Raw genomic sequence first — 57,428 nt, forward strand, 5'->3', positions numbered from 1 at the left:
AACAAGGATGTAAGGAATACCAACTTGGCGACCTAGAAGGATGTGCTCACGAGTTTGTGGCATAGGACCATCAGTTGCCGCAACAACTAGGATACCACCGTCCATTTGCGCAGCACCGGTGATCATGTTTTTAACATAATCGGCGTGTCCTGGGCAGTCTACGTGTGCGTAGTGACGAGTAGGAGTATCGTATTCTACGTGTGAAGTAGAGATGGTGATACCGCGCTCGCGCTCTTCTGGAGCGTTATCGATAGATGCGAAGTCACGTGCAGAACCGCCGTATACTTTAGAAAGTACAGTACAGATTGCTGCAGTTAGAGTAGTTTTACCGTGGTCAACGTGGCCGATAGTACCAACGTTAACGTGCGGTTTCGTACGTTCAAATTTTTCTTTAGACACGATCGTGTTCCTTCCTAGTTATGAGCCGCACCTACCGTCGTAAGTGCGATCAGAAGTTTTTATCAATGCTGGCGAACAATGCCAGCATCAAAGCTACTAATCAACAACGCTGTGCGATGATTGAATCAGCAACGTTCTTTGGAACATCAGCGTATTCACTGAATTCCATAGAGTAAGATGCGCGGCCCTGAGTCGCTGAACGCAAGTCAGTTGCGTAACCAAACATCTCAGCCAGCGGTACCTGTGCGCGAATGATTCTCAAGCCAGCAGGACCATCGTCCATACCAGAAATCAAACCACGGCGGCGATTCAAGTCACCCACTACATCACCCATCCAGTCTTCTGGAGTGGTGATTTCCACTTTCATCATTGGCTCAAGAATAACAGGTTGCGCTTCAAGCGCTCCTTTCTTAAAGGCCATAGATGCAGCGATTTTAAACGCCATTTCGTTGGAGTCAACATCATGATAAGAGCCATCGAACAACGTGGCTTTCACGTCAAGTACTGGGTAACCGGCAAGGACACCACTACTCATCTGCTCTTCAATGCCCTTAGCCACTGAACTGATGTACTCTTTTGGTACTGAACCACCAACGATTTCATCAACGAAGACAAAGCCTTCGCCAAGTTCAGACGGCTCCAGTTTGATCCATACATGACCATACTGACCGCGACCACCAGACTGCTTAACGAACTTGCCTTCGACTTCAGCATTTCCACGGATGGTTTCACGGTATGCCACCTGAGGCTTACCTACGTTACATTCAACGCTGAACTCACGGCGCATGCGGTCAACAATGATGTCGAGGTGCAATTCGCCCATACCAGAGATCAGGGTTTGCCCTGATTCAATGTCAGTTTCAACGCGGAACGATGGATCTTCTGCCGCCAGTTTACCCAGCGCGATACCCATTTTTTCTTGATCAGCTTGTGAACGAGGCTCAACAGCGATCTGAATAACAGGCTCTGGGAACTCCATACGCTCAAGAATCACTTTAGATTCTAGTGCACAAAGTGTGTCACCCGTCGTCACGTCTTTCAGACCAATTGCTGCCGCAATGTCACCCGCACGGATCTCTTTGATCTCTTCGCGTTTATTCGAGTGCATTTGAACGATACGGCCAAAGCGCTCACGCTTTTGCTTCACAGAGTTATAAACTGTGTCGCCAGTATTCACCACTCCTGAGTAAACACGCAGGAAGGTTAACGTACCAACAAATGGGTCGGTGGCGATTTTAAATGCTAGTGCTGCGAATGGTTCGTTATCGTCAGCATGACGGTCGATCACATTGCCATCTTCGTCTTCACCATTGATCGCTTTCACGTCAATTGGAGAAGGAAGGAATTCAACAACAGCATCTAGCACCGCCTGAACACCTTTGTTCTTAAATGCAGAACCACAAGTTGCCAGTACGATTTCGTTGTTTAGTGTGCGTTCACGCAAAGCTTGTTTGATTTCGGCTTCTGTCAATTCCCCATCTTCGAGGTACTTGTCCATCAGCTCTTCGTTTGCTTCTGCAGCAGCTTCAATAAGGTTTTGATGCCACTCTTCAGCCAGCTCTTGCATGTCTGCTGGGATATCTTCGTAACTGAAGGTCATCCCTTGATCAGCTTCGCTCCAGTTAATCGCCTTCATTTTGATAAGGTCGATAACACCACGAAACTCATCTTCTGAACCAATATTCAAATGAATAGGAACAGGGTTAGCACCTAGTCGATCTTTAATTTGATTAACTACGCGCAAAAAGTCTGCGCCTGTACGGTCCATCTTGTTGACGAAAACCATACGAGGAACTTGATATTTATCGGCTTGACGCCAAACAGTCTCAGACTGAGGTTCAACACCAGATGAGCCACAGAATACAACGACTGCACCATCCAATACGCGCAATGAACGTTCAACTTCAATGGTGAAGTCTACGTGTCCAGGGGTATCGATGATATTGATGCGATGCTCAGCGAATTGTGCATCCATACCACGCCAGAAGGTTGTAGTCGCAGCGGAGGTGATTGTGATACCACGCTCTTGCTCCTGCTCCATCCAGTCCATGGTTGCGGCACCATCGTGCACTTCACCAATTTTGTGAGAAAGACCGGTATAAAACAGGATACGCTCTGTTGTTGTAGTTTTACCTGCGTCTACGTGAGCACAAATACCGATGTTGCGGTAGCGCTCAATAGGGGTCTTACGAGCCACAGTAGTATCCTCTTACTAAGGTCAACCTTAGAATGTGGTTTAGGCGCGGCAAATGCCGCGCCTAAAAAGGTATTACCAGCGGTAATGAGCAAACGCTTTGTTAGCGTCAGCCATACGGTGAACGTCTTCACGTTTCTTAACCGCAGTACCTTTGTTCTCAGATGCATCTAGCATTTCGTTAGCTAGACGTTGAGCCATAGATTTTTCACCACGCTTACGCGCAGCTTCAACCAACCAACGCATAGCAAGTGCGTTACGGCGAACCGGACGAACTTCTACAGGTACTTGGTAAGTTGAACCACCAACACGGCGAGATTTAACCTCTACCGCAGGGCGAACGTTATCAAGAGCTTGTTCAAACAGAGCTAGGTGATCTTTACCAGAACGCTCAGCCATGATGTCCAATGCACCATAAACGATTTTTTCAGCAGTCGACTTTTTACCGTCAACCATTACGATGTTTACAAATTTTGCCAGCAGCTCTGATCCGAACTTAGGATCCGGAAGGATTTTACGCTGACCAATTACGCGACGACGTGGCATGGAATTCTCCGTTGTCTTCTTCAGGTTTTATCCAAAACTTTTCAGTTTTTTCAAAATTACAAATTAATTAGTGTTTGGCCTTACTTAACGGATTCCATTAAGACTTAGGACGCTTCACACCGTACTTAGAACGACCTTGTTTACGGTCGTTAACGCCTGCACAGTCAAGCGCACCACGGACGGTGTGGTAACGCACACCTGGAAGGTCTTTTACACGACCGCCGCGGATTAGAACAACGCTGTGCTCTTGAAGGTTGTGACCTTCACCACCGATGTATGAAGTAACTTCAAAACCGTTGGTCAAGCGAACACGACATACTTTACGTAGTGCCGAGTTAGGTTTTTTAGGCGTAGTGGTGTAAACACGAGTACAAACACCACGTTTCTGCGGACACGCTTCCAGCGCAGGCACGTTGCTTTTAGCAACTTGCTTGATGCGTGGTTTGCGTACCAGCTGGTTAATAGTTGCCATTAAATAGCTCCTGATATTACTTACGTATAAGTGTGAAAAATCTATGCCCCACAAAAGTAGGGACGCGAAATTTTATGCGTCGTCTATTTAGGTGTCAAGATTTATACAACGATCAATGCTCAGTGCATTTTGTAAACACCGAGATATTACGTCTTTACGCTAGTTGATTGTGGTGATATTCACCATTTCATTTGCGTGACATACTGCTCCGTCAACGAGACAAAGTCTTTAATATCAACAAGTTCAAACTCACTGGCAATTTTACCTTCCAGCCCTCTCGCTTGAACATCTTCCAACAGAACGTAAATTCGATGATTTGAAGAAAGAAGTGGCAGAAACCACTCTCCTTGCTCAATGGCGGCAACGACAGCATCTTCAGCGAGAAGGATCGCGCTTGGCGCTTGTGCGTAATCGAGGCAAAGCTTCAACGAAGAAGAAGAATACGGTGAGGTATAGAGCGTGTGTAACATCCGATGCCCCTAAAACTGGAGAACTTTGACACATTCAGTCAGTTGCGACGCAATCACACTGCGTTCGACAACATCTGCATCGATGATGAATGCTGCGTTTGTTAAGCCTCTTTCCGCTAAAGACTGCTCACAAACGTAAATGTCTTCCACATCGCACAACGACAGCATTTTGAATGTCGAAATATAGTCGCGACTGAGCACCACTGTAGGTTGTTGGTTCGCAAGCAACTGGAAAACACCATCACCCACAAAAAACAGTGCAATGTTTTCGCTGTAATTGGAGGTTGATAAAACGGCATCCAGCCCCTCGCGACCACTTGCAGAGCCATGTGGTGCAGTAGAAAAAACGAAACCGAGTTTACTCATGGGTCACCTAAAACTGCACAACGCGATCTGCGGTTAATAGAGATTCTGACAAACCACCCAACCCTGCTTGGGTAAAGCCTTTTGCCATGTTGGACGTTGGTAACGCGTGCTGTTTTGCTTCGTCATCACTGATTTGACCGCGACGCAGTGCGGCCGCTACACAGGTTTCAAGCTCAACACCATGCGCAGATGACAAGGCCTGCCAAGCTGAAACCAAATCAAACTCATCGTTTGCAGGCACGGTCAAAGACGACGCGTTGGACACACCATCTTGATAGAAAAACACACGCGTTAACGTGTGTCCTTTTTCTATCACAGCTTGTGCAAAGCGGTATGCCGAAAGTGATGCTTGGCGACCATAGACAGGCGCACTCACCACTAACACATAATTGAGGCTCATTTCTCCCCTTCCTCGCCTTTGCGTTGACGAATGTAGAGATACACAGTGTGCTTGGAAATGTTTAAGCGGTCTGCCACGCGGTTGATGGCGTCTTTGATATCGAAAATGCCTTTATCATAAAGCTCCATCACGATTTGGCGGTTCTTCGTGTTGTTCGATACCGACTTATCTGCGTTGATTTCTTCGATCGTGCGCTCGACCGTTTGGTCAACCAACTCATCAACATCACTGGCAAAGTTCACCGAAGATGCAGCTTGGCGTGCTTCTTCTGTCGGCATGAATGCCTGCAGTACTTGGGAGAATGGTGCATCCAAATTAATGTTAATACACAGCAAACCAATCACACGGTTGTCTGCATTACGAATAGCGACCGTGATGGATTTCATCAAGGTATTGCCCTTCGCACGCGTAAAGTAAGCACGAGAGAAATTTCGCTCGGATCCTTCGATATCACGCAACATACGCAACGCAAGGTCTGTGATTGGCGAACCCACTTGGCGACCTGTGTTTTCACCATTGGCAATTTTGATGGCCGAAGTGTTCAAATCTTCCAATGAGTGCAACACGATTTCACAGTGCTGACCAATCAACGCGGCTAAACCATCAACAACGGCTTCGTAAGATTTGAGGATCACGCGGTCTTGTACTGTGAATGGATTGACCTCAATGAAGTCACTTTCGACAATTACATCCGCACCAAAACTGTCTGTCGGCACAGGCTTCTTTCCTTTTGTGGGTTATCGTCTATCGAGGGGTAAAAGATAAACGAAAGCTGTAAACTTTAAAATCTGGCAATAAGTTTAACAGACTTGGTTCAAGAAAATGAAAAAACCCCAGCACGAGACCGGGGTTTTTAACGTTACATCAAACTAAACGCCAAGGGGATTAACCTTGTGTTGTTCCTGCTTTCGCTGCGTCACCTTTGATTTCGATGAGCTCGACATCGAATACCAAGGTTGAGTTTGCTGGAATAGCAGGCGTGTCTTGCGCGCCGTAAGCCAACTCAGGCGGAATAACAAATTTGAACTTAGAGCCGACAGGCATCAACTGAACGCCTTCCGTCCAACCAGGGATCACGCGGTTAAGTGGGAAAGTTGCTGGTTGGTCACGATCATAAGAGCTGTCGAATTGCGTGCCATCCGTCAGTGTGCCTTTGTAGTGAACAACGACGGTATCTTCAGCTGCTGGTTTCGCACCTTCACCCAACGTTTCAACTTGGTACATCAAACCAGAATCTGTGGTGGTCACGCCTTCCGTTTTTGCAAACGTCGCGCGGAATTCTTCGCCCGCTTTCACAGCAGCAGCGGCTTTTTCTTCAGCTTGCTTTTGCGCCATTTCCGCAACGCGCTGATCCAGTGATTGAAGTGCAGCTTGCGCTTCTTCATCACTCAATTTTGATTTGTCAGCAAACGCATCTTGTACGCCTTGTAGTACAAGGTCAGAGCTTAGGCTTAAGCCAATTTCTTCTTGCTGATCAAGGTTCGCTTTCAGGTATTGCGCCAACGATGCACCGATTGCATAAGCGGCTTTGTCATCTTCTGTTGCAAATGTCACGGCTTCTACAGCAGCAGGAGCTTCAACCGCAGCTGTCGTTGTTTCTTTTGCTTCTTCTTGCTGACAGCCCACAGCCAGAGCGACGGTCGCAGCTAACAGTGACATTTTAAAAACTGATTTCATTGGTTACTCCGTTGGTATTCAAACCACATTTCTCTTATTCGCTTACGCGACAACGATGCGAAAGCCTGAAACGATCAATATACTCGACGTTATAGGGTCCCAAGAAAAGGAACACAAGCGTGATACGACAAATCGTCGCCACAATTTGCTTAATTCTGACACTGCTAGCACTTTCTGGGTGCTTTCACTCCTCACATGAAGCGCAACGTTGGACGTTGCAGCCGAATGGAGTGACCAGTTTCAGCTTAAGTCGTGAAGGCCGTTTTGGCCTTATGGCATCAACTGAACAAGGTATCGTGCTCTGGGATCTTATGCAAAACAAACAGTTGGCTGATTTCGGATATCAGGATCAAGATAAAAACACTGTGATCGCGAGTCAGATATCAGACAACAACCGCTACGCCATTACTGCCACATCGCAGAACTTTGCGGTCTGGGATTTAGCGTGGGGGCAAGCCGAAGGCCTGTGGTCCATATCAGACGGCATCATTCGGGACCTTGATATCAGTAACAACGGGCAGAAAGTGTTGCTTGCATTGTCGAACGGCAAAGCCTTGTTCGTGGACTTAGGCACAGGAAGACGCTTAGAGTTCCTCGCGCATCAAGATAAAGTGAATAGCGTGTCTTTATCACCCAATGGCAAGTTCGCGCTGTCAGGAGGGAATGATCATAACGCCTTCTTTTGGAGCACAGAATCAGGCCAAGTGCTGAATGAATTTCCGCATTCACACCGCATTACCCGCGTTGAATTGCATCGCACGGGAAAATACGCCTTTTCAGCCGATGGAGACGACACAGCCATTGTGTGGGATCTCTCAACGGGTGAACCGCGTAGCGAGCTCAATATGTTCCACCGCCACCCGAACTTTTCTACAGCGCGTTTCTCAGATGATGGCGAAATACTCGTGACCGGGACGCCAGGAAGACGCGTAGAATCATGGGAGACCAAAAGCGGCGATAACCTCGGACGCTGGCTTGCAGAGGAACAACAAAATACGCGACCACCGAGTGCGGTGGTGTATGATGTCGCGATAGATCCAACAGGGCGCGTAATTTCCGCTACATCAGCCGGCATTGCACAAGCCTGGATATCGCAGGAATAGTAACGATATGAACGAATTAGAGCGACTGCAACAGCAAATTGAAGACCTTGAAATCAAACAAGCATTTCAAGAACACACCATCGAAGAACTTAACGATGCGGTCACTGAACAACAAAATGCCATCATGCGAATGAACACGCAGATCGCCTTTTTGGTGACGAAATTAAAAGCGATGGAACCCGCTAACATCGCGAGCATGAACGAAGAAACACCGCCGCCTCACTACTGAAAGCATGCCCTAGGGACGAGGAAGAGCAGGTTAAAGGGACGAGAAAGAGCAAAGCTGATGAACCACTCTTTCTCTCCGTATTCCCTTCTCGTTACTCGCTCACCACAGAAAGCGCTTCATCCGCAAAAATTGCCACCAGCGCATTTCCCTCAGCATCTACCGTCGCACGATACATGCCCGGGCAGTTCAACTCGAAGTTCACCGAACCGTCCGCATCAATCGCAATGACGCCACCCTCGCCGCCGAGTGACAGAAAATCGCCGTGAATAACGTCGCGACACGCTTGTTCCACGCTGGCGTTGCCATATTGCATGCGCCCTGCAATGTCACTAGCCACGGTGCAGCGCATCAATAATTCGCCCATCCCCGTGGCAGATACAGCCACATTGCCATTGCGTGCAAAGTTCCCCCCGCCAATGATCGGCGTATCACCGACACGCCCCCAACGCTTGTTGGTTAAACCACCGGTGCTGGTTGCGGCTGCTAGATTGCCGTTTTTATCTAACGCCACAGCGCCGACCGTGCCGTGCTTTTTCTCATCCGGGTATCGCGCTTCTGAAAGCGCCACGCCGCCTGATTTTTTCATGACTCGCAGTTCTTTGTATCGTCTGTCGGTAAAGAAATAATCTTGTTCTATGTAGCTATAACCGCACTCTTTGAACGCAAAAGATTCCGCCCCCTCGCCCGCCAGCATCGCATGCGGGCTTTTTTGCATGACGTCGCGCGCTAACTGAATTGGGTTTTTGATGTGACGAATCAAAGTAACAGCGCCTGCATCTAGCCCATTGCCATCCATCACACTGGCGTCCATCTCAACCGTTTCGTCATGTGTGAGCACCGACCCCTTACCCGCATTGAAAAGTGGGCTGTCTTCCATCACGGTGACTGCAGCAACCGTTGCATCAACCGCGCTGCCGCCTTGCTCAAGCACGGCATGACCCGCCAACACTGACTGCGCCAACGCTTTACGATAATCAGCGTCAAGTTCAGGGGTCATTAATCGGCGTTCGATGGTGCCTGCACCGCCGTGAATGGCGATTGAGAATGGGTGGGTCATGGCGGTTCCTTCGTTAGGGGAAAACGGGGACTGGGTACTTCAAGATTTTGGATGTTGTCGCAATAGAGTCAAGCGCTTTGCGCTTCCTAGGACCTTCTTTTCCGAGAACCTAGGTCCTGCCCCAAACCCAAAAAACAAAAACGCCATCCAGTTTCCCGGATGGCGTTTTATCAATCAAAAGCGCGATGCGTTAAGGTGCGATTAGTGAGAACCGCAACCGCCGCCGCCACAACACTCGTGGTCGTCGCCTTTGTCTTCGCCACCACAGCAACCACCTTCGTGGTCATGGTCGTGGTCGTGACCACCGCAACAACCACCCGCTTGGTGGATGTGGCCGTGTTCGATCTCTTCTTCAGTCGCAGCACGAAGCTCAACAACTTCAACGTTGAACGTCAGTGTTTGGCCAGCCAGCATGTGGTTACCATCAACCACCACTTCGTCGCCGTCTACTTCAGTAACTTCAACTGGGATTGGACCTTGGTCAGTGTCCGCTAGGAAGCGCATACCAACAGTGATTTCGTCAACGCCTTGGAATACGTCAGCAGGAACACGCTGAACCATTGCATCCAAGTACTCGCCGTATGCGTCTTCCGGCGCTACGGTCACTTCAAATACATCGCCAGCTTCACGGCCTTCGATCGCGTTTTCTAGACCAACGATCAGGTTGTTGTGACCTTGCAGGTATTGAAGTGGAGACGCTTTGGTTGATTCATCAACCAAGATACCGTCTTCATTTTTTACTTGGTAAGCAATGCTTACTACCACGTCTTTAGTGACTTTCATGTTAACTCCGGAAGCAGTTATTCAAGTCCGGATGATCGCGGAAATTTATTCCCTAATGACCACCTGGTTAATTCGGCGCCGATAATACAGAAAACTTTCCTCCGCGACTATCACTGCGGTTTAAATATCCCGATCACTTGTGCGTCCTGCTCTTCCGGACGGTGTTCATTTTTATCTTCCGATATCGGAGAGCGACGGTCTACATGCCCGCATTTCACGCACTCAATCACCTCAACATGGTGCTCTTTCCACCAGCGAAGCGTATCGGATTCTTTACATTCAGGGCAGGTTGCACCTGCAATAAATCGTTTCTTGCTCATGTCTTTCCTTGTACGTCCTCATCAACACCGAACAATGCCAGTGTTACTCTCTGTTCCAGCTTTGGTGACGCTCTGTGTCACCTTTCATCTCAAGGTCAAACAACTCCTCAAGCTCTAAGCGTGCTTCTTTTACTCGCGATGCACCAATCACGTCATCGCTGTGGTGTGGCTGCATTTCATGTAATCGCACTTCATCTAACTTTCTAAAAAAGGCTTCTGCACGCTTTGCTTTGTACGGGTGCATTCCTAATGCGATCAAGGTTTGTTTCCCCAAATCCAACGCACTTAAAAAAGTTTCGCGCGAAAAGCCCGTCACGTTATGACCGAGCAGTTGGTTGGCTTCGACGCGGCTTCGTGCACGCGCGAACACTTTCAGGTTCGGGAAATGACGCTGACAAAGGTCCACAACCTCGATCACCTCTTCCGGCGAGTCAGTACATACGACGATGGCCTCTGCCGTTGCCGCCCCGGCTGCACGCAGCAAATCGAGCTGTGTGGCATCACCGTAATACACCTTGTAGCCGAAGCGTCTGAGGAAAGCGATTTGAGAAGGATCTTGCTCAAGAATAGTCAGCTTGATTTTGTTAGCAAAGAGTAAACGCCCCACCATTTGGCCGAAACGACCAAAGCCAACAATGATGACGCGGCGATCACCTTCATGATCGAACTGGTCATTTTCAGGCTCTGCTACATCCGCATTCATCTTCCGTGCAAGCCACATTTTTTGTAGCAACAGCATCAGCGGCGTGGTCATCATCGACAAGCTCACCACCACCAGTAAGAAAGCATTCAATGATGGGTCAAGTAATCCCTCGCCGCGCGCTGCCGTAAACAGAACAAACGCAAACTCTCCGCCTTGACTAAGAAGAATCGCCACTTGGCTTCGCGTTCGTGCACTCCCACCAAAAAGTCGAACTAAGCCATAAATAATGGCGGCCTTCACGCCAATGAGCGCTGCGACTGCGCCGAGTATTTCTAGCGGATACTCAAACAGCAAACCAAGGTCAACGGCCATGCCGACCGCGATAAAGAACAGCCCCAGCAATAGCCCTTTGAACGGTTCAATCGCCACCTCAAGCTCATGACGGTATTCGCTTTCCGCAAGCAGCACACCCGCCAAAAATGTACCCAATGCCATGGACAGCCCTAACGCCTGCATGCCAAGCGCAATACCAATGACCAACATCAGCGCCGCTATGGTAAACATCTCTTTGACGCGGCTCGTCACCACCCAACGCAGGATAGGTCGCAACAAGTAGTGACCGCCTACCAGCAATGCGGCGATCGCGCCTAACATCATACCGACATCCAGCCAACTGCCGCTCGCCCCGCCTGTTAACGCAGGTAAAACAGCCAGCATGGGGATCACGGCAATATCTTGGAACAGTAAAACCGCGAAGGCAGACTGACCTGATTCACTGCGCATCAAGTGTTGTTCTTCAATGATGCGCATCGCAATCGCAGTGGAAGACAACGCCAGCCCCATGCCGACGACCAGCGCATCCACACGGTTCACGCCAAATGAATACACGATAAGGCCAATAACCACACAGCTGATAAAGACTTGGCTTCCCCCCAACCCCAAAATGGGTCGTCGCATTTGCAGCAGTTTTTTGGGATTCAGTTCCAGACCGATCAAGAACAACAGCAAGACCACGCCGAGTTCAGCAAAATGCAAAATCGCTTCAACATCGCTGATGAGCCTCAAGCCCCATGGACCAATCACGATACCCGCGATCAAATACCCTAATACAGAGCCGATTCCCAAACGTTGCGCCAACGGCACGGCCACAACGGCAGCCGCAAGAAAGATAAGCGCATCAAGCAGGTAGTTATGTCCCATCAAACCACCTCCGCCACAGGGTTGCACAACCAATCGGCATACAACTCGGCGTGCGCCGCTCGGTCATCATCCGTCACGCGACGCGCCCAGTGCAGCACCAAGGGTTCCACCCAACGCATTTGACACAGCAACGCCGTGAGCTCAAAGGGCTGAAGCAATTCCGCCATGCTGTATTTGTTGTAACCGGTTTGACTAAAAGCCTCTGCCGCGCCACCCGTGGTGACAACAAAACGGCACGTTTTCCCTGCAAGGGCATTTCCCCCGCCGTGAGCAAAGCCTTTTCCGAGCACCACATCGATCCACTCTTTGAGGAGCGAGGGGCAGGAATACATTTGAAGAGGATGTTGAAACACAATCACATCATGGCTGAGCAGTAACTCACGTTCGTAGTGAACATCAATAATGAAATCAGGGTACGTGGCGTAGAGATCATGGACGGTCACGTGGTTTAACTGGCGTGCGGAGTCGAGCATGTCCTTGTTCGCGACAGACTCATAAGGGTCTGGATGCGCAAACAGCACTAAAACTTTGGATCGGAAAAGTGAGGCTTTGGTGGTTTCCATCTCGCAGCAAAATCCTTTTAGCCGTATAAACGGTTCTTTTTATAGTCTTATTATAATGACACATATACCCAAGCAACCCGAATCCGATGTGGACCCGTTGCATAGAGACAACACCTCATCGCACGGTGTTGTCTGAACCCTTCCACCATACGGTAATTGGCGCGGGTTTTCACGGACTGATCGAGGCGCTTCACTCGGTAGGCTGGCAGCCTCAGTGCTTAACTGGTATAACTGCGCGAGAATTTTTTACCCCATTGCACGCGGCCGGAGCCGCCAAGTAGTCATGATCACACTTTCTGATATCCAGCTTCTTCGCGGCGGCAAACCGCTACTTAATCAAGCATCCGCTACCATTCATCCGGGCGATAAAGTCGGCCTAGTGGGTAAGAATGGTTGCGGTAAATCAACGCTGTTCGCGTTGCTAAAAGATGAAATGACCTTGGACGCAGGTAGCTGCAACTTCCCAAGCGGTTGGGAACTTGCGTGGGTCGCGCAAGAAACCCCAGCACTCGAGCGTCAAGCCATTGAGTACGTGATTGACGGTGACCGTGAATATCGCCAATTAGAAAATGCCCTTCGCCAAGCCGAAATCGACGATGACGGCCACAAGGTTGCGATTTTGCATGACAAGATTGACGCGGTTGGCGGATACAGCATTCGTGCCCGTGCAGCAGAGCTACTCGACGGCCTTGGCTTTCGCCAAGATCAAATGGCATGGAACCTTACCCAATTCTCGGGCGGTTGGCGTATGCGCCTTAACCTTGCTCAAGCGCTATTGTGCCGCTCTGACCTCCTGCTGCTCGATGAACCGACCAACCACTTGGATTTGGATGCGGTCATGTGGCTTGAGAAATGGTTGCAGAACTACCGCGGCACCTTGGTGTTGATTTCCCATGACCGCGATTTCTTAGATCCTGTGGTTAACCGCATCATTCACATCGAAAACCAATTGCTGAATGAATACACGGGTAACTACTCAGCCTTCGAAACCATGCGTGCCGAGAAACTGGTACTGCAACAATCCATGTACCAGAAGCAACAAAAGCAAATGTCGCACATGCAATCGTATATCGATCGCTTCCGCTACAAGGCCAGCAAAGCACGCCAAGCACAAAGCCGAATTAAAGCGCTGGAGCGCATGGAAAAAGTGCTGCCTGCGCAGTTTGATAACCCGTTTAGCTTTGAGTTTCGTGAACCTGCCGCGCTGCCAAACCCTATCTTGATGATGGAGAAAGTGGCTGCGGGTTATGCCGACAACCTCATCCTAGAGAAAGTGCACTTGAACCTCGTGCCGGGCAGCCGCATCGGTTTGCTGGGTCGAAATGGTGCGGGTAAATCCACACTGATTAAATTGCTGTCTGGCGAACTGCCAGCGCAAGCAGGTGAACTGCGTTACTCCCAAGGCGTGAAAATTGGTTACTTCGCGCAGCATCAGCTGGAAACCCTGCGTAACGATGAAACCCCGTTGCAGCACATGAACCGTCTTGCGCCGCTTGCAACCGAGCAACAGCTTCGCGACTACTTGGGTAGCTTTGGCTTTATCGGCGACAAAGCCCTTGAGATGATTGGTCCTTTCTCCGGTGGTGAAAAAGCCCGTCTCGTGTTGGCATTGATTGTTTGGCAAAAACCGAACCTCTTGCTGCTCGATGAACCGACAAACCACTTAGATTTGGACATGCGCTCTGCGTTGACCATCGCTCTGCAATCGTTTGAAGGTGCCATGGTTATCGTCAGTCACGACCGTTATTTACTTCGTGCAACCACAGACGATTTATACTTAGTGCATGACAGACAAGTTGCACCGTTCAATGGTGATCTGCACGACTATCACCAATGGCTCGCAGAACAGCAACGCGCAGAGCGTCGCCAAGAACAGGCTGAATCCGCAAAGCCAGTGAGCGAAAACGCGCAAGTAAATCGTAAAGAGCAGAAACGTCTCGAAGCTGAGTTCCGCCGTGAAACCGCGCCAATTCGTAAGAAAATTGACAAGTTAGACACAAAACTCGAGCATTTCTCTGAGACAATCGCCGAGGCTGAATCAGCCCTATCAGAAGCATCAATTTATGAAGCGGCGAACAAAGACAAGCTAACAGACGTGTTACGTAAGCAGGCTGAAGCGAAATCGTCGTTGGAAGAGGTCGAATTGGAATGGATGGAACTTCAGGAACAACTGGAGGAAATGGAAGCGGCGTTCCAAGCCCGCTAAAGCAAGCTGCCACGCCTGATGGATTGTGGCAATTTTGCCTCCACCATTACAGCAAGCAAGAGGTCAAACACGCCAGCCTTAAACTGCAAGACGAGTTTAAGGGCAACGTGAATTTGGCCTTATTGCTCGTTTGGCTTGAAGACGCAGGCTTTACACTGTCTGCGCATTCACTTACTGCACTTCGACAATCCTTGACCCATTCTGAAACTTTACTGACACGCTACCGATTAATGCGCCGAGAACTCAAACCTCAGCTTTCGCGTGGCGCGTATCAAAAGATGCTGAACTACGAACTCACCCTCGAAAAGTTTCAACAGCAAGAACTACTCGCGTGTATCAATCAACAACCTTGGCTCGATGAGGGCCCTTCGACAGTTGAGCTCTACTGCGAGCAACTGGATATTGCTGCCCGCTATCTATACCCAACGTTGATGAAAGGGCTGAATACCCGTTAAACCGCCCTTCATCAGATTCGTCATCACACCATCACATCCAAATGAACAACAAGCACGAAGCGGTTAATGCGCCCATGATACGATTAAAAATAACCCAGCTTCGTTCTGTTGAAAGCGCTTTGCCAACCCAAACGCCGAACCCTGCCCACAATGACGTCAGCGGAAAACCTACCGCCATGAATGCCATCACAATCACCAGCGCAGACCACCAATAGTCGCCCCCTGACAACGTAAATGTACCGACAGCACTCACGGCCATCGCCCACGCCTTCGGGTTCACATACTGGAACAATGCCCCTTCCATCAATGTCATCGGACGACGATCGGACGATTCGCTTTCCGACGGCGCGCCAGCAATCGCAATGCGCCATGCCAGATAAAGTAAGTAACCACTGGCCGCCAACTTCATCCCCTCTTGCACCATCGGGTAGGTTTTAAATACCACGCCCAGTCCTGCCGCCACGACCGCAATAAGCGAAGCGACACCTAATGTAATGCCCACCAGATGTGGCACGGTGCGGCGATAGCCAAAATTCGCCCCAGACGCGGTTAGCATCATATTGTTCGGCCCTGGTGTACCCGTCATGGTTGCGGCAAATACCGCCAAGGTTACTAAAAACGAAACTTCCATCATGAATTGTCTCCCTGCTCACATTGTATCGATACAATCCACACAACATTGTTGAAAAAGCCACCAAAAGTGGTTAAAAATAACGCTAACAGGGATCGGAAATCGGATCAAAAGGTTTATTGTCACCATGACAATCATGACAATTACGCTAGATAAGCAAGGATTGCCGCTTTATCGACAGATCGCTGATGCGATTGCTGAGCAAGTCGCGGCCAACACACTGCAGCCGGGGACAAAGCTCCCCACCCACAGAGCACTCGCCGATGCATTGTCTGTCACCGTAGGCACCGTGACGCGTGCTTATGCTGAAGCAGAGCGGCGTGGCATCGTGGAAGCCAAAGTGGGTGCTGGTACCTATATCTGCCATGCTGACAAACCCCTTTGGACATTTGCACCACCGCCGACGCCAGGCATCATGAGCTTTGGCTACAATGTGCCGCCAGCCATTAATCGTGCTGATTTGATATCAGAAGCGCTTCAACAACTCGCCGCGCACCCCAATGAGCTCAATAATTTGATGCTCTACCAATCCCCGATGGGCATCGCGCATCATCGTGAGATTTTGTCTAAGTGGCTTGCGCAACATAACGTGAAAACAGATCCCAACCGCCTGCTCTTTTGCTCAGGTGCGCAAAACGCCATGCAGCTTTGCTTAGTTACCCTATGCAGAGCTGGCGATACCATCTTGACCGATAAACTCACTTACCCCGGGTTATTGAGCCTTGCTAAACAACTTCGATTAACGGTCAAACCTGTCGAAATGGATGACGAGGGCATGCTGCCCGAATCCCTCAAAACGGCGTATCAACAATATCAGCCACGTTTGGTGTACATGACGCCAACACTGCAAAACCCCACCACTGCCACCATGAGCGAAGAAAGACGTCATGACATCATTCGCGTCTGCCGCGAGTTGCAATTGGTGATATTGGAAGATGACATCAACGGCATCCTGCCCAAAGAAAGGCCAAACCCTATCGTTAACCTCGCCCCTGATGACGTTATCTACGTCGGTGGTTTAGCGAAAACGTTAGCGCCGGGGCTCAGGCTGGGGTTCCTTCAACTTCCAGAGCGTTACTACCCGCACTTCGTGAACGCGCTTCAAAATCACAGCTGGATGATCAGCCCTTTGCTTACCGCCATGGCATCAATTCTGTTAGAAAATGGGGCGGCGAATCAGATACTCGAGACGATCCGCGATCAAATGGAAGCACGTTGGCGCATCGCGCAAGCGTATTTAAAAGACGTCGATTTTCGCTATCATCCCAACAGCTTTCATGGCTGGCTTCGACTGCCCGATGAATGGTCGTTGAGCGAGTTCCTCGCGGAAAGCAAAGCCCGAGGTGTAGAAGTGAAATCATCAGAACTGTTCGTGCCAGCAGGCTATTCCGCGCCGCCTTACGTACGTATTGCATTGAGTGCGCCACCCGACAGAGAAACGCTGGAAAAAGGCCTTCATGAACTGGCTGACTTATTGGCGAACCCGCCTTTGTCCGATTTTGCGTTGTGAGAACCCGAGAATGACAGCAGAAACATCGACAGCTTCTGTCGCACAAGACCACACTACACCTCACGACTTCGTGCCCATGAAGTGGGGAAGCAACCCACACGTGCAAACCCTACTGCCACGTTTTGTTCGGCGCAAAGCGCTGTTTGAACCTGTTTGGCAGCGCATCGATACACCTGATGGCGATTTTCTCGACCTCGCGTGGACGGAAGCGCCAGAAATCGCAAAAGGTAAACCGCTGGTGGTGCTATTTCATGGATTGGCAGGGTGTTTCTACAGCCCTTATGCCAATGGGTTGATGAAAGCGTTCAAAGACAAAGGTTGGCTGTGTGTGCTCATGCACTTTCGAGGATGCAGTGGCCTCATCAACAAAAGACCACGAAGCTACCATTCCGGCGAAACCAGCGACGCCCGTTTTTTCTTGGAGCACATCAACCAACACTTCCAAGATGTCCCCCGTGTGGCGGTTGGGGTGTCGTTGGGCGGCAACATGCTGGTGCGTTATTTGGCGGAGTTTAAACACGAACCGCTCATCAAAGCGGGTTGCGTTATCAGCGCACCGCTCGATTTGCTGTCATGTTCAAGCCGCATTCAGCAGGGGTTTTCGAAGGTTTATCAAGCGTATTTACTGCGCTCAATGAATCGCTCACTGGTCAACAAACTGCAGCGCCACCCAGAAATTGGTCATTGGAAAAGCGGTGAGAAAGTCCAGATATCGAGCGTGTATGAGTTTGATAAAACCGTCACCGCCCCGCTCCACCAATTCAAAAGTGCAGAAGATTATTATCAGCAATGCAGTGGCTTAGGGGTACTGCACGACATTGCGACACCGCTAAAAGTGATCCATGCTAAAGATGATCCTTTTATGACTGATGCGGTGATCCCGACAACACCTTTACCTAACAATATTGAGTATCACCTTACGGAAAACGGCGGTCATGTTGGATTTGTGTCTGGCACGCCTCAAGCCCCTGAGTTCTGGCTTGAGAAAGAAGTGCCCCGCTGGCTGGCCCTGCACCTAACATAGCCATAATAAGCAGGGCGAGAGAGGTGAAGTATGACATTTTCTCGCATTGTAATTTACGCCATGGTAGGCGGCATATTTGCAACCACTGCATGCGCTGCCCCTGACCAAGAGACTGAAGCGGTCCGCTTCGGTCCACTGATTATGCAAACACAAGCCCCACTCCAAATCACGGGGCTTACCCCCATGATTTTTGATCCTTTTGCATTAGCAACGAACGAAACCGACGTTTTCGCGACAGGCACCGTTGCAAGCATTTGGGCCAACACCCCTGAATATCAATTCGACTACTACCACAACCAATTTATGCTAGGCATGCTTCATGCACTTTCCGACGACACCAACGTCGGGCTTTGGTATCAATACCGGTATGCCGCAAACAATCGATTAGACGGGCTCACAGAAAAATTCCACAGCGTGTTTGGCATCGACCAAAATGGTCGCACTGAGGTCGATGAAGACAGGTTCTATGTCTATGTGCCCGACAGCCAATCAGCACCCAGTGAAGACTTTATTGGGGATGCCGTGGTCAACGCGGTGAACCTTTACGCTGAACACAATGTGTATCGTACCGAACATCATGCTTTCAGTGTTGGCGCAACGCTCTTCTTCAACCGCGTCGCGTCAGGCGAATTTGAGAACACGGCGTTTGAACAATCACTGCAACTTAATTACGGCTTCCAGCAGCAAAAACATAAAGTTGCCGCCATGCTTTCCCTCGTGCATCGACCAGACAATCAGCAGCACGGTATCGATCTTCGTCAATGGGGCGTTAACGGCGGCGTCAGTTACCAATACCAATGGTTCAAACACCATGAGCTTATTGCCGAATATCTTGTTTCAACGGGCAAAGCACACGACAACCACCTTACTGAGTTAACTGACATCGTCCATGAATTCGCGCTGGGCTATCGCTACCTTTTTGGCAACAGTGCGATAGAATTAGGGGCACTTGAAAACATGTTTAATCACGACAACAGTTCAGATATCGTGTTTTCTGCCTCCTTTCGGCACCGTTTAACCTTGTAGGTATCCGCACATGATTGTTCCTTGGCAAGAAATCCCCGAAGAATCCTTGAGAGGATTAGTCGAGCATTTTGTATTACGTGAAGGCACGGACTACGGCGAACAAGAAGCCAGCTTCGAAGAGAAAGTCGAGCAGGTCTATAACTTGCTCAAACGCAAAGAAGCCGTAGTCGTTTATTCTGAATTACACGAAACGGTCGATATCAAATCGACCCGATCACTGAGCGCATAACACGCGCTTGACCTCACCTCTACACCCTGTTAATTGTTGGCTATCTATTAAAATTGACAGGGTTTGTCATGTCTGCAAAACACCCCATCATTGCAGTCACCGGTTCGTCCGGCGCAGGAACAACCACAACGTCTGATGCATTCCGTAAAATTTTCAACATGATGGACATCAACGCAGCGTGGGTAGAAGGCGACAGCTTTCACCGTTTTACACGCCCGGAAATGGACGTTGAAATAAGAAAAGCGCGAGAACAAGGACGACACATTAGCTATTTTGGCCCACAAGCCAACGACTTTCCGACACTTGAAGCCTTCTTTCGTGAATACGGCGAGCACGGCACAGGGAAATTCCGCCGCTATCTCCATACCTTTGATGAAGCTGTGCCCTACAACCAAATGCCCGGCACCTTTACCGCGTGGCAAGATTTACCCGACAACACCAACACCATGTTCTATGAAGGATTACATGGCGGCATTGTCGATGGTGACATCAACGTTGCACAGCATGTGGATTTATTGATTGGCATGGTGCCTATCGTGAACTTGGAGTGGATTCAAAAGTTCGTTCGCGATACCCGTGACCGGGGTCATTCACGTGAAGCGGTCATGGATTCGATCGTGCGCTCAATGGATGACTACCTGAATTACATCACGCCGCAATTTAGCCGCACACACATTAACTTCCAACGCGTACCAACGGTGGACACCTCAAACCCACTTAACGCGAAAGCCATTCCAAGCTTGGACGAAAGTTTTGTGGTGATCCGTTTTCGTGGCATCAAGAAAGTCGACTTCCCTTATTTGTTGTCGATGATCCAAGGGTCGTTTATGTCTCGCCATAACACCTTGGTCGTGCCGGGGGGGAAAATGAGTTTTGCGATGGAATTGATCATCAGGCCGCTGATTCAGCAATTGATCGAAACCGGAAAAATCAGCTAGTCGACGCATTCGCGGTATTAATTGTGCGACAAAAAGAGAGATGTGTTCTGACAGGCCGCAGAAAATTGCATAATTATTAAGACATTCAAACACGAAGAAAAAGGAGGGAACTCCCTCCTTTTTCGCTATTTAGCAATGATTTCGTAAGAATGTGTCATTTCGACACCTTTGCCTAGCATTAAACACACTGAGCAATATTTCTCCAAACTGTCTTTCACCGCACTTGCCACAAGCGCTTCATCCAATGCTGTGCCTGTCACGACAAAGTGGATGTTGATCTTGGTAAATAAACGCGGTGATTGCTCGCGACGCTCAGCAGACAGCACGGCTTCACAACCTGCAATTGCCTGATTTGCATCTTCAAGAGCAGAAACGACGTCGACAGAGCTGCAACCGCCCGCACCTAACAGCACCATTTCCATTGGGCTTGGCGCATGCTCGCCACCATTGCCATCCATGACCACGCTGTGCCCCGAATTCGACAAACCTAAAAAGGTCTTATTTCCGCTCCATTTGACGCTTGATTGCATATCATTCCTCTACTTACTTTCAGGGTCGTGATCTTGTCCACGTTTTTAGCCTTTAATTGAAGGGGAAGTCCATATCAAAATCAAGAAATCGTGCAGGAAAAAGGATAAACTCAATGACTCAAACAGAGAGCTTGTAGCCTGACTGCTGAAACTTTATGCTATCCCACGGACTTGTGCCGCAGGACGGTGGGCTAAGGAAGACTCATCAGGCAACAACTGCAGAGGAAATGAGATATATGGTTCCAGGAAAACCTCAAACAGACCCAACATTAGAGTGGTTCCTTTCACACTGCCACATTCATAAGTATCCGTCTAAGAGCACGCTTATTCATGCGGGCGAAAAGGCTGAGACACTTTACTACATTGTTAAAGGCTCTGTGGCTGTACTAATCAAGGATGAAGAAGGTAAAGAGATGATCCTCTCTTACCTAAACCAGGGCGACTTCATTGGCGAACTGGGCCTCTTCGAGGAAGATCAGGAGCGTACTGCTTGGGTTCGCGCTAAATCACCGTGCGAAGTCGCTGAAATCTCATTCAAGAAATTCCGCCAGCTGATCCAAGTTAACCCTGACATTCTGATGCGCCTGTCTTCACAGATGGCTCGTCGTCTTCAGGTAACTAGCCAAAAAGTCGGTGACTTGGCATTCTTGGACGTAACAGGCCGCATTGCTCAGACTCTGTTGAATCTGGCAAAACAACCAGACGCGATGACTCACCCAGACGGTATGCAAATCAAGATTACTCGTCAGGAAATCGGTCAAATCGTGGGTTGTTCACGCGAAACCGTTGGCCGCATCTTGAAGATGTTGGAAGAGCAGAACCTAATTTCTGCACACGGTAAAACCATCGTGGTATACGGCACTCGCTAATCCACGTTCGGTCATGAAAAAAAGCCACGCTAACGTGGCTTTTTTTATGCCTAAATTTCGGCGGAATTAACATTTATTTGTTGTTCATGTGATCTGGGTAACGTTCATTTTTTCATCATCAGTGCATTTCGGTGCTAATTTCAATGCAGGATATGTACGAACTTTTATGCATAATAAGCATGGCGAAGGAAAGCAGAAATGGACATCGAAAATTTGGCGCTTGGGTCAGCACCTTCTACCCCTGGTTGGGTGCAGGCAAGCACGACGGAGTTGACGGGATTTAGTGGTCCCACCCATTATCAAATGCAACGTTTACTGGGTGAGGATGGCAACAAACAAAGCGTCACCAATAATGAAGAATGGCCGACACACCTGCCGACCTCTCTTTGTTAATCCGCTCAAGCATCTAACAGTCATGCAGACGCCATAGCCTGCATAGGCGCAGCTTTATCTTTCAAATACACTCATCGTCTTACTGACCTTGAGCGCTTTCCTATTTATCTGTGCTTTCGAAAATTTTGTCCGCAGACGCTTCGACAAAGCCTTGGTACAAATTCCCATCTGCCAGCGGATAGCGCTTGGCAAACTCGTAAAAGCCCCCCGGAATGTCTCGCTCTTCGTCGCTGAAACGCACGGAAACTTTATCGGCCATTGTTGAAGATTGCTCAAGGCACACTTGTGGGTCGCCCTTCACTTCGCCACCCGCTTCATTGATAGCAAAACCAGACTGACGCAATAAATCATTCACCGCTTTCACTTCATCAAACGTGCTCAACTGATTTACGCTCACCGTGAAGTGATTCGCCCCAAAACCATGCGCCGCTAACCACCCTGCATATTCGCTTTCAGCCGCAAGCATTTCATAGGTTTTGCTGTCCAACAACCAAGGACGGCCACTGTACAAGAAAGAGGGATCTTTCATCGCATCATCATCAACCTGATCCACCAAGCTTCTCACCGCGGTTTGCAGTTCAGTGGAACATTGACCGACCAAGAGCTCACTGATAAACACTTTAGGAGCATCAGGGTTTGGATGTTGATAGTGGTGCGCGTAAAGCTTCTTACTTTCAAAGTGGTACTCACCCTTTGGCTCATAGCCAATCGCGATAAACGGCGCAGCCAATCTGTCTAACCCAACCTTGGGCAGCGCAAACGTGCGAAGTGCAATATGGTCATTCAGCAGCGGCGAGCCTTCTTCCAGCAAGCTGTGTACCTTCGCCGCAGACGGGCAAAGTCTCGTGGTGTAATCCTGCCAAAGCGCATCAAATAAAGCATGAACGCGTTCCATCACATCCTCCTAGAGAGCGATATTCATCGGTAAAGTGGTGCGGGTTTATGATCAGCCTGCAAAGCACGGCGCTTTACAGGCTGTAAGATGTCAAAAGTTACAACGATAGCCCAGGGCTAAGTTGCCCCGGTAAGGACACATCGTCGCCTTCCATCGATGCCATTGGGTAGGCACAGTAATCCGCCGCATAATAGGCACTCGGACGTAAGTTACCTGACGCGCCAGGTCCACCAAACGGTGCATCCCCGCTCGCCCCCGTCAATTGGCGGTTGCGATTAACAATGCCGGCGCGAATGTTGTCGAGGAAGTATTGCCACTCCGCATCGTTGGTGGAAATCAGGCCCGCAGACAACCCGTAGCGTGTGTCGTTCGCAAGCTCTACCGCTTGCTCCAGCGAGCTATAACGCACGACCTGCAACAAGGGACCGAAGTACTCTTCGTCTGGCAGTGCTTCGACCTTGCTCACTTCAATGATACCTGGCGAGACCACCGCATCATGAAGCAGTGTTACTTTCAGCAATGGCTCACCACCTAGAGACTCTAGGTTTTCCTGCGCAGCAAGAATACCGTTGGCAGCAGCCAGAGAGATTTGTGCCCCCATAAACGGCGCAGGCTCTTCAAACTGGCCGCCCACTTTGATCTGCTTGGTCATCTCAATCAAACGTGCGAGAAGCGCATCACCGCGCTCTCCGTGCGGAATATACAAGCGTCGCGCGCAGGTACAGCGTTGGCCTGCACTGATAAAGGCAGATTGAATGATGGTGTATGCCGTGGCATCTACCTCTCCAAACTGCTCAGAAATCACCATCGGGTTATTGCCACCCATTTCAAGTGCTAACATTTTGCCCGGCTCCCCCGCAAATTGACGGTGCAGGATGTGCCCAGTATTGGCGCTGCCCGTAAAGAGCAGACCATCAATACCTTTTGATTGCGCCAACGCTTCACCCGTCTCACGTGCGCCTTGAACAAGGTTGATCACGCCTTCTGGCAAGCCAGCTTCAATCCACAGCTTCATGGTTTCTTCTGCGGTTTTCGGGGTTTGGTCTGACGGTTTAAAGACAACGGTATTGCCCGCTAAGAGCGCAGGCACGATGTGACCGTTCGGCAGGTGCCCAGGGAAGTTATAAGGCCCGAAGACGGCCATGACACCCAAAGGACGGTGGCGCAGTACCGCTTGTGTGCCCGCGACGTCTTTGCTTCGTTCACCCGTACGCTCTTGATGTGCACGCAATGAAAGGGCGATTTTACCCACCATGGCCGCAGCTTCTGTGCGCGTTTCCCAAAGAGGCTTCCCGGTTTCTTCTGCGATAACCTTCGCGATGTGTTCGCTGTTTTCTTTTACTTTTTCTGCGAAGTTTTCCACCAGCGCTTGGCGCTCAGAAAAGGGGGTGTTCTTCCAGCTTGAAAATGCCGTGCGAGCCGCGCGCACCGCAGACTCCACTTGTTCTGGCGTTGCCGCATGGCCTTCCCACACAGATTCACTGTTAAAAGGGTTCAGGGATTGAAAGGCATCGCCCTTCCCTGCAACCGCTTGGTTATCAATCCATTGTGTCATGAGTGTCTCCTGTCACCATCACGAACGAGGCGTTCATCAACGCCGTGCAAAAAGGCGGCTTATAGCGCAACCAATCGCACGGTATCGCCTTCACTCACCAAAAGGGCATTCGCCACTTCTTGACTGATCAGCGCTTCATTGCGCTCTTCATCGACGCCAATTTTGGTCGCTGTCGCTCGGAATGATTGAAAATCGTTATTACAGATAAGGTAATCTTGCGCGCTGCCGTGCTCGGCAATTTTCACCCTCGCGGTGAAAGAGCGACGAATGGAATCGATGTTCTGGCGCATACATTCCACTGTCGGGCCAGCATCGAAAATATCGACATACCCACGACAGCTAAAGCCTTCTTTTTCAAGCAAACGCAGCGCTGGGCGTGTTTTCTCATGCACTTGCCCAATGACTTCGCGTGCCTCATCGCTCAGCAGGTTCACGTAAATCGGCAGTTTCGGCATGAGGTCTGCAATAAAACCTTTCTGACCGATACCCGTGAGGTAATCTGCCAAGGTAAATTCGATAGAAAAGAAATGCTCTTTCAACCATGCCCAAAACGGAGAGTTACCGTCTTCGTCGGACACACCGCGCATTTCGGCAAAGATGATGTCGGAGAATTTATCGGGGAACTGCGCCAGCATCAAAAAGCGGCATTTAGACAATAAACGACCATTCAAGCCGCCGCGGAATTCGGGGCGCAAAAACAAGGTACAGATTTCTGTCGCACCGGTGTAGTTGTTACCGAATGTCAGCACTTCAACCACGTTATGCACGTTCAAGCGACGCGAGTGATGCACCACTTTACTGATGTGATAACTATAGAAAGGGTTCTCTAACCCAATAGCCGCTTCAATCCCTGTCGTCCCTGCTATTTCTCCCGTTTCGGTATCTTCAGCCACCATCAAGTAGCCTTCTGTACCCGGAGATGTTGCGTTACGTGCGAAGCTTTCAACAGAGTGATCGATACGACCACGAATCAATTCTTCGTTAACCGGTAACGAGGTAAAACCAATTCCAGACTCTTCCGCGCACAGCATAAGCGCGTCAAAATCAGATTCTCTGATTGGGCGAATTACCAGCATCCTACTTCCTCCTGATGCAGCAAACTTTGGTGGCGTTCAAGGGAACGCCACAATGGCGACAGCTTAGGCTGCCGCGAGTTTTGCAAGTGCGCGGTCGAGACGCGCTAAGCCTTCCTCGGCTTCTTCTTTGGTGATAACAAGCGATGGCGTCATACGCACAACATTGGTGCCTGCAACCAGCAATAGCAGTCCTTCGTCGCCCGCCGCCAGCAACACATCACGTGCACGGCCTTGCCACTCATCATTAAGTGCTGCGCCGATCAGTAACCCTTTACCGCGGATCTCGCTGAACATCTTGTATTTCGCGTTAAGTGCTTCAAGCCCTTCACGGAACCAGCCTTCACGCTCTTTAACCCCTGCCAGCACGTCTGGCTTGCTGACTTCTTCTACCACGGCTTCCGCCACAGCACATGCCAGTGGGTTACCGCCGTAAGTCGAACCGTGCGTGCCCACCTTCATGTGCGCAGCCAGCGCTTCTGTGGTTAGCATGGCACCAATCGGGAAACCACCACCCAGCGATTTTGCTGTGCTTAGAATGTCTGGCGTCACACCGGTTTGCTCGTACGCGTAAAACGTTCCTGTACGGCCATTACCGGTTTGTACTTCATCAAAAATCAGCAGGGCTTTGTGTTTGTCACACAGTTCGCGAACACCCTGCAAGAACGCAGGATCAGGTGTAATGATGCCACCTTCGCCTTGTAGCGGTTCCATCATGATGGCGCACGTTTTGTCAGACATGGCGGCAGAAAGCGCCTCCAAATCGTTGTACGGCAAGTGCGTGACATTGCCAGGCTTAGGGCCAAACCCATCTGAATACGCGGTTTGACCACCGACCGTCACGGTGAAGAATGTGCGGCCATGGAAGCCTTGCGTGAAGGCAATGATCTCGCTTTTCTCTGGGCCATGAACATCTACCGCCCAACGACGCGCTAATTTCAATGCAGCTTCATTGGCTTCTGCGCCCGAGTTAGCAAAGAATACACGTTCAGCAAAGCTCACTTCCGTGAGCTTTTTCGCCAAGCGCAATGCAGGCGCGTTGGTCATGACATTGCTGAGGTGCCATAGCTTTTCAGCTTGCTCTTTCAACGCGTTAACCATGACGGGGTGACAATGCCCCAAACAGCTCACGGCAATACCACCAGCAAAATCGATGTACTCTCGGCCGTCCTGATCCCAAATACGCGCGCCCTTTCCTTTCTCAGGAATCATCGTCATGGGTGCGTAGCATGGCACCATGACTTCATCGAACAGTTTACGTTCTACTTTATGTTCGGCTGTCATCGCTCATATCCTTCTGTCGATTCTGCTATAAGCATAGTATTTACATTTCGTTAACCGCATCAATAGCAGATAATTTTATATTCGTTGGTGACGTAACGTGGAAATTCACCCTTGGGCCATATTTATGCGCAATATGGGGCGATTAATTAATACAGGAAGTGGCAAGAGTGTCTTTCCTTGTGGGAAAGAAAGGTGACCTGTCCCGCGCAGACTGAATAAGGTTTCAGTGTTAACGGTACGAAAACAGCGAAATGAAAATGTAAAATCGGTGAGGTTGATCGTCTTTCAACAACGCGCGCGGGCGGCGCGTTGAACATGAAAGCAGGTAAATCGGAGATTAAACGTTTGAAGAAAGGAAGTTTGCGAGCAGTTGATGACCTTGTTCAGTCATGATGCTTTCAGGGTGAAACTGCACGCCCTCCAGCGGCAATTCGCGGTGACGAATTCCCATGATTTCATCAAACTCGCCATCGCGTTCTGTCCACGCAGTGATTTCAAACGCGTCTGACAATGACGCGCGTTCTACCACTAGCGAATGGTATCGCGTGACCGTAAGCGGATTATTCAGGCCTTGAAAGACACCTTGGTTTTGATGCACCACTGGGCTGGTTTTCCCATGCATGACTTGGCGCGCTCGCACCACGTTTGCACCAAAAACTTGGGCCAACGCTTGATGCCCTAAGCACACACCCAAAATCGGTAACTTCCCCGCGAAATGCTGAATGGCGTCAAGGGAAATGCCCGCATCATCAGGCGTACAAGGACCAGGAGAAATAACGAGATGTGTCGGCGACATGGCCTCAATATCAGCGAGCGTCAAGGTGTCGTTGCGGCGCACCACAACGTCCGCGCCCAACTGACAGAAATACTGATACAGGTTGTAAGTAAAAGAGTCGTAATTATCGATAATTAACAGCACAAGCATTCCCATCACATCCCTCTCGCGTTACGTCAGCGAGATTGGGCGCAAATGCTATCACAGCTTCTCGTGACTGCACCAGATGGGGCAGCTAAAACTCATTGATCGGCAAAATCGGGGTTGGCCAAGGGTTGTGAAGCCACTCGCGATAAAGGCCTGTCAGCTCGTCACTGTGTTCGTCAATTAAGTGAATAATCCGCGGATCAATCAGGGTTCCCGCTTCTTGAGTGACCGCATAAATACCTCGCTGAACCCGCTCTTCAATGTTGCCATCACAACCTTCAATGGCTTTATCAAGTAGCTCGGCCGCAATGGCGACGCGGCATTCTTCAGGGATTTTATCCCCTTCGATTTCTGGAAACCCTGAACCGTCCCAACGGGTATTTTTGTATGTCAGTAAGCTCACCGACACCGCGGCAAACCCATTCGTGGCTTCTGAAAGTAACAACATACTGCGACAATCTGGGGTGCTATTACCGCCCCCGTCATCCCATAATTCTCCCAAAGCACAAAGCGGATAGGCCAAGCTGATGTCTTCGGCTTTGGCTTTGGTTAACCCGTATTTGATGGCCAACCATTCGCAGCATTGCGCAATGCGCGGCGCAGAAATCTCCACTTCGTTGTTGTGCAACGCCGCCACTGCGGCAATTTGATTCATGACCAACTGGTAATTCTCCCGCATGGCCGTTGCGCGCGCTTCACCAAGTAAATGACCCACGCGGCTTTTCACCAATTCAGGCGACACAGGTTTGATCAGAAAATCCGCCGCCCCACTTTTCAAGCCTTCCACTTCGCTTTGGTATTCATCAAGCGCAGAGACGATGACAATGGGAATGTGGCTCACGGTGCGCTCTTGTTTCAAAATACGGCACACCTCATAACCGTTCATGCCCGGCATCATGATATCGAGCAAGATAAGATCCGGCTTTTGCTGCATGGTGAGCTCAATGGCGCGCTCCCCATTTTTGGCAAAAATAAGGGTGTATTGCTCTTGCAGTATGGTACGCATGACATGCAGATTGCTCGGCTCGTCATCCACCACCAGCACTTTATATGCCATAACCTTGTACTCCAGATTCTTGCGCTGCGGGCACATGTTCTAACACTGTCAGGAAGATGTCGTAGGCATCATCCAGCTCGAAGTTTTCGATAGCAGCGACAAAGGTTGCCAACAAAGGAGGCTCTACATAGCTTGCCATGGCGGGCACCAATTCCTTGTAAAGCACATCGTCAAACTGGCCTTCCGCCAGCTTAGACACAAACTCTTCGGTCTTCTTGTTAAACGTTGCAGGCGCCATGGGAGTGGCTTCCGCATCATTCATCTCTTCTCTGCGCACACCGAGGTAGGCCAACACATTGTCGAACGATACAGATAAACAGTCGTTCAATGATTCCAACTGGTGACCAAGCTCAGACACATCGCCGTCTTGCAGCGCGGCGAGCAGTTTCCTCATGTCATGGGGAAGCTTTTCAAAGCCAATGCACTCAGCCGCGTCAATGGCCGTTTTGAAGTAGTCCTCAAGGCTATCAGGCTGTTCCTGCACCATGCGTTTGACCACGACGGGCATGTCGAGGTAGTTGAGACGAAACTCTCTCACGATGCTGAGAAGAATGTCTGACGTCGGCCATTGCTGGAACGCCCATGATTCATTGAAATAGACCTTCTCTTCTTGGGTGACGGGTTGGGTCAATACAGTGACATTGCTGCTCTCATCAATGCCCATGCAACGTTTCAGCACATCAAATACCGCTTCGCACTCAAACGGTTTATTGATCACGTCATCAAATCCGCGCCCTTGCCATTCATCGGTGGAAGTTGAGTCGACAGCCAGTTTCATGGCAATCACCCGAACAGGTTCTTTGCGCGAGTCACCCGCCCACTCACGCAGCGTTCTTGGTGAAGGGTATACCTCTTCCGACACATAAGCGTCCATCAGCACCACATCGACTTGCTGCGTGCGAATTAAATCTTCGGCGGCATCCATGTCCGTGAAGGTCAGGACTTTCACCCCTTGGCGTAGCAGCATGTCGCGAAGTTCTTGCTGATTGCGCTGTACATCATCAATCACCAACACCTCAAGCGGCGGCAAGGCATAATGCTGCACCGTGTCTCTGTCGATAGATTTTGCGCCGTGCTGTACGGCAATCAGCGGTAAATCGGCGTACACCACCGAACTTTGAATGGACTCACCATCAAACCATAAATTCCCTCGCATCAATTCGATGAGCTGGGTAATCAAGGTGGCAGAGAGGGTTTGCCCGGTGTGGACGCTTTTCTTTCCCAGAATGTCATTCGGTTGCACCGCATAGCTGGCAACCGCAAACCGCACCATGTCGTTCATGGGAAGAACATGCAAAGACACATTGCCGTTTTCGGTATTGGTCAACGCACTGCGCATCATGTTCTGTAGTAACTGCTTAATACGGCGAGAGTCTCCCACATAGCTATCAAGCAGCGCGTCGCTGTAATGGAGGCTGACGTGAAGTTCACGCGCTTGCACGGTCTCACGGGCGATGAATTCGATCTGTCGGCAAAGCTGAACCAGTGAGAACTCACCCACGTCGAGCGGTAAGGATTGGCTTTCGAGTTTGGAGGTATCAAGAATGTCATTGATAAGTTTCATCAGGCTATTGCCCGACTCTTTAATGACCTCAAGGTGATGTCGGTGAATCGGATCTTTTTCCGCATCAATGAGGATGTCTGCCAACCCCAAAATCGAGTTCATGGGCGAGCGGAATTCGTAGCTCATGTTGGCGAGGAAGGAGGCTTTCGATTGCGAGGCCTTCTCGGCCAATCGTACCTTCTCTTCCACGTCTTCCTCGGCTTGACGCTTATCGGTGATATCAACAATGACACCATCAATCCAGGTGCTGCCATCCTCTGCGCGATAACTCAGCCCAATTTCCCAAAACCATTTTTCCTCATCGCCACGGGTCGAAAAGCGGTATTCACAGTCGTATTTTCCATTACGACGGGACACGTTTTCGCGCACTTTTCGGTAGTTCGCCGCGTCGGCTGGATGAATACGATCAACGAAATGCGAGACCCCATTTTCTCCGGTGAGCACGGACGCACTGTATCCAGTGATCGATTTCGCCGCGTCACTGATGTACACCATATGCCGCGTGCCGCCTGTCATTTCACGAAATGCCATACAGGGCAGATTGGCGATCAAAGAGCGGTATTGTTTGGCATTTTCTCGCAGCGCCCATGCGAGATGACGCTGTTCAGAAATGTCTGAAATCACCGCGACAAAACTGTTGTCCGCAGCACCTTGGTGAAAGCCAATGGCCAACCGGATCGGGAACGATGTGCCATCTTTTCGTTTAGCCATGACCTCACGGGTTGACCCCACCACGTCCGATGAACGGCGCTCAATGAAGTTGTGGATATACATGTCATGGCGATGTTGATGTTCATCAGTCACCAAAATGCGCACGTTCTTACCGATGGCTTCAGATGCCAGCCAACCGAAAATACGCTCAGCCGACGCGTTAAAAAAGGTGATGTGCCCTTTGCTATCAATCGCGACGATGGCATCGGTGATGGTGTTCATCACACGATCCAATTCTTCGTCTTTCACAGAAAGGTGCTTGACGCGCGCCTTGAGCATAAACAGCGCGTTGGCGATCTGGCTAAAAATGGCAATAAACACAAAGCCGAAGATCAACATCATCAACGCATCACGACGATCAAAGGGGGCGCTTTCAACCCGAACGGGTTGCCCTGACAACGTCAGGGTGTCGCGCATGATCAAAGCGACCGTCAGAGAAGCCACTGTCAGGGTGGCGCCGCTGAGCAACGCACTGCTCATGTCTCGGTTCCACTTTGCTTGTTTATGGCGACCAAAGCGCTGCCACAGCGCTGTACCTACCAGCAGTGAGCAAATGCCGAGCGCCATGGTGAACATCGACATATCAAACTGAGCAATCGACACGCCGTTAATGGCGGCAAAGCCAAAGGTGTGCTGGATCATCACCGCAAGAGAGATCAGCCCGGTGGCCATGAGTATTTTAATCGGAGGGTTGGATTTGTACGCAATCAATCGAAACGCATACAGGCAAAGTAAAAACGTAATCACCGGCGGGAACAACAAGAAGGCAGGCACAAACCCAAGATCTTGATAAACCGACACGGACAGGACATTCACCACCTGCATCACCCAAAGCGAGAAGGCGAGCGTCAGGGCGTTTACCGGCAATGGCGTAAACTGCCAGACAGGCTGCCGCCTCGCTTGCAATGGGCGATACAGAAAGGCCAGCGCGGCTACAACGAATGATGCACCACCTGCAAGCAGCAACATCCATGGATCGGTATACCCTTCCAGCAGAGGCTGGTCTGTCACTGGCGGCAGAAAAAAGAGAGTCAGTGATTCGATTATCGACATGCGTTTTACCGAGTTTGCGCCTAATACATTGAGCAAGCACACAAATGATTATTTTTGAGAAAAATAAACAACTTTCGAGACATCTTTTAAGCTTAGTCAAGATTTGGCAGGTAACCCATTAAAACGAAGGTAAAAAAAAGGGCTCCCGAGGGAGCCCATTTCAATGGTGTTTTACGTTATTTTATTTTGCACTGAAACCCACGGAACACCGCGACGGTTTTCTCATCAATCACCGTATCACCACACGGAATATCAATGAATCCCCACAGACGAACACTCAGCGACACGGTGTCGCCGTATGCCACGCCCATGTCTTGCAGGAATGGGCTGTCTTGTGTGTATTTGCGGTTTTTCTTCCCGCGTAACCATGGACGGTCGCTATCAACGCTTCCATTGATGGCAGGCTGCACCCAGAACACGCTCTTGTTTTTAAAGCGCAGTTTGAACATCTCTGCCGCTTCTTCGTAATTCAAACTGATGATCACAGGGTCGTGGTCTGACGAAGAGTATGGATTGGTGGATTTCACCAGATCACCCGTAAAGCGGCCTGAGTACTGGAACAAGGTGCTTTCAACCGCATTGATGTGCCAGTCTTCTACACCGGTTAGCTTGCTTACCACGCCTTGGTTACCGACTGCGTGGTCAAGGCTACCCAACTCACCATCAAAGGTGTATGAGAAGGCGTCATCGCCCAAGAACGATGTTGCAAGGTTCACGTAGCCAAAGCCATTACCCACTTCACGCGCAGTCTCATCCAACGTCACACCAGCAATTGAAGTGCCTGCCGCTGTTACAATCTTACGTTCTGCAGATGCAGCGTCGTAATCCGTCATGACACGCATTGGGTCTTCTTGGCCATACGCATTGAAATCACCCAGCGCGATAATGTCGCCATCGATGTCAGCCAATGCATTGCCTAGCGTTTCTGCAGCAGAAACACGGAACTCGTTACAACGGCCTTGAAGGTCGGCCGGATCATCATCGAATTCACCGGCAATCCAATCTTCGTAGCAACCTGAGCCTTTCGATTTGAAGTGGCTGACCGCGATAGACAATGTTTGCTCATCCACCACGTTAAAGGTTTGTACTAAGCTATCGCGCTGGAATTTATCCAGTTGGCGTGTTTCGCCCTCAGGGCTATCACCCGAGATGTGTTGCTCTGGCATGCGCACAACCACTGCATTACCCGATGGAGACACCACCGCAGCACGGTAAATCAACGCCACTTGAATCGCATCGCTCCCTAAGAAAGCACCTTGATTGAGGTCTTCAACCGCGGGGGTCACATAGGTGTAGTGGTCTGCTTCGTCCGCAAAGCGCGTGTTCAGCTCGGTCACCAAATCCGCCAATGCCCCGTTGTCACCAAAACCGTTGTTCTCGATTTCCATCAAGCCGACGATGTCAGCATCCATGGCTTCCAGCGCGTTCACGATTTTCGCGCGTTGCAGTTCAAACTCGACCGCGTCTTTGGTGCCACGGTTACAACCGCGCGATGCATCCGCATCTGCTTGGTCATCACAGGTGACATTCAAATCACCGCCCACAGCACTCGCACTGGTGAAATAGTTAAGCACATTGAAACTTGCGACTTTAAGGTTGGTGTCAGCGAACTCTTCAGGAGCAGCTGTTCGATCCTCCTCACGCACAAAATCACCCGCCGTGATTTCATTGGTTGCCACCAAGCGGTATTTGCTGAAGCTATACCCCATCACACCTTCAAGGTTGGTGACGACATCGCCAATGCGAATATACCCTTGGTCTGCATCCAGCCCAGGGAAGTACGGCACGACGCCATTTGGCGCGTTGGTGTCTGTTTCAATGTAAAGCTGGTTTTGTGCATTTTCAGCTGCCAGCGCTGCGGCTTCTGCAGAGCCTGCCACGTAAAGCTGTGTTGGCTTGACCAGTGGAGCTTCATGCGACAACACCATGTTGTTTCGGAACGCATCAAAGTCAAAACCAAAGTTACGCGTGACCACCATGTCACTGCTTTGAGTGAGGCGCACTTTCATGCCTTCATAACGCTCAAGGGCGTCTTCAAGCACTTCGTCTTCTCCCACTTCAATGTCTGTCGCCGCCAGCTCGCCAACGGTATCAATCACTTCCCATTGATCGCCCTGCGCATCTAGCTCTGTCAGGTTGAAGAACTCTTTAACCTTACCGCCCGCACACACTTGCATGCCCGGCTCAATCCCCGTCGGCTCGCTGCCGGTGAAGATGTACAAACCGTCAGAGGTTGATGGGTCCCCATCGCCATTCGCGTCTTGCAGCCAAAAGCCTTTGTACAAATCGGTAGTGACTGCGGTGACGACACCGCTGACATAGTACGTGTCTTCGCTTTCAAAGCTGCCGTCTGGTACCAACGGGCTCTTATCGCCGCTGCCCTGAACAGCATAAATTGGCGTCAGCGTTTGGTCTTCACACGTGAAGGCATTCCCGCCTCCACCGCCGCCATCGCACGCATCGAGGCCGCTACAGCCCAAACCATCAAACGTATCGCGGTCAAAAGATTGCCATTCAGCAGACACATCGAACGTCGCGGTCAGGTCGGTTCGCCCCACGCTATCGGCTTGACGACGAAGGGTGACATCTTTGGCGTAGTTACTCCCTAACGCGAGCTCTCCAAGACTATCGATGACATTATCATTGCCATCCACGAGCGCCACCACGTCGTTACCGTTAAAGTTAACCGACCCCGAGGTGATTTGACTGACGTCGGTGATGTCTGACGATGCATTGCTGTTGCCTATCACCAGAGAGTCTCCGGCAGCCAACGCACCACTCAAGGCAATGGTGGAACCGAAAGACGTGTTGTTATTGGACGCGATTTTTACGGCCCAATTGTCGAGAGACACACTGTCACTGCCAAGGTTCGTGATTTCGACGGCTTTGTTGTTTGATGAACCTTCGACATATTCCGTAATCAGCACATCTGCACTTGCAGGAAGTGCAGCGCTTAACGCTAGAGCCAATGGACTCCATGTTGAAATCTTCATTTGCTGTCCTTATTTGCGTGTGAAGTCATAAACACAGCGAATATGTAACAGCAAGAGATGTCATTTAAGTGATGAACACCCCAAGTCCATGAATAGAGACAGGAGGTGTCTACTCATTTCTTGATGTTAATTCAGCATTCAACAGGAAGAGAAAGCGTCTTTTTGAAATATTACAGGTAGGTATCTCGAGGGATAATGACAAAAAAAGCAGCGAAATCGCTGCTTTTTGATTTGATTGGACGAGAACGCGTTCTGGCTTATGGGCGAGTCACAAAGCCTACTGCTTCGTACACTTTCTTCAAGGTCACAGCGGCACGCTCAGAGGCTTTCTCGGCACCGGCTTTCATGACTTGATCCAAGTAAGCACGATCTTGACGGAATTCCGCATAACGCTGTTGAACGGGCTCAAGCATAGCAACAACGGCTTCTGCCGTGTCGGTTTTCAGGTGACCGTACATCTTGTCTGCGTAGTCTGCTTCAATCTCTGCAAACGTCTTGCCTGTCGCAACAGACATCAGGCCCATCAAGTTCGCCACACCCGGCTTGTTTTGAATATCAAACAGAACACGTGGTGGCTCTTCTGAATCGGTCATCGCGCGTTTGATTTTCTTCGCGATGGATTTCGGGTCTTCAAGCAGACCAATCACGTTGTTGCGGTTATCGTCAGACTTCGACATTTTCTTCGTCGGGTCCTGCAGGCTCATCACACGCGCACCCACTTGTGGGATGTACGGTTCTGGCACACTGAACACATCACCGTAGACATTGTTGAAACGGGTCGCGATATCACGTGCCAGCTCCAAGTGTTGCTTCTGGTCATTGCCCACCGGTACTTGGTTCGCTTGATACAGAAGAATGTCTGCAGCCATCAAGACTGGGTAGCCGAACAAGCCCGCATTAATGTTTTCTGCATGACGTGCTGACTTGTCTTTGAACTGGGTCATGCGGTTAAGCTCGCCCATTTGCGTGTAACAGTTCAGCACCCAGCCCAATTGCGCATGCTCAGGCACGTGCGATTGAATGAACAAATTACTTTTCTCTGGCGTGACACCCACAGCCAAACATAGCGCTAGCGAGTCGAGCGTTGCCTCACGCAGTTTTTCCGCTTCCTGACGAACAGTGATCGCGTGCAAGTCTACGATGCAGTATTGGCAATCGAAGTCATCTTGCATTTGTTCCCACTGACGCAAAGCACCGATGTAGTTGCCGATACTGAGTTCACCTGAAGGTTGAACACCGCTAAGTACAATGGGTTTGGTCGTTGGGTTACTCATGTTCTTTCTGTTCCTGTCAGTAAAATCAGCCAGAGTGACCACACCCTGACTGTAAGCTCGAGAAAATCGAAGGTTTAATTTACGCTGTTTTTTCGGTACTGAGAACCGTTAAAAGTTGGTCAAAGTGATCTGCCACGCTATCTGGCGCACTATCACTGATAGGCTCGCCGTAGTTGTAGCCATATGTCAGACCAAAAGACGCGATACCTGCATTCTTTGCGGCAAGAATATCGTTCTTCGAGTCACCAACCATCAGCATTTGATCAGCGGTTAGGCCGTGTTTGTCACGCAATGAAAACAAACCTTCAGGATCCGGTTTGTTGGTTGGCAACGAATCACCACCAATCACGTCGGTGAAATAGTGTGCCAACCTCAAGTCAGCAAGGATTTCTGGAACAAACTCATAAGGCTTGTTTGTCACAACACCTAACACGAAGCCAGCATCTTTAAGCGCTGCCAGGGTGGTTTTCACACCAGGGTAAACGATGGTTTTGTCGTGGCCGTTGTTCGCATAATGGAAGTTAAAACGCTCACGTACTTGGCGGTAAAGCGATTCATCGATATCAGGACGAATCGTCACGCTTTGGCTAAGCGCGCGCTTGAGCATGATCTCTGCACCGTTACCAATCCAGTTACGCACTTCATCATCCGTGGCAGTGTGCAGATTGAAATCTGCCAGTGCCATACGAATGCCTTCCGCCAGATCAGGCACGCTATCAACCAGCGTTCCGTCTAAATCGAATGCGATGTATTTGATGTTTTCAAATCTTGCCGTCACGAATTATTGTCCTACTTTGCTCAGTTCTGCGCGCATTTCATCAACCACGGCTTTGTAGTCTGGTTGACCGAAGATGGCGGAGCCTGCCACAAACATATCAGCGCCCGCTTCTGCGATTTCGCGAATGTTGTCGACTTTCACACCGCCATCAATTTCAAGGCGGATATCACGGCCGCTTGCATCAATACGACGGCGCACTTCGCGCAGTTTATTTAATGTTTCAGGAATAAAGGATTGGCCGCCGAAACCCGGGTTCACCGACATCAATAGCACCATGTCGATTTTGTCCATGATGTGGTCAAGGTGGTGCAGCGGCGTTGCAGGGTTAAAGACCACACCGGCTTTACAGCCATGCTCTTTGATCAACTGCAAGGTACGGTCAACATGGTCACTAGCTTCAACATGGAAAGTGATCATGCTAGCACCCGCTTTTGCAAAGTCAGGGATAATGCGATCAACCGGTTTCACCATCAAATGCACGTCGATTGGCGCCGTGATGCCGTAATCGCGAAGCGCTTTACAGATAGGTGCACCGAATGTCAGGTTCGGCACATAATGGTTATCCATAACGTCGAAGTGAACAACGTCAGCACCTGCTGCCAATACTTTTTCGACATCTTCACCTAAACGCGCAAAATCCGCCGAAAGGATCGACGGTGCAATAAGAAAATCCTTCATCCTGTAGCCTCACTCATACCAATTACCTTAAGTCTCTGTGTACGGTTCGCAAAAACCTAGGGTAATGGGTAGCGCGTTAATCGTATTCGGGGTTGCAGCAAAGTCGGCGCAATTCTACCCGATTGAACGTCGTCTGTCTTATCAGATGCGTTGATAGATAGCATTAGCAAACAGTTTTACCAATGGCACACAGGGGAAGCGAGTTTGTCAGCTAAGCTGGTGGAATAGCGATAAAACAAGAAGAAGAGAAAATGCCGGAGACAGACAATAAGAAAGAAGATGTTGGCTTTATCGATATTGTGAAGAGTGTGTTTGCGGCAATGTTTGGGGTGCAATCAGACAAGAACCGACAACGGGACTTTAAGCAATCAAGCATGGTGCCTTACATCGTTGTCGGTGTGGTGTTTGTGGTGCTTTTTGTACTTGGACTCATGGCTATCGTGTCAGTGGTGATATCAGCATAAACACCCACACTTCGCGTATTTATGGCAATTCAGGACTGTCGCCACTGAACAGCGCTAACAGCTCATCAACCTTGTTACGCCCACCCGCATTTCGGCTGATCGTGCGCTTTACGCGTACCACATTCAGCACCGCACCATGATAGAGACTACGCGTAAGCTGCGTGTCATGGTTAGACACCAGCACAGGGACATTCTTTTCCATGGCCGCTTTGCGCGCAATTTCACCCAACAACGCTTGATCATCCAAACTAAAACCGCCACTTGCGTAAGTGGTGAAATTCGCGGTGGTTGAAAGCGGAGCATACGGTGGATCGCAGTAAATCACGCTACCACGACGCGCCGCTTTAAAGCTCTGCTGATAACTCTCACACACAAACGTCGCTTTCTTGGCTTTCTCTGAGAAGTACTCAAGTTCCGCTTCAGGGAAGTAAGGCTTTTTGTACGAGCCAAACGGCACGTTAAAGCCACCTTTCTTGTTGTAACGACACAGGCCATTGAATCCATGGCGGTTCATGTAAAGAAAATACAGTGAACGCAGGTATGGATCGGTCGTGGCGTTAAACTCTTCGCGGATGGCAAGAAAAGCAGGTTTTTGATTGTACTCTGGCGTAAACAGTTTTCGCGCGTCGTCGATATAACGTTCCGGCGATTGCTTAACGAGGTTGTAGAGATTAATCAAATCTGGGTTGATGTCAGCCAGTCGATACTGCTCGTAGTCTGTATTCAAAAATACAGACCCGGCCCCAACAAAGGGTTCGATCAGCTTTTTACCTTCCGGCAGGTGCTTGCGGATGTCTTCAACCAGAGAGTATTTCCCTCCGGCCCACTTCAGAAAGGCGCGATGCTTTTTCATTAATGTGTATCCACTACCACTGCTGCTTGAAAGGGGGCGGATTGTATCTCATTTTTAGCCATCAATCAGCGTAAATTCACGCCCCGATCAAAGTGAAGGTAAGGTTAGTTGGCAAGCGCAATCTCTTTATGGATTTGCGCAAATGATTTAACCCAAGGCGTCAAACGACGAACATTGGCTGACAATTCAAGTTCAGCGCGTCGTGCGGCATTCACTGATGGATAATCCCCAATCAGGATCATGTACCACGCTTCGTCGTTACGTACTGTTTCGTAAACACGCGCTGTGTTTTCGATGTCGTACTGTTGAAGGAAATCAACCACTGCTGCTTTTGACTGCAATGCTGCAAGCTGCAGTGCGTAGCGCGTCTCTGAAATAGCCAACAACTCCGCATTCGAAAGCGTTACGTTCACCGCTTGAGGCGCAGGAGCAAGTGGCGCGGGCGCGGGCGCGGGCTCGGTATTCGCAGCGGGCGCTTGCGTTGCCGCAGGTTCTGCCGCTGGAGCATCTTCAGAGACTGTCGTTGCTGGCGCTGGGTTTTGCTCTACAAGCTCTGGGATCAAGGCTTCCTCAACGGCGGCTGTTCCATCACCACCAATGGCTTGGTCGTCGATAATGGCATCAACCACACGATCAGGTACCACGATGCGGCGGTTTTCATCACGGCGACCCACCGTCATTCCTTCCACCGTTGGGTCTTCAGGCAGCGCGATATTGTCGTCGACAGCATCCGCATTCAGCACGACCGTCTCGTCACCGTCAGCATTGGCAGCGTTTTGCTTGGCCATTTCAGCTTCTTTTTCGTCAAGCAGCTCTGACAGCTCTTTCACACCATCAGGAATGACGTCTGTAGCTTCCACGTTTTCTGTCGATTGTTGTGTCAGTGTCCACCAAACAATGCCCGCACCCGCGACCAAAAGGAGGAAAGCAAGTATCAGTAAAGGGAGTAACGAACGACGTTTTTTCTCTTCCATCGAAGATGTCTCCTGCTGCTCTAGCCCTTTCAGGGCACCGGGTAAAGGTGGCAATAGTGCGGCTTTTTGTTTGAGTGCGCGTCGCTGTGCCGCATCAAGTTGGCGACTCACCATCATGACTTCAATAAACATTTCCCGCTCGTTTTCTGCGAGCGGGCTAATTTCTAGCTCAAGTGGTTTAACCCCTTGACCATACGATACTTTCTGCAGCCATTTGTTTAACTTACCACGCAAGCTAAACAACAATACGTTGATTTGCCAATTTTCACGCTGCTGCGCTTCCGTCACCAGCGCCCAAAGTTCTGCGATTAACGTGGCACTCAATCGGTGCGCTTCATCAATGACTATCAGGGTATGAATACTTTGGCCTTCGAGCATGTACTCAAGGCTTTGCAGCATAGGATCGTTTTCGTTGAACACACCATCGCGCACAATTTGGCGCAGGATGATGGCACGGTGTTGCGCATCCTGTTGGCTGGGATTACAAATTAGGAGAGATTGATTAGGCTCGTTTGCCCAATTTTCGAGATAGCGTTCACTCAGCCAGGTTTTACCTGCGCCAGATTCACCTGTCACTTGAACAAGGTTAGAACTAAATCGAGTAAGAAATTGAATTCTAGACAAAAGTTGGATCTGGGTATCCAAATCCAACGCAATCATGTCGTGGGAGCCTGTCATATACAAACCCGCTTAACGTGTCGCAATGACCTCTGCAAGCGTCTCGGTAGTAACGTTCGCAACCACTTCCGCCGTTCCAATCGAGGTCGGCAGAACAAATCGTAGTTGCCCGGAAAGCACTTTTTTGTCGCGTTTCATGTGCTTGATAAAGGCATCATAGTCCATGGTGGCGGGTGCTTTCACGGGGAGTTTTGCATTTTCAAGCAAGGAAGTGATACGGCTAACATCTTCTTGCGAAAGTAGTTGTTGAAGGTGGGCTGTTTGCGCCGCCATGACAGTGCCTGCTGCAACAGCCTCACCGTGCAACCAGTTGCCGTACCCCATCTCAGCTTCAATCGCGTGCCCAAAAGTATGGCCAAGATTCAACAGTGCTCGAACACCGGATTCTTTCTCATCTTCAGCAACGACGTCTGCCTTGATTTGGCAACAGCGCTTGATGGCATAAACCAACGCATCAGCGTCGAGTGCATTTAATGCCTCAAGGTTTTCTTCCAGCCACACAAAGAAAGGTAAGTCAGCAATGATGCCGTATTTGATCACCTCAGCAATGCCCGCGGCGAATTCACGCTCGGGAAGGGTTGCCATCACATCGATGTCAATCACCACAGCTTTAGGTTGATAAAATGCACCAATCATATTTTTCCCGAGCGGGTGATTCACTGCGGTTTTACCGCCAACAGACGAGTCAACTTGGGAAAGTAAGGTGGTAGGAACTTGAATAAAATCCACACCGCGCTGGTAACAAGCGGCAGCAAAACCGACAACATCACCAATTACACCGCCGCCCAAAGCTACGATAAGCACGTCGCGGGCGTAGTTACCTTCTAGCAAGAAAGTATTGATGACATTAAACGTGTCGAGGGTTTTGTACTGCTCACCATCAGGCAGTGAGAGCAAAGCTGGCGTGCCGCCAGCTTCTTTCAAGGTATCCATGAGCTTTTCAGCATACAAAGGTGCGATGGTTTCATTTGTCACCACCACAACCTGACGGCCCTGAGCATCAGTAAAGAAAGCGGGATCAGATAATAATCCGGCCCCAATAGAGATAGGGTAACTTCTATCGCCCAGGTTTACGTCAATCCTTTCCATGGAATACCTTTTTGCGTCGAGATTTAGTGCTTAGTGATCTTCAAGCAATTCAATGATCTGGTTAGCGACCACTTTGGCGCTTTGATCATCAGTGCGAACCACATAGTCAGCAATCTCTTCGTACAAAGGATTGCGTTCGCCAGCTAGCTCTTCCAGAACTTCACGAGGTTGTTCGGTTTGGAGTAGCGGACGCTTCTTGTCACGCTGAGTACGTGCCAATTGTTTTTCAATCGTGGTTTCTAGATATACCACGATGCCACGAGCAGACAGACGATTGCGGCTCTCTTTGCTCTTGATGGAGCCACCACCGGTCGCCAGAACGATGCCCTGCTTTTGGGTCAGATCGTTAATGACGTTCTCTTCGCGGTCGCGGAACCCCTCTTCACCTTCTACATCAAATACCCATGCGATATCAGCACCAGTGCGTTCTTCGATCACGGTGTCCGAGTCAAAAAATTCCATGTGTAGTTGCTGAGCAAGGTGACGACCAATTGTGCTTTTGCCAGCCCCCATTGGACCTACAAGAAAGATATTTCGTTTTTCAGCCATTTTAAGCAGTTTACGCGCGGTTAATGAAAACAACACCGCCCGCAGGCTCGTAATCGAAAGCCCGAGGCGCCAATTTCCTCACAGATAATTCGTGATCAGACCAAAAATTATCTCAGGTCACCATGCCTTTTGGCAACTTAAAATACACCCAAGCGTCGGTTTAAATTCTATAAGGCCCGATGTTTGAAAGGAAAAATGGCTGAAACGGACATTTGGTCCCGTTTGCAGCCATTGAGGTCTTTTCCTTCAATTTAGGTTTTTAACCGCATGAAGCGTAAACACTTACTGGGTAACAATTCTTGGTGTAACAAAGATTAATAGCTCTCGTTTACCCATGGTTTCGTAGTTACGGCGGAAGAGTTGACCCAATCCAGGAATATCACCAAGCAATGGCACTTTATCCACGCCTTCCATCATTTCGTGCTGGTAAATACCACCGAGCACCACGGTTTCGCCATCATTAACCAGCACTTGCGTGCCGATTCGCTGTGTATTTATCGCCATGGCTTCACCCGTGCCGGCTTTCACTGTGCCTGCAGGTTTATCCTGGGTGACTTCCAAATCCAGCACCAATTTGCTGTCTGGCGTAATCTGTGGCGTCACTGCCAAGCTCAATACCGCTTTCTTAAATGACACTGCAGCAGCACCGCTCGACGACGCTTCAAGGTAAGGCAATTCAGTACCTTGCTCGATATACGCCGCGCGTTTGTTTGTTGTGAGCAGACGCGGGCTGGAGATGATTTCAGCACGAGACTCCGCTTGCAGCGCGGAAAGCTCAAGATCGAGCAACAAATCTTTACCCAGATTTGCGACTTGGAATGCAATGCTCGCTGCATTTGGGCTGGTTGCAGCCAAATTAACGTTAAGCATGTCATCAACATTCAGTGCATCTTGCTCGCCATCGCCGCCCATGTCGGTGCGATCAGAGTGCTGTAAGTTCCCTTCAATGCTGCCGCTGGTTGAGAAATTACCGTTTTGGTTACTTACCCCCCAACGCACACCAATTTCTTCCAATGTCCCTTCATCAACGGTCACGATACGCGCTTCGATCTCAACCTGATCAACAGGCACATCCAAGGTCTCAATCAGTGATTTTATGATCTCAATGTTGTCGGACAGATCTTTTATCACCAGTGCGTTAGTGCGGGGATCAAACGCCAAACTGCCTCGTTCAGACAACAAGCTGATACCTTCATCTTCGTCACCATCACCGCCGTCTAACAAGGTTTTCAGATCTTCCGCGTTAGCGTATTTAATCTGAATCACTTCAGAACGCAGTGACGCGAGCTCTCTTTCATGACGACGCTTCTCAAGCACCAAGCGTTCTTGTTCATCCAATTCAGCTTTAGGCGCGACTAACAAGATGTTGCCTGTTTTTCGCTTATCGAGCCCTTTCACTTTCAAGATGGTATCCAGTGCTTTCTGCCACGGCACATCATCAAGGCGCAAGGTTAAGCTACCGTCGACGCTGTCAGACACCACCAAATTGAAGCCATTGTGCTCGGCAACCATCTGCAAGACGGAACGCACAGGAATGTCTTGGAAGTTAATCGATATATGAGAGTTCCCTGATGCGGCTGTTTTTTTCTTCGTATTGCCCTTAACCACTGTGGCTTGCGGGGCAAGTTCAATGGTCAATATATTGTTGGTTTGATAATAGTCATAAGCAAAGTCATTTTGCGTCGCGATGTTTAGCCAAGCATCATCGTCGCGAGATTCAACCGCCATCGATAGCGCAGTTTTACTCAATCCTTGTAGGCTTTTTGAACCCACTAAGTTGTCAATCACCCGCGTATCTTTAAGGCTGATCTCTAAGCTTTGTTTGTTCTTTTTGAAATCGGTAACCACTGCATTGTCAGCCAAGGTCAATGAAAACAACGTACTGCCTTCTTCATTTTTGCTGACATCAATCTGCTGTAGCTCATTGGCTGCTATCGCAAAGGAAGAAAAGAAAAACAGTGACGCGACGCTTAGCACCAGCCCCCTTTTCCTTAGCTTGCCTTGGCATCCCTTCCTCAGGCTTTTCATTCTGTACCCTTATGTTTGTTATTAAGTGCCAATCTGACGTTTCTTACTTGCCAACACCCCAACCCATCAGGCAGGTGCTCTGTCAGCGATAGCGTTTGCTGACTGATGCTATCAACACGTCCGCGATTGCTGCCAAGCATGCGGCCAATGCCAACACGGTGAATACTGTTGTCCGGCGATGCCACCAGTGCCCAATAACTGCCAGGTGCGCCGATAACGCCTTTGAACGTCAAAGACGACAATTCAAAGCGTTCGAGAGGATCATTTGTCGGTAGACGTTCTGGTTGCCAGCAATCGCCTTTCGCCAACGCTTCTTCTTCCGCCGCCATGGGCAACACAAAAGGATCGGTTTTCACCGGCGGTGCAAATGCTAGCGGCGAGAAAGTTGGCTTAGGTGGTAAAGGCGTTGCAGTAACCTCAGCCGAAGCATAGGTCTTACTGATAAATCGCTCTAAGTCGTCATGGCCTTTGTCACTGCCACAACCGGAAAGCACTGCCGCCATCATCAACAGGGAGACACGTTTCATTGCGTTTCTCCTTGTCCGCCGATATAGCGATAGGTGTGAGCAGACACGGAGAACATCAACTCTCCCTTGTTGTCCTTTTGTCGTGACAGCTGAAAATCTTGCAGCGCAACAATGCGTGGCATTCTGGCGAGTGCTGCTGAGAAATTACCGATCTCGTGATAGGGCCCAGACAGCTCCATCTCTAAAGGCACTTGATAGAGCCATCCAACCTGTTTACCCGCCTTCCAATTCAAGGTTTCAAAATTCAAGTTAAACTGAAGCCCCGTATCGTTGATGCCAGCGAGTAACAGAGCAAGTTCATCTTCTGCCGGGAGTTGAAGCGCGAGGTGATCGTAGAAAGATTGCAGCTCATTGATCTGCTCTTCCACATTCGGCAAAGCCGCCACTTTTTCCGCTTTTATGCGAAACTGTGTCCGCAATAAGTTCTCTTCTTGCTTCGCGTTCGTCGCGTCATCCAGCAGTGGCATCACCAAAAAAAAGGCACCGGCCACAAGCGCCATGACAGAGAAGATACCCAGCAACACATGTTGTGCCATTGCTGACCATTCAGGGATCTCATCAAGTTCCCAATCACGCCAATCAGCCATTCTTCTTCGCCTCTATTGGTAAACTCGGAAGGATAAAACCCGCCAACTCAAACGTGGCACTGAATTGCTTTGCCACCATTTGGTCTTCGCTGGCGTTATTCACGATGGAGTGCATCTGAACATGCGTTGCGCCTTTGTGGGTTTCAAGCAGCGCTAACAACGTTGCCAATTGGGCATTGGACCGGCTGCGCCCTCTTAGCGTGACTTTTCCTGCTTTCAATGACACGTCGTCCAGCACGACCCCTTCCGGCGTGATTTCAGGTAATAAATTGAACAAGAGTATTGAGTTGTTTCTTTGCTGCTGGAGAGAATTCACCAACATCAAGCGTCGCTGAAGCTCTTCCCGCTCCACCGCTCTTTTTGAAAAACGTTGTAGTGTCTGATTCAAGGTGGTGATTTCTTGCTGAATGCGTGCATTCCGTGCCTCTTGACGCTCAATTTGCATATTGGCATACCACGACGCGCCACCGAGCAAGATGGCCACAGAGACAGCCGCCGCCCCCAAGTGATTGAAGAATGTGCGTCGTTGTTTGAGGCGACGCGTTTCTCGCCAAGGCAATAAGTTAATTGACTGTCGCATCTTCCATCCCGCGCAAAGCCAATCCAATGGCTGTCGTCCAAGTCGAAGGAGGTTCGTCCAACCCTTCAACCAATTTTTGTGTGAGTGACATCGTCATCAGAGGATTGAACGTGTCAACATGCCATGAGAGATGCGCTTCTAGGTGGAGCGCGTCCACATCGGAAAGCCCTTCCCCCGATAACACAAGGTTTGACACGTGCTTACCCGGAAATTGGGTCGCCGCAAGTTGATATTGTCGTTGGATGGTATCGGCAAGCGTTTCTGCGTAGCGATTACGCCCTAACAAAGAATCCGCCCCCAAACTCTCGTTAGGCAACGGCAACTCTCGGAAAAAGGGGTCGGAAAGGTTGTCACCTAGGCATATTTGCAGGCGCTCATGGCTGATATCGACAAACAGCTCAGTGCCCGTTGCTTCACCTTTCTCGCTGTGATGTTGATGAAGCCGCATGAGTGCATGCGCTTGAAGCTCTATCACAGACAATTCAAAACCGGCTTCTGACAAGGCATCAAGGGAATCTTTCAGTGCCACTTTCCGACACGCATACACCTCAACGCCATCGCCATTGGGGAGCACGCGATAGTCGTAAAGAAGCTCATCCATAGGCAGGCCAAGGCTTTCAGCCAACATCATGCCTACCTGAATGTACTGTTCGTTTTCGGGTAAATCGGTTGGAACGGCGATCCTTTTGAGGACGACTTTGCTCTGTGGCACACCTAACACTTGCTGAGAAGGCCATTGCCAAGGTGTTTTAATTTCTTTGCGAAGTCTCTTTTTTAGAAGACGCAAAGCATCCGTCAGAGAATTACCGCCATACTTTTCTGATACCAAAGCATTCACGCGATATGCATCGCCATGCTTTTGAATAAATGCAGCTCTGACAGCATGCGTACCAAACTCGATACCTAATGCCGTGGTTTGACCAAACATCTGAAATGACACCTTCTTAAAAGTCAGCATCAAGTAACTTTTTTGAAAGTTCTCTCAGCAGGTTCGATATTTTTTGTTCAGTTATCTTTATACTAGCGACACTAATCTATTGAACAGCTCGACAAAAAACGTTACGGGAAATATCTAGTGAAGTTCATTAAGCGACTGCTTATCCTTGCAATAATTTGCATATTACTTGGAGTGGGTACAATTTTCGGGTTCTACCTTTACGTCAAGCCAGAGCTACCCGATGTAGCCACGCTGAAAGACGTAGAACTCCAAACCCCAATGCAAATTTACAGTGCGGATGGAAAACTCATCTCTCAGTTTGGCGAGAAGCGTCGAATTCCAGTCACCTACGATGAGATCCCACAAGATCTGATCGACGCGCTGATTGCCACCGAAGACAGCCGCTTTTATGAGCACCCAGGTATCGACCCAATTGGTATCACGCGAGCTGCACTCGTCGTCGCCATGTCTGGCTCAGCGAAACAAGGCGCCAGTACCATCACGCAACAACTTGCGCGTAATTTCTTCCTTTCTAACGAAAAGAAAATAATGCGTAAAATCAAAGAGATATTTATTGCGATCCACATCGAGCAACTTCTTTCCAAGCCGGAGATAATGGAGCTTTATGTCAATAAGATCTTCTTGGGATACCGCTCTTACGGCTTTGGTGCTGCCGCACGTGTTTACTTCGGAAAAAGCCTCGACCAGCTCACGCTAAGTGAGATTGCAACGCTAGCAGGTATGCCGAAAGCGCCGTCTACAATGAACCCGATTTACTCGGTTGATCGCGCAACAACGCGCCGCAACGTCGTGCTCGGGCGTATGTTGAGCGAAGGCTACATTACCCGTTCTGAATACGAACAAGCGAAAAACGAAACTATCCAGTCCCGTTACCACGGCGCTGAAATCGAGCTGAATGCCCCTTACGTGGCTGAGTTGGCGCGTTCTTGGGCGGTAGAAAAATACGGTGAAGGCGTTTACGAATCAGGCATGAAGGTTTACACCACGGTCGATTCTCGTCTTCAAAATGCCGCGCAGCATGCTGCTATTTCTAACCTCCTGTCTTATGACCAACGCCACGGCTATCGCGGTGCGGTCGCGACATTGTGGGGAGAGAAGAGCGCAGCGTGGGATGCCGATAAAATCCAAGCACACCTGAAAAAGCAACCTAGCTACGGCGAGTTAAAGCCAGCAGTTGTTGTTAAGGTCGAAGAGAAAACCGCAAACGTTGAATTGCAAACAGGCGAGGTGGTGACGCTTCCTTGGGACGGCATTAAATGGGCACGTCGTTATGTTACAGATACACGTCAAGGCCGCGCGCCGAAACGTGCTGGTGATGTATTGAATGCTGGCGAGCAAATCTGGGTCCAGCAAATCGGCGAAGATTGGCACCTAAGCCAAGTGCCAGATGCAAACACTGCGATGGTCGCTATGTCACCAGAAAACGGCGCTGTGAAAGCCTTGGTTGGTGGGTTTAACTTCGTCCACAGCAAATTCAACCGTGCAACCCAATCTGTCCGTCAGGTGGGTTCAGGTATCAAGCCCTTTATCTATTCTGCGGCCATTGATCAGGGCATGACGCTGGCGACACTCGTGAACGATGCGCCAATCAACCGCTGGGATTCGAGCCAAGGCACCGCATGGCGTCCTAAGAACTCGCCACCAACGTACACAGGCCCAACACGTGTGCGTATCGGTCTTGCGCAATCTAAGAACGTCATGGCCGTGCGTGTGCTTCGTCGAGTCGGCCTTGATGAATCCATCGATTTTCTGACGCGCTTTGGCTTTAAACGTAACGATTTGCCACGCTCTGAAACCTTGGCATTGGGTGCGGGCAGCTTGACGCCGATGGAAGTTGCACAAGGCTACAGTGTGTTTGCTAATGGCGGTTACTACCTCAAGCCGTACTACATCAGCAAAGTGGATGACCCATTTGGCGAACCGCTTTTTGTTGCGAATCCACAAACCATTTGCCGTGAAAATTGCGATGCCGCGGTGAGCAAGCGAGATTCAGACAACCTTCAGGAAGAAGAAAGCCTGCTTGATCAAACCGCAGACATGGAAAACGAACCGTCGTTTGCACCGCAAGTGATCAGCGAACAAAACGCATTCCTTGTCCGCGAAATGCTTGAAGCCAACATCTGGGGCGGCGGCAGCTGGCGCAATGGAACAGGCTGGAACGGTACGGGATGGCGTGCGCAAAAGCCGCTAAATCGACGCGATATCGGTGGTAAGACAGGCACCACCAACGATTCGAAAGATGCGTGGTATTCGGGCTTCGCCCCAGGTTTGGTTGCAACGGTTTGGGTGGGCTTTGATGACCACTCACGTAACCTAGGTCGCACCTCAAACAACGCAAACCTTGGCAAAGAGCAAATTGCGGGCGCAGAAGCAGGCGCTAAAACCGCCCAACCTGCGTGGATTGATTTTATGGTTGATGCGGTCGCCGATGTGCCGGAACAACGTAAAGTCACGCCGTCAGGAATTGTGAAAGTCCGTATTGACCGTGCCACGGGTTTGCTTACCCGCAAAACCGACGGCAGCTCGATGTTCGAGTACTTCGAGAAAGGCTCTGAACCGAAAGATTACGTCTCTGCGGCAGCAAGCAGCGGCAACATCTACGAGAGCGAAGGCGAAGAGTTGTTCTAAGCCCTCTCTGAGTTAAAAAGCAAAAAGGCGCTCTCCAGCGCCTTTTTCGTTTCTGCTATATCTGCATTGATGCGAGATACATTTACAAACCTATACAGACAGCCACCTAAGCCGCGTTACAGTGCGCGCTCATGGTTTCGCTAATGATGCTGGCAAGCTTCTCATAGCGCGCTCTTAGCGGCGAACCTGGGCGGTAATCCAGCGTAATCAGACGCTGAGGCTCAGGGTCTACCGCTTTAATGTACACCACACCATCTCGACGCAGCGTGTCTGGCACAGAAAGCTTCGGCAATAAGGTAATGCCGGTTTCTGCTGCCACCATGTTTCTCAACGTTTCTAAGCTCGTTGCTCTGAATCGTAAATCTTCATGCGCACCGGCGGCAAAACAAAAGCCCATCGCTTGGTCACGCAAACAATGCCCATCCGCCAGCATCAGCAAGGTTTCACCTTGCAACTTTGGCATTGGGATTTCCGCTTCATCTGCCCAGCGGTGACTTTCAGGCACGGCTAGGATCATCGGCTCATGGTAAAGCGGGATCTCTTTGAAGTGCTCCGTTTCGCGCACTGACGCGAGGATCACACAGTCCAATTTTCCCTCTTCCAACTGCTGAACCAATTGGTGGGTTTGTGCTTCATGGAGGAAAAGCTCTAACTCCGGGAAGGCTTGCTTGAGGGCCGGCACAATGTGTGGCAACAAATATGGCCCCACCGTTGGAATAAAGCCGATATGCAGTGGGCCAGACATGTCTTCGCCCTGTTGGCTCGCCATTTCCGTCAACACTTTCACTTCCATCAGGATCTTCTGCGCTTGTTTAACCAGCGACATGCCCGCATCGGTAAACAGGACTTTACGGCTAGTGCGTTCAAGTAATACCACGCCTAACTCATCTTCCAGTTTACGAATTTGTCCACTGAGAGTAGGTTGACTGACAAAGCAAGCCTCTGCGGCTTTTCTAAAATGCTGGTGCTCTGATAGCGCCACCAGATACTCAAGATCGCGAATGTTCACTGCTTGCTCCATTGATAGATTTTACTTATTGAAATGATAAACCCAATCAATTAGAACTATCCAGTCTTAAAATACTAATATAGCTACATCAACCGGGAACACCGGATTTAGAAAACAACTTAAAGAATAATATCCAAGGGGTAACAACATGGAATTTGTAAATAAAGAAGGTCAAAACGTACCAAGCGTTACTTTCCCAACCCGTCAAGGTGACGCATGGGTAAACGTGACCACGCAAGAACTGTTCGCAGGCAAAACCGTTGTGGTTTTCAGCCTACCAGGCGCATTCACACCAACATGTTCTTCTAGCCACTTGCCACGCTACAACGAACTGTTCCCAGTATTCCAAGAGTACGGCGTAGACGAAGTACTTTGTGTATCTGTTAACGACACCTTCGTAATGAACGCATGGAAAGCTGACCAAGAAGCAGAAAACATCCGATTCATCCCAGACGGCAACGGTGATTTCACCCGCGGTATGGGCATGGCAGTGCCGAAGAACGACATTGGTTTCGGCGAGCGTTCATGGCGTTACAGCATGCTGGTGAAAGACGGCGTGGTTGAGAAAATGTTCATCGAGCCAAACGAGCCAGGCGACCCGTTCAAAGTGTCTGATGCCGACACCATGCTGAACTTCTTGGCACCGAACCACAAACTGCAAGAATCAATTACAGTATTCAGCAAACCAGGTTGCCCATTCTGTGCGAAAGCGAAGCAACTTCTGATTGATAACAAGCTACAGTTCGAAGAAGTGATTTTGGGTCAGGATGCCACCACTGTAAGCCTACGCGCTGTAACAGGCCGCGCTACAGTACCGCAAGTCTTCATCGGCGGTAAGCACATCGGTGGTAGCGAAGAGCTAGAAGCTTACCTCGCTTAATCCTCCAAACAGGGCGGCAATCGCCGCCCTGGTTTCCCAATCAATCGTTTAATACACACCTTCTACCCACATGACAAGGCTGCGGTGGCTGACTTTCTGCACCTTAAATTTGGGAAAAATAATGCGTTCGTCTGGAGTAATAACATGAAAACCCTAAACGTTGATGTGGCAATCATTGGTGGTGGTACCGCAGGTCTCGGTGCGTATCGTGCAGCAAAAGCCCATGCTGACAATGTCGTCATGATTGAAGGCGGCCCTTACGGCACAACCTGTGCGCGTGTTGGTTGCATGCCATCAAAACTGCTCATTGCCGCTGCTGAAGCTGTTCACCACATTGAAAAAGCGCCAGGTTTTGGTATTCATCCTCAAGGCGAGATCCTTATCAATGGCCGCGAAGTCATGGACCGTGTAAAACGCGAACGTGACCGCTTCGTAGGCTTTGTATTGGAAGGTGTCGATGACATCCCTGCGGAAGACAAAATCGCAGGTTATGCCAAATTCATTGATAACAACACGTTAGTTGTCGACGACCACACCCGCATTGAAGCAAAACGCATTGTTATTGCAACAGGCTCGCGCCCTGCATGGCCAGCACCTTGGAATGATTTGGGTGACCGACTGATCGTGAATGACGATGTGTTTGATTGGGATGACCTTCCAAGCTCAGTTGCGGTCTTTGGACCGGGTGTTATCGGCTTAGAGCTCGGCCAATCACTGAAACGACTGGGTGTCGACGTGGTGATGTTTGGTGTTGGCGGCCAAGTGGGTCCGCTAACAGACCCAACGGTCATGGCATATGCGGATAAGACCTTTAACGAAGAATTCTATTTAGACCCAGACGCGAAAGTCGAAGAAATGGTGCGCGAAGGCGATAAAGTCCACATTCGCTACATCGACAAGCAGGGTGAAACCCAACGCATCGCCGTTGATTATGTATTGGCAGCAACAGGCCGTCGTCCGAATGTCGACAAGCTCGACATCGAAAACACCGGCATGGAACTCGATGCCCGCGGTGTGCCGACCGCCGACCCGTACACCATGCAAACCAGCGTTGCGTCTATTTTCGTCGCGGGTGATGCCAGCAACCAATTGCCGTTGCTGCATGAAGCCGCAGACCAAGGTCGAATCGCCGGTGATAACGCGGGCCGTTTTCCTGACATTCGCGCAGGACTGCGTCGCAGCAAGATCTCAGCGGTGTTCTCTGACCCTCAAATCGCGATGGTCGGTGAAACCTATAAAGAAATCACAACACGCTTAGGGACGTGTGGGTGCTTTGAAACGGGTACCGTCTCTTTCGAAGGCCAAGGCCGCTCACGTGTGATGCTGAGAAACAAAGGTGTATTGAACGTCTATGGCGAACAAGGCACTGGCCGTTTCTTAGGTGCAGAAATGATGGGCCCGAACGCTGAGCACCTTGCACACCTGCTTGCTTGGGCGCACCAAAACAAAATGACCATTTCGCAGATGCTAGACATGCCATTCTACCATCCCGTGATTGAAGAAGGTGTCCGCACCGCCCTTCGAGACCTAAATGCCAAGCTGCACTTAGGCCCTGAAATGATTAAACACTGCTTGGATTGCGGTCCAGGCTGTTAATTCACCACCCCTTGCCAACACTACATAGTGTTTTTGCCCTTCGCTTGCGAGGGGCTTTTTTTATGGCGAGGATTTGATCCCTCGTATTGCGAGAAACTCAACAACTGATTATCTTTAGGAACATCAACCCAAGCCCCACATAGCCTTAGAGAATGCCGATGAGTTGCCGCTACTGTAAAGACCCCGCGATATCTCTCAGCGCCAAACTGGGCCGTTGTAAGCGCTGCATGCTGCAACTCACAGTGATGAATGTGGTGCTTTGGCCAATATGGTTGGTCGGGTTCAGTGAAACCCCAACATCTGTCGAATCCATTTCTCTCTTGTTTGCCGCAGGTGCAAGTGCTGGCTTACTCGCATTGCACCTCATTGTCATGCCCTTTCGAAAACCGTTACCTGAAAAAGAAAAAACCGGCACAGGGCCGGTTCAGTAATTCTTCTTTTTCACACGCTTATTGCGCTACTCGCTAAGCGAACTGCGATTACGCGACGTTAGATTTTGCAATCAAACGATCTTGGTCATAAGTGAATTCAAGTGCCACTTCATCACACGCATGCAAGCGAGGACAACGGTCACAGTCTTTCATGACCTTCTCTGGCAACAAAGATTTCGACGTTGGAATGAAGCCCATTCGCATGAAGAACTCAGGCACACGGGTTAACACAAACACCTTCTTAATGGCCATGTTGCCGGCTTTTTTCAGCAAGTGTTCGACAATCGCACTGCCCTGTCCTTGATGCTGCCAACCGGCTTCCACACCCAGTGAGCGCACTTCAGCAAGACCGGAGTCGTACACATACAAAGAGGCACAACCCGTAACTTCCCCTTGGTGCTCTGCAACCGCAAACGAACCAATATCACGCACCAATTCGTTGCGTTCACGCGGCAGGTTTTCACCCAAGCCCGCCCAGTACACCACCATGCCTTCAATGGCATCCAAGTCGGTCAAGCGTGCGCCACGCACTTTCACGCGTGGAGAGTAACGTTTTTCCAAACGCTTCTCGGCCTGACTGATGGCAAATTCCACCTGATTCGGCGCAACACCACCAAGGGCACAACGCTTATCAAGGCAGGATTCAATGGTCAGAATCGGGTAAACATCTTCGTCAATCACCGAAGAGAATTGCTTCATCTCTTCCAGTGACAGCTCTTCCAATGCACAGCCTTTTTCGATTGCTGCGACAACAGCAACGCCCACAATATGGTGAGCTTCTCGGAAAGGAATGCCCTTGGCTACCAAGTAGTCCGCAAGCTCTGTGGCGTTTGAGTAGCCCTGCATTGCCGCCTCAAGCGTACGATCTTTGTTGATTTTGATGCCGTCAAAACACAGCGCCGCCATTTCCAAGCAGTCATGCCATGTGTCTAACGCGTCAAACAGGCCTTCTTTGTCTTCTTGCATGTCTTTGTTGTAGGCAAGCGGCAAGGCTTTCACTGTCATCATCATCGCAGACATTGCACCGTAAACACGGCCAGTCTTACCACGAATCAATTCAAGCGCATCGGGGTTTTTCTTCTGTGGCATCAAGGAGGAACCCGACGTCACTGTGTCTGCCAACTCAACGAAGTTTGATTCGCCCGAGTTATAGAAGATCAGATCTTCTGCCATGCGTGACAAGTGGAGCATGGACACAGATGCCACTGACATCAGCTCCATCACATGGTCACGGTCAGAGACCGAATCTAAGCTGTTGCGGGTCGCACGACGGAAGCCCAAGCTGTGCGCGAGTGCTTCACGATCAATAGGGTATGCCGTTCCCGCCAATGCACCAGAGCCCAATGGGCAGGTATCAAGACGGTTAAGTGCATCACTCAAACGCGAGTAGTCACGTTCAAGCATTTCCACATAGGCCAAACACCAATGTGCAAATGTCACAGGCTGCGCACGTTGTAAGTGGGTGTAACCCGGCAACACCGTGTTTTGGTGCACAGACGCAACCTGCACCATTTGGTTTTGTAGCTTATCAAGAGAAAGGAGAAGCTGTTGACCCTGCTGGCGACACCACAGTTTCAGATCTGTCGCGACCTGATCGTTACGCGAACGTCCGGTGTGAAGCTTCTTCCCTAAATCGCCTACGCGTGCGATCAGTTGTTGCTCCACCCAACTATGGATATCTTCTGCATCAGAGCGAAGAATCTGCTCTGGATCTTCCATCACGGCCAACTTTAGCTCGTTCAATGCGAGCTCAAGACGCTGCTGCTCTACCTCGGTGAGAACACCGACCGAGCGCAGCGCTTTAGACCAAGCGATAGAGCCAATGATGTCTTGCTCCGCGAGGCGATAGTCAAAACGCAACGAATCGTTGAATTGCTTAAATCGAATGTCGGCTGCTTGACTAAACCTTCCGCCCCATAACGCCATATTTCCGTCTCCTTACCCTTATTGCTTCCTGTCTATTTTTGTTTTTTTTCGTTTAGCGCGCGAATGCGGCTCGACAGCGAGTAAAGACGGATAAAGCCACCAGCATGGCTGTGGTCGTAAACATCATCTTCACCGAAGGTAGCAAACTCTTCCGAATACAAGCTGTTAAGCGAACGCTTCTGCACTACTGTAGCTTGTCCTTTGTACAGTTTCACCACAACTTCACCCGTGACGGACTCAGCCAGAGAATCTGCGGCAGCTAGAATAGATTTGCAAAGCGGCGTAAACCAGCGGCCATCATAAATGAGATGCGACGCTTTTAGGCCTAATTCTTCACGGAATTCGAAACAATCTTTGTCCAGTACCAATTGTTCAACACCACGAAGCGCTTCCATCATGATGGTGCCGCCCGGGGTTTCATAACAACCGCGAGACTTCATGCCAACCAGACGGTTTTCAACGATGTCGATACGGCCAACACCGTGACGCGCACCTTTTTCGTTCAAGGTCGTCAGTACTTGGTACGGCGACATTTTCTCGCCATCAACCGCAACCACTTCACCTTTCTCTACCAACAGAGACACGGTTTCAGCTTGGTCTGGTGCTTGCTCTGGATCGACCGTCCACACCCAGCAAAGCTCGTTTGGTTGGTTCCACGTGTCTTCAAGTACGCCGCCTTCGGTTGAGATGTGCCATGCGTTTGCATCACGGCTGTAGATTTTCTCAAGGCTTGCAGTACAAGGAATGTTGCGCTCTGCAAGGTAATCCAGCAGCGCTTCACGGCTACGTAGATCCCACTCACGCCAAGGCGCAACCACTTTAAGTTGTGGTGCCAGTGCCGCGAATGCACTTTCAAAACGTACTTGGTCGTTACCTTTACCCGTACAACCGTGACACAGTGCATCAGCACCCACTTCCAATGCACACTCAACTTGCGCCTTCGCGATGATTGGACGCGCCATTGACGTACCTAGCAGGTACTTACCTTCGTAAACAGCACCGGTCTTTAGGCTTGGGTAGATGTACTCCGCCACCATTTCTTCTTTCAGGTCAGCGATGTAACACGCTGATGCACCTGATGCCAACGCCTTCTCTTCAATGCCAACCAGCTCTTCTTCGCCCTGGCCTACATCGGCAACGAACGCGATAACTTCACAGTCATAGTTTTCTTTAAGCCATGGAATGATTGCCGACGTATCAAGACCGCCAGAATATGCGAGTACGACTTTGTTAATGTTGCTCATGTTACTTCTCCTTGTGTGCCGCTCTGACGGTCAGTACAGGCGGTCAACTTCAGTAATGTGTTTAAAGGGTAAAACGGGTGCCAATGCTGTTGCCGCTGAATAACTCGGCCAGCTTATCGGGGTAACGCCAGCTCGCCACTTCAATCGGGCGACCCAGTGCTTCAGCAGCTTCAAACGCCGCTTTTACCTTCACGATCATGCCATCAGTAATGACACCGCTTTCAATCAGTTCGTTTGCCAACGCCACATCAAGCGTTGGCATCAATTTACCTTTGCCGTTCAAAACGCCACTGACGTCTGACAGCAAGACCAATTCCGCATCTAACGCAGCCGCTACCGCTACCGCAGCTTGGTCAG

At 50.0% G+C, this 57,428-nt stretch carries 56 protein-coding genes (1 of these 56 running past the window's edge); 16 read left to right on the plus strand and 40 right to left on the minus strand.

What is annotated here, in order from left to right; all coding sequences use genetic code 11:
* The 9 genes from EQP46_RS13520 to fkpA form a co-directional block, all read right to left on the minus strand.
* Positions 1-399: GTP-binding protein (locus tag EQP46_RS13520; RefSeq protein ID WP_192545511.1), on the minus strand; the 399-nt coding region annotated here is incomplete at its 3' end.
* Between the two features lie 100 nt (positions 400-499).
* Positions 500-2,596 (minus strand): elongation factor G, encoded by a 2,097-nt coding sequence (fusA, locus tag EQP46_RS13525; RefSeq protein WP_129494178.1) that lies wholly within the window; start codon positions 2,594-2,596, stop codon positions 500-502.
* Positions 2,597-2,668: 72 nt separating this feature from the next.
* Entirely contained in the window at positions 2,669-3,139 is a 471-nt protein-coding gene (gene rpsG / locus EQP46_RS13530) for a 30S ribosomal protein S7 (protein WP_078751458.1), read from the minus strand.
* Between the two features lie 97 nt (positions 3,140-3,236).
* Complete coding sequence (rpsL, locus tag EQP46_RS13535; protein WP_002535163.1) at positions 3,237-3,611, minus strand: 30S ribosomal protein S12; 375 nt, start codon at positions 3,609-3,611, stop codon at positions 3,237-3,239.
* Between the two features lie 179 nt (positions 3,612-3,790).
* Positions 3,791-4,081, minus strand: coding sequence for a sulfurtransferase complex subunit TusB (gene tusB, locus EQP46_RS13540; protein WP_129494179.1), 291 nt, complete (start codon positions 4,079-4,081; stop codon positions 3,791-3,793).
* Between the two features lie 9 nt (positions 4,082-4,090).
* The gene (gene tusC, locus EQP46_RS13545; RefSeq protein WP_129494180.1) at positions 4,091-4,447 is read right to left on the minus strand and encodes a sulfurtransferase complex subunit TusC; all 357 of its coding nucleotides are present in this window, start codon (positions 4,445-4,447) and stop codon (positions 4,091-4,093) included.
* 7 nt (positions 4,448-4,454) lie between these two features.
* Positions 4,455-4,847, minus strand: a complete 393-nt coding sequence (gene tusD, locus EQP46_RS13550) for a sulfurtransferase complex subunit TusD (RefSeq protein WP_129494181.1) — start codon at positions 4,845-4,847, stop codon at positions 4,455-4,457.
* Positions 4,844-5,563 (minus strand): helix-turn-helix transcriptional regulator, encoded by a 720-nt coding sequence (locus EQP46_RS13555; protein WP_129494182.1) that lies wholly within the window; start codon positions 5,561-5,563, stop codon positions 4,844-4,846. Before EQP46_RS13555 ends, tusD begins: the two co-directional genes overlap by 4 nt.
* A gap of 169 nt (positions 5,564-5,732) precedes the next feature.
* Positions 5,733-6,524 (minus strand): FKBP-type peptidyl-prolyl cis-trans isomerase, encoded by a 792-nt coding sequence (gene fkpA / locus EQP46_RS13560; protein ID WP_129494183.1) that lies wholly within the window; start codon positions 6,522-6,524, stop codon positions 5,733-5,735.
* A 122-nt stretch (positions 6,525-6,646) separates the two neighbouring features.
* Here fkpA and EQP46_RS13565 point away from each other — a divergent pair, with 122 nt between their 5' ends.
* Positions 6,647-7,627 (plus strand): WD40 repeat domain-containing protein, encoded by a 981-nt coding sequence (locus EQP46_RS13565; RefSeq protein ID WP_129494353.1) that lies wholly within the window; start codon positions 6,647-6,649, stop codon positions 7,625-7,627.
* A 7-nt stretch (positions 7,628-7,634) separates the two neighbouring features.
* Positions 7,635-7,856, plus strand: a complete 222-nt coding sequence (locus EQP46_RS13570) for a SlyX family protein (protein ID WP_129494184.1) — start codon at positions 7,635-7,637, stop codon at positions 7,854-7,856.
* Between the two features lie 91 nt (positions 7,857-7,947).
* Here EQP46_RS13570 and EQP46_RS13575 read toward each other — a convergent pair whose 3' ends face one another.
* From EQP46_RS13575 to kefG, 5 genes are all read right to left on the minus strand, one after another.
* On the minus strand, positions 7,948-8,913 hold the full coding sequence (locus EQP46_RS13575; RefSeq protein ID WP_129494185.1) for an isoaspartyl peptidase/L-asparaginase family protein: 966 nt from the start codon (positions 8,911-8,913) through the stop codon (positions 7,948-7,950).
* Positions 8,914-9,114: 201 nt separating this feature from the next.
* Positions 9,115-9,696 carry a peptidylprolyl isomerase gene (gene slyD, locus EQP46_RS13580; RefSeq protein ID WP_129494186.1) on the minus strand — a complete coding sequence of 194 codons (582 nt, stop codon included), beginning with the start codon at positions 9,694-9,696 and terminating at the stop codon, positions 9,115-9,117.
* A 110-nt stretch (positions 9,697-9,806) separates the two neighbouring features.
* On the minus strand, positions 9,807-10,016 hold the full coding sequence (locus tag EQP46_RS13585; RefSeq protein ID WP_129494187.1) for a YheV family putative zinc ribbon protein: 210 nt from the start codon (positions 10,014-10,016) through the stop codon (positions 9,807-9,809).
* Positions 10,017-10,059: 43 nt separating this feature from the next.
* Positions 10,060-11,859, minus strand: coding sequence for a glutathione-regulated potassium-efflux system protein KefB (gene kefB, locus EQP46_RS13590; RefSeq protein ID WP_129494188.1), 1,800 nt, complete (start codon positions 11,857-11,859; stop codon positions 10,060-10,062).
* Positions 11,859-12,422: a glutathione-regulated potassium-efflux system ancillary protein KefG gene (kefG, locus tag EQP46_RS13595; RefSeq protein WP_129494189.1), complete on the minus strand. Its 564-nt coding sequence runs from the start codon at positions 12,420-12,422 to the stop codon at positions 11,859-11,861. Before kefG ends, kefB begins: the two co-directional genes overlap by 1 nt.
* Positions 12,423-12,705: 283 nt before the next feature.
* Here kefG and EQP46_RS13600 point away from each other — a divergent pair, with 283 nt between their 5' ends.
* Complete coding sequence (locus tag EQP46_RS13600) at positions 12,706-14,628, plus strand: ABC transporter ATP-binding protein (RefSeq protein ID WP_129494190.1); 1,923 nt, start codon at positions 12,706-12,708, stop codon at positions 14,626-14,628.
* Positions 14,571-15,083, plus strand: a complete 513-nt coding sequence (locus EQP46_RS13605) for a TIGR02444 family protein (RefSeq protein WP_129494191.1) — start codon at positions 14,571-14,573, stop codon at positions 15,081-15,083. The genes EQP46_RS13600 and EQP46_RS13605 overlap by 58 nt, the downstream gene beginning before the upstream one ends.
* A 31-nt stretch (positions 15,084-15,114) precedes the next feature.
* Here the strand turns inward: EQP46_RS13605 and EQP46_RS13610 are convergent, their stop codons facing one another.
* Positions 15,115-15,717, minus strand: a complete 603-nt coding sequence (locus tag EQP46_RS13610; RefSeq protein WP_129494192.1) for a LysE family translocator — start codon at positions 15,715-15,717, stop codon at positions 15,115-15,117.
* Between the two features lie 124 nt (positions 15,718-15,841).
* Between EQP46_RS13610 and EQP46_RS13615 the strand changes: the two genes are divergently transcribed.
* The 5 genes from EQP46_RS13615 to EQP46_RS13635 all read left to right on the plus strand — a co-directional run bounded on the left by EQP46_RS13615 (position 15,842) and on the right by EQP46_RS13635 (position 20,441).
* Positions 15,842-17,224 carry an aminotransferase-like domain-containing protein gene (locus tag EQP46_RS13615; RefSeq protein WP_129494193.1) on the plus strand — a complete coding sequence of 461 codons (1,383 nt, stop codon included), beginning with the start codon at positions 15,842-15,844 and terminating at the stop codon, positions 17,222-17,224.
* Between the two features lie 76 nt (positions 17,225-17,300).
* Positions 17,301-18,248, plus strand: a complete 948-nt coding sequence (locus EQP46_RS13620) for a hydrolase (RefSeq protein ID WP_192545515.1) — start codon at positions 17,301-17,303, stop codon at positions 18,246-18,248.
* Positions 18,249-18,278: 30 nt separating this feature from the next.
* Positions 18,279-19,274 (plus strand): DUF3187 family protein, encoded by a 996-nt coding sequence (locus tag EQP46_RS13625; RefSeq protein ID WP_129494195.1) that lies wholly within the window; start codon positions 18,279-18,281, stop codon positions 19,272-19,274.
* A gap of 10 nt (positions 19,275-19,284) precedes the next feature.
* Complete coding sequence (locus EQP46_RS13630) at positions 19,285-19,503, plus strand: YheU family protein (RefSeq protein ID WP_102317234.1); 219 nt, start codon at positions 19,285-19,287, stop codon at positions 19,501-19,503.
* A 68-nt stretch (positions 19,504-19,571) separates the two neighbouring features.
* Complete coding sequence (locus tag EQP46_RS13635; RefSeq protein ID WP_129494196.1) at positions 19,572-20,441, plus strand: phosphoribulokinase; 870 nt, start codon at positions 19,572-19,574, stop codon at positions 20,439-20,441.
* Positions 20,442-20,566: 125 nt separating this feature from the next.
* Here EQP46_RS13635 and EQP46_RS13640 read toward each other — a convergent pair whose 3' ends face one another.
* Complete coding sequence (locus EQP46_RS13640; protein ID WP_129494197.1) at positions 20,567-20,971, minus strand: OsmC family protein; 405 nt, start codon at positions 20,969-20,971, stop codon at positions 20,567-20,569.
* Positions 20,972-21,207: 236 nt separating this feature from the next.
* Here EQP46_RS13640 and crp point away from each other — a divergent pair, with 236 nt between their 5' ends.
* Together crp and EQP46_RS13650 are read left to right on the plus strand one after the other, a co-directional pair.
* Positions 21,208-21,840, plus strand: a complete 633-nt coding sequence (crp, locus tag EQP46_RS13645; protein ID WP_002535199.1) for a cAMP-activated global transcriptional regulator CRP — start codon at positions 21,208-21,210, stop codon at positions 21,838-21,840.
* Positions 21,841-22,038: 198 nt separating this feature from the next.
* Positions 22,039-22,233 carry a hypothetical protein gene (locus EQP46_RS13650; protein WP_129494198.1) on the plus strand — a complete coding sequence of 65 codons (195 nt, stop codon included), beginning with the start codon at positions 22,039-22,041 and terminating at the stop codon, positions 22,231-22,233.
* A 100-nt stretch (positions 22,234-22,333) separates the two neighbouring features.
* On the opposite strand, the gene EQP46_RS13655 is transcribed toward EQP46_RS13650, so the two are convergent.
* The 11 genes from EQP46_RS13655 to rpe all read right to left on the minus strand — a co-directional run bounded on the left by EQP46_RS13655 (position 22,334) and on the right by rpe (position 38,070).
* On the minus strand, positions 22,334-23,128 hold the full coding sequence (locus EQP46_RS13655; RefSeq protein ID WP_129494199.1) for a DUF1338 domain-containing protein: 795 nt from the start codon (positions 23,126-23,128) through the stop codon (positions 22,334-22,336).
* Between the two features lie 97 nt (positions 23,129-23,225).
* Positions 23,226-24,683, minus strand: a complete 1,458-nt coding sequence (gene astD / locus EQP46_RS13660) for a succinylglutamate-semialdehyde dehydrogenase (protein ID WP_129494200.1) — start codon at positions 24,681-24,683, stop codon at positions 23,226-23,228.
* A gap of 59 nt (positions 24,684-24,742) precedes the next feature.
* Complete coding sequence (gene astA / locus EQP46_RS13665) at positions 24,743-25,759, minus strand: arginine N-succinyltransferase (RefSeq protein ID WP_129494201.1); 1,017 nt, start codon at positions 25,757-25,759, stop codon at positions 24,743-24,745.
* A gap of 63 nt (positions 25,760-25,822) precedes the next feature.
* Positions 25,823-27,040, minus strand: a complete 1,218-nt coding sequence (locus EQP46_RS13670) for an aspartate aminotransferase family protein (protein ID WP_129494202.1) — start codon at positions 27,038-27,040, stop codon at positions 25,823-25,825.
* A gap of 337 nt (positions 27,041-27,377) precedes the next feature.
* Positions 27,378-27,959: an aminodeoxychorismate synthase component II gene (locus tag EQP46_RS13675; RefSeq protein ID WP_129494354.1), complete on the minus strand. Its 582-nt coding sequence runs from the start codon at positions 27,957-27,959 to the stop codon at positions 27,378-27,380.
* 91 nt (positions 27,960-28,050) lie between these two features.
* Entirely contained in the window at positions 28,051-29,019 is a 969-nt protein-coding gene (locus EQP46_RS13680; RefSeq protein WP_129494203.1) for a response regulator, read from the minus strand.
* Positions 29,009-32,347 carry a PAS domain S-box protein gene (locus EQP46_RS13685; protein ID WP_194956793.1) on the minus strand — a complete coding sequence of 1,113 codons (3,339 nt, stop codon included), beginning with the start codon at positions 32,345-32,347 and terminating at the stop codon, positions 29,009-29,011. The genes EQP46_RS13680 and EQP46_RS13685 overlap by 11 nt, the downstream gene beginning before the upstream one ends.
* Before the next feature lie 176 nt (positions 32,348-32,523).
* A complete protein-coding gene (locus EQP46_RS13690; protein ID WP_129494205.1) occupies positions 32,524-35,340 on the minus strand; it encodes an ExeM/NucH family extracellular endonuclease in 2,817 nt (938 codons plus the stop codon).
* 257 nt (positions 35,341-35,597) lie between these two features.
* Positions 35,598-36,614: a tryptophan--tRNA ligase gene (gene trpS / locus EQP46_RS13695; protein ID WP_129494206.1), complete on the minus strand. Its 1,017-nt coding sequence runs from the start codon at positions 36,612-36,614 to the stop codon at positions 35,598-35,600.
* A gap of 79 nt (positions 36,615-36,693) precedes the next feature.
* A complete protein-coding gene (locus EQP46_RS13700) occupies positions 36,694-37,392 on the minus strand; it encodes a phosphoglycolate phosphatase (protein WP_129494207.1) in 699 nt (232 codons plus the stop codon).
* A 3-nt stretch (positions 37,393-37,395) separates the two neighbouring features.
* Positions 37,396-38,070, minus strand: coding sequence for a ribulose-phosphate 3-epimerase (gene rpe, locus EQP46_RS13705; RefSeq protein WP_129494208.1), 675 nt, complete (start codon positions 38,068-38,070; stop codon positions 37,396-37,398).
* Between the two features lie 251 nt (positions 38,071-38,321).
* On the opposite strand from rpe, the gene EQP46_RS13710 reads away from it, so the two are divergent.
* Positions 38,322-38,534, plus strand: coding sequence for a DUF2970 domain-containing protein (locus EQP46_RS13710; RefSeq protein ID WP_129494209.1), 213 nt, complete (start codon positions 38,322-38,324; stop codon positions 38,532-38,534).
* 19 nt (positions 38,535-38,553) lie between these two features.
* Here EQP46_RS13710 and EQP46_RS13715 read toward each other — a convergent pair whose 3' ends face one another.
* From EQP46_RS13715 to pilM, 9 genes are all read right to left on the minus strand, one after another.
* Positions 38,554-39,387: a Dam family site-specific DNA-(adenine-N6)-methyltransferase gene (locus tag EQP46_RS13715; RefSeq protein WP_129494210.1), complete on the minus strand. Its 834-nt coding sequence runs from the start codon at positions 39,385-39,387 to the stop codon at positions 38,554-38,556.
* 104 nt (positions 39,388-39,491) lie between these two features.
* Complete coding sequence (locus EQP46_RS13720; protein ID WP_129494355.1) at positions 39,492-41,021, minus strand: AAA family ATPase; 1,530 nt, start codon at positions 41,019-41,021, stop codon at positions 39,492-39,494.
* Between the two features lie 30 nt (positions 41,022-41,051).
* The gene (gene aroB / locus EQP46_RS13725; protein ID WP_129494211.1) at positions 41,052-42,128 is read right to left on the minus strand and encodes a 3-dehydroquinate synthase; all 1,077 of its coding nucleotides are present in this window, start codon (positions 42,126-42,128) and stop codon (positions 41,052-41,054) included.
* A 30-nt stretch (positions 42,129-42,158) separates the two neighbouring features.
* Complete coding sequence (gene aroK / locus EQP46_RS13730) at positions 42,159-42,677, minus strand: shikimate kinase AroK (protein ID WP_026024547.1); 519 nt, start codon at positions 42,675-42,677, stop codon at positions 42,159-42,161.
* A gap of 282 nt (positions 42,678-42,959) precedes the next feature.
* Positions 42,960-44,705 carry a type IV pilus secretin PilQ gene (locus EQP46_RS13735; protein WP_129494212.1) on the minus strand — a complete coding sequence of 582 codons (1,746 nt, stop codon included), beginning with the start codon at positions 44,703-44,705 and terminating at the stop codon, positions 42,960-42,962.
* Complete coding sequence (locus tag EQP46_RS13740) at positions 44,702-45,232, minus strand: pilus assembly protein PilP (protein WP_129494213.1); 531 nt, start codon at positions 45,230-45,232, stop codon at positions 44,702-44,704. Before EQP46_RS13740 ends, EQP46_RS13735 begins: the two co-directional genes overlap by 4 nt.
* The gene (locus EQP46_RS13745; RefSeq protein WP_129494214.1) at positions 45,229-45,819 is read right to left on the minus strand and encodes a type IV pilus inner membrane component PilO; all 591 of its coding nucleotides are present in this window, start codon (positions 45,817-45,819) and stop codon (positions 45,229-45,231) included. The genes EQP46_RS13740 and EQP46_RS13745 overlap by 4 nt, the downstream gene beginning before the upstream one ends.
* Positions 45,812-46,399, minus strand: a complete 588-nt coding sequence (locus EQP46_RS13750; RefSeq protein ID WP_129494215.1) for a PilN domain-containing protein — start codon at positions 46,397-46,399, stop codon at positions 45,812-45,814. Before EQP46_RS13750 ends, EQP46_RS13745 begins: the two co-directional genes overlap by 8 nt.
* Positions 46,383-47,327 carry a type IV pilus biogenesis protein PilM gene (gene pilM / locus EQP46_RS13755; RefSeq protein ID WP_129494216.1) on the minus strand — a complete coding sequence of 315 codons (945 nt, stop codon included), beginning with the start codon at positions 47,325-47,327 and terminating at the stop codon, positions 46,383-46,385. The genes EQP46_RS13750 and pilM overlap by 17 nt, the downstream gene beginning before the upstream one ends.
* A gap of 147 nt (positions 47,328-47,474) precedes the next feature.
* Here pilM and EQP46_RS13760 point away from each other — a divergent pair, with 147 nt between their 5' ends.
* The gene (locus EQP46_RS13760; protein ID WP_129494217.1) at positions 47,475-49,985 is read left to right on the plus strand and encodes a penicillin-binding protein 1A; all 2,511 of its coding nucleotides are present in this window, start codon (positions 47,475-47,477) and stop codon (positions 49,983-49,985) included.
* A gap of 106 nt (positions 49,986-50,091) precedes the next feature.
* Here EQP46_RS13760 and oxyR read toward each other — a convergent pair whose 3' ends face one another.
* A complete protein-coding gene (gene oxyR, locus EQP46_RS13765; protein WP_129494218.1) occupies positions 50,092-50,994 on the minus strand; it encodes a DNA-binding transcriptional regulator OxyR in 903 nt (300 codons plus the stop codon).
* Positions 50,995-51,142: 148 nt separating this feature from the next.
* On the opposite strand from oxyR, the gene EQP46_RS13770 reads away from it, so the two are divergent.
* The 3 genes from EQP46_RS13770 to EQP46_RS13780 all read left to right on the plus strand — a co-directional run bounded on the left by EQP46_RS13770 (position 51,143) and on the right by EQP46_RS13780 (position 53,901).
* Positions 51,143-51,874 carry a glutathione peroxidase gene (locus tag EQP46_RS13770; protein WP_129494219.1) on the plus strand — a complete coding sequence of 244 codons (732 nt, stop codon included), beginning with the start codon at positions 51,143-51,145 and terminating at the stop codon, positions 51,872-51,874.
* A gap of 144 nt (positions 51,875-52,018) precedes the next feature.
* On the plus strand, positions 52,019-53,470 hold the full coding sequence (locus tag EQP46_RS13775; RefSeq protein WP_129494220.1) for a dihydrolipoyl dehydrogenase: 1,452 nt from the start codon (positions 52,019-52,021) through the stop codon (positions 53,468-53,470).
* 158 nt (positions 53,471-53,628) lie between these two features.
* Positions 53,629-53,901 (plus strand): DUF3624 domain-containing protein, encoded by a 273-nt coding sequence (locus EQP46_RS13780; RefSeq protein ID WP_129494221.1) that lies wholly within the window; start codon positions 53,629-53,631, stop codon positions 53,899-53,901.
* A 48-nt stretch (positions 53,902-53,949) separates the two neighbouring features.
* Here EQP46_RS13780 and argH read toward each other — a convergent pair whose 3' ends face one another.
* The 3 genes from argH to argB all read right to left on the minus strand — a co-directional run.
* The gene (gene argH / locus EQP46_RS13785; protein WP_129494222.1) at positions 53,950-55,827 is read right to left on the minus strand and encodes an argininosuccinate lyase; all 1,878 of its coding nucleotides are present in this window, start codon (positions 55,825-55,827) and stop codon (positions 53,950-53,952) included.
* Between the two features lie 32 nt (positions 55,828-55,859).
* Complete coding sequence (locus EQP46_RS13790) at positions 55,860-57,071, minus strand: argininosuccinate synthase (protein ID WP_129494223.1); 1,212 nt, start codon at positions 57,069-57,071, stop codon at positions 55,860-55,862.
* Positions 57,072-57,132: 61 nt separating this feature from the next.
* Positions 57,133-57,428, minus strand: the 3' portion of a protein-coding gene (gene argB, locus EQP46_RS13795; protein ID WP_129494224.1) for an acetylglutamate kinase. The gene runs 484 nt beyond the window's last position; 296 of the gene's 780 nt are visible here — the last part of the coding sequence; the start codon falls outside the window, past its right edge — the gene reads right to left on this strand; its stop codon occupies positions 57,133-57,135.

Origin of the sequence: Enterovibrio baiacu (genome assembly GCF_004120195.1) — a bacterium.
Taxonomy (GTDB): domain Bacteria; phylum Pseudomonadota; class Gammaproteobacteria; order Enterobacterales; family Vibrionaceae; genus Enterovibrio; species Enterovibrio baiacui.

What these genes read in the sequence shown, in the direction of transcription:
- rpsG (WP_078751458.1), bottom strand. Translation starts at nt 3,139, where the DNA reads ATGCCACGTCGTCGCGTAATTGGTCAGCGTAAAATCCTTCCGGATCCT.
- rpsL (WP_002535163.1), bottom strand. Translation starts at nt 3,611, where the DNA reads ATGGCAACTATTAACCAGCTGGTACGCAAACCACGCATCAAGCAAGTT.
- tusB (WP_129494179.1), bottom strand. Translation starts at nt 4,081, where the DNA reads ATGTTACACACGCTCTATACCTCACCGTATTCTTCTTCTTCGTTGAAG.
- tusC (WP_129494180.1), bottom strand. Translation starts at nt 4,447, where the DNA reads ATGAGTAAACTCGGTTTCGTTTTTTCTACTGCACCACATGGCTCTGCA.
- tusD (WP_129494181.1), bottom strand. Translation starts at nt 4,847, where the DNA reads ATGAGCCTCAATTATGTGTTAGTGGTGAGTGCGCCTGTCTATGGTCGC.
- fkpA (WP_129494183.1), bottom strand. Translation starts at nt 6,524, where the DNA reads ATGAAATCAGTTTTTAAAATGTCACTGTTAGCTGCGACCGTCGCTCTG.
- EQP46_RS13570 (WP_129494184.1), top strand. Translation starts at nt 7,635, where the DNA reads ATGAACGAATTAGAGCGACTGCAACAGCAAATTGAAGACCTTGAAATC.
- EQP46_RS13575 (WP_129494185.1), bottom strand. Translation starts at nt 8,913, where the DNA reads ATGACCCACCCATTCTCAATCGCCATTCACGGCGGTGCAGGCACCATC.
- slyD (WP_129494186.1), bottom strand. Translation starts at nt 9,696, where the DNA reads ATGAAAGTCACTAAAGACGTGGTAGTAAGCATTGCTTACCAAGTAAAA.
- EQP46_RS13585 (WP_129494187.1), bottom strand. Translation starts at nt 10,016, where the DNA reads ATGAGCAAGAAACGATTTATTGCAGGTGCAACCTGCCCTGAATGTAAA.
- kefB (WP_129494188.1), bottom strand. Translation starts at nt 11,859, where the DNA reads ATGGGACATAACTACCTGCTTGATGCGCTTATCTTTCTTGCGGCTGCC.
- kefG (WP_129494189.1), bottom strand. Translation starts at nt 12,422, where the DNA reads ATGGAAACCACCAAAGCCTCACTTTTCCGATCCAAAGTTTTAGTGCTG.
- EQP46_RS13600 (WP_129494190.1), top strand. Translation starts at nt 12,706, where the DNA reads ATGATCACACTTTCTGATATCCAGCTTCTTCGCGGCGGCAAACCGCTA.
- EQP46_RS13605 (WP_129494191.1), top strand. Translation starts at nt 14,571, where the DNA reads ATGGATGGAACTTCAGGAACAACTGGAGGAAATGGAAGCGGCGTTCCA.
- EQP46_RS13610 (WP_129494192.1), bottom strand. Translation starts at nt 15,717, where the DNA reads ATGATGGAAGTTTCGTTTTTAGTAACCTTGGCGGTATTTGCCGCAACC.
- EQP46_RS13615 (WP_129494193.1), top strand. Translation starts at nt 15,842, where the DNA reads ATGACAATCATGACAATTACGCTAGATAAGCAAGGATTGCCGCTTTAT.
- EQP46_RS13620 (WP_192545515.1), top strand. Translation starts at nt 17,301, where the DNA reads ATGAAGTGGGGAAGCAACCCACACGTGCAAACCCTACTGCCACGTTTT.
- EQP46_RS13625 (WP_129494195.1), top strand. Translation starts at nt 18,279, where the DNA reads ATGACATTTTCTCGCATTGTAATTTACGCCATGGTAGGCGGCATATTT.
- EQP46_RS13630 (WP_102317234.1), top strand. Translation starts at nt 19,285, where the DNA reads ATGATTGTTCCTTGGCAAGAAATCCCCGAAGAATCCTTGAGAGGATTA.
- EQP46_RS13635 (WP_129494196.1), top strand. Translation starts at nt 19,572, where the DNA reads ATGTCTGCAAAACACCCCATCATTGCAGTCACCGGTTCGTCCGGCGCA.
- EQP46_RS13640 (WP_129494197.1), bottom strand. Translation starts at nt 20,971, where the DNA reads ATGCAATCAAGCGTCAAATGGAGCGGAAATAAGACCTTTTTAGGTTTG.
- crp (WP_002535199.1), top strand. Translation starts at nt 21,208, where the DNA reads ATGGTTCCAGGAAAACCTCAAACAGACCCAACATTAGAGTGGTTCCTT.
- EQP46_RS13650 (WP_129494198.1), top strand. Translation starts at nt 22,039, where the DNA reads ATGGACATCGAAAATTTGGCGCTTGGGTCAGCACCTTCTACCCCTGGT.
- EQP46_RS13655 (WP_129494199.1), bottom strand. Translation starts at nt 23,128, where the DNA reads ATGGAACGCGTTCATGCTTTATTTGATGCGCTTTGGCAGGATTACACC.
- astD (WP_129494200.1), bottom strand. Translation starts at nt 24,683, where the DNA reads ATGACACAATGGATTGATAACCAAGCGGTTGCAGGGAAGGGCGATGCC.
- astA (WP_129494201.1), bottom strand. Translation starts at nt 25,759, where the DNA reads ATGCTGGTAATTCGCCCAATCAGAGAATCTGATTTTGACGCGCTTATG.
- EQP46_RS13670 (WP_129494202.1), bottom strand. Translation starts at nt 27,040, where the DNA reads ATGACAGCCGAACATAAAGTAGAACGTAAACTGTTCGATGAAGTCATG.
- EQP46_RS13680 (WP_129494203.1), bottom strand. Translation starts at nt 29,019, where the DNA reads ATGGCATATAAAGTGCTGGTGGTGGATGACGAGCCGAGCAATCTGCAT.
- EQP46_RS13685 (WP_194956793.1), bottom strand. Translation starts at nt 32,347, where the DNA reads ATGTCGATAATCGAATCACTGACTCTCTTTTTTCTGCCGCCAGTGACA.
- EQP46_RS13690 (WP_129494205.1), bottom strand. Translation starts at nt 35,340, where the DNA reads ATGAAGATTTCAACATGGAGTCCATTGGCTCTAGCGTTAAGCGCTGCA.
- trpS (WP_129494206.1), bottom strand. Translation starts at nt 36,614, where the DNA reads ATGAGTAACCCAACGACCAAACCCATTGTACTTAGCGGTGTTCAACCT.
- rpe (WP_129494208.1), bottom strand. Translation starts at nt 38,070, where the DNA reads ATGAAGGATTTTCTTATTGCACCGTCGATCCTTTCGGCGGATTTTGCG.
- EQP46_RS13710 (WP_129494209.1), top strand. Translation starts at nt 38,322, where the DNA reads ATGCCGGAGACAGACAATAAGAAAGAAGATGTTGGCTTTATCGATATT.
- EQP46_RS13715 (WP_129494210.1), bottom strand. Translation starts at nt 39,387, where the DNA reads ATGAAAAAGCATCGCGCCTTTCTGAAGTGGGCCGGAGGGAAATACTCT.
- EQP46_RS13720 (WP_129494355.1), bottom strand. Translation starts at nt 41,021, where the DNA reads ATGATTGCGTTGGATTTGGATACCCAGATCCAACTTTTGTCTAGAATT.
- aroB (WP_129494211.1), bottom strand. Translation starts at nt 42,128, where the DNA reads ATGGAAAGGATTGACGTAAACCTGGGCGATAGAAGTTACCCTATCTCT.
- aroK (WP_026024547.1), bottom strand. Translation starts at nt 42,677, where the DNA reads ATGGCTGAAAAACGAAATATCTTTCTTGTAGGTCCAATGGGGGCTGGC.
- EQP46_RS13735 (WP_129494212.1), bottom strand. Translation starts at nt 44,705, where the DNA reads ATGAAAAGCCTGAGGAAGGGATGCCAAGGCAAGCTAAGGAAAAGGGGG.
- EQP46_RS13740 (WP_129494213.1), bottom strand. Translation starts at nt 45,232, where the DNA reads ATGAAACGTGTCTCCCTGTTGATGATGGCGGCAGTGCTTTCCGGTTGT.
- EQP46_RS13745 (WP_129494214.1), bottom strand. Translation starts at nt 45,819, where the DNA reads ATGGCTGATTGGCGTGATTGGGAACTTGATGAGATCCCTGAATGGTCA.
- EQP46_RS13750 (WP_129494215.1), bottom strand. Translation starts at nt 46,399, where the DNA reads ATGCGACAGTCAATTAACTTATTGCCTTGGCGAGAAACGCGTCGCCTC.
- pilM (WP_129494216.1), bottom strand. Translation starts at nt 47,327, where the DNA reads ATGTTTGGTCAAACCACGGCATTAGGTATCGAGTTTGGTACGCATGCT.
- EQP46_RS13770 (WP_129494219.1), top strand. Translation starts at nt 51,143, where the DNA reads ATGGAATTTGTAAATAAAGAAGGTCAAAACGTACCAAGCGTTACTTTC.
- EQP46_RS13775 (WP_129494220.1), top strand. Translation starts at nt 52,019, where the DNA reads ATGAAAACCCTAAACGTTGATGTGGCAATCATTGGTGGTGGTACCGCA.
- EQP46_RS13780 (WP_129494221.1), top strand. Translation starts at nt 53,629, where the DNA reads ATGAGTTGCCGCTACTGTAAAGACCCCGCGATATCTCTCAGCGCCAAA.
- argH (WP_129494222.1), bottom strand. Translation starts at nt 55,827, where the DNA reads ATGGCGTTATGGGGCGGAAGGTTTAGTCAAGCAGCCGACATTCGATTT.
- EQP46_RS13790 (WP_129494223.1), bottom strand. Translation starts at nt 57,071, where the DNA reads ATGAGCAACATTAACAAAGTCGTACTCGCATATTCTGGCGGTCTTGAT.